At 64.2% G+C, this 57,671-nt stretch carries 50 protein-coding genes (1 of these 50 running past the window's edge); 14 read left to right on the forward strand and 36 right to left on the reverse strand.

The window, feature by feature from the left end:
* Window positions 1-316 precede the first annotated feature (316 nt).
* The 25 genes from AX703_RS23715 to ccmA all read right to left on the reverse strand — a co-directional run bounded on the left by AX703_RS23715 (window position 317) and on the right by ccmA (window position 27,913).
* The gene (locus tag AX703_RS23715; protein ID WP_039334114.1) at window positions 317-1,060 is read right to left on the reverse strand and encodes a Bax inhibitor-1/YccA family protein; all 744 of its coding nucleotides are present in this window, start codon (window positions 1,058-1,060) and stop codon (window positions 317-319) included.
* 123 nt (window positions 1,061-1,183) lie between these two features.
* The gene (gene proC / locus AX703_RS23720; protein WP_062347713.1) at window positions 1,184-1,990 is read right to left on the reverse strand and encodes a pyrroline-5-carboxylate reductase; all 807 of its coding nucleotides are present in this window, start codon (window positions 1,988-1,990) and stop codon (window positions 1,184-1,186) included.
* 170 nt (window positions 1,991-2,160) lie between these two features.
* Window positions 2,161-2,664: a YbjN domain-containing protein gene (locus AX703_RS23725; protein ID WP_039334116.1), complete on the reverse strand. Its 504-nt coding sequence runs from the start codon at window positions 2,662-2,664 to the stop codon at window positions 2,161-2,163.
* 212 nt (window positions 2,665-2,876) lie between these two features.
* A complete protein-coding gene (locus tag AX703_RS23730; protein ID WP_062347715.1) occupies window positions 2,877-5,138 on the reverse strand; it encodes an SPOR domain-containing protein in 2,262 nt (753 codons plus the stop codon).
* A gap of 66 nt (window positions 5,139-5,204) precedes the next feature.
* On the reverse strand, window positions 5,205-6,686 hold the full coding sequence (gene ftsZ / locus AX703_RS23735; RefSeq protein WP_062347716.1) for a cell division protein FtsZ: 1,482 nt from the start codon (window positions 6,684-6,686) through the stop codon (window positions 5,205-5,207).
* Window positions 6,687-6,881: 195 nt separating this feature from the next.
* Entirely contained in the window at window positions 6,882-8,165 is a 1,284-nt protein-coding gene (gene ftsA, locus AX703_RS23740; protein WP_062347718.1) for a cell division protein FtsA, read from the reverse strand.
* Window positions 8,166-8,174: 9 nt separating this feature from the next.
* Window positions 8,175-9,140 carry a cell division protein FtsQ/DivIB gene (locus AX703_RS23745; RefSeq protein WP_039334123.1) on the reverse strand — a complete coding sequence of 322 codons (966 nt, stop codon included), beginning with the start codon at window positions 9,138-9,140 and terminating at the stop codon, window positions 8,175-8,177.
* A 3-nt stretch (window positions 9,141-9,143) separates the two neighbouring features.
* A complete protein-coding gene (locus AX703_RS23750) occupies window positions 9,144-10,097 on the reverse strand; it encodes a D-alanine--D-alanine ligase (RefSeq protein WP_062347720.1) in 954 nt (317 codons plus the stop codon).
* Complete coding sequence (gene murB, locus AX703_RS23755; RefSeq protein WP_231735676.1) at window positions 10,094-10,987, reverse strand: UDP-N-acetylmuramate dehydrogenase; 894 nt, start codon at window positions 10,985-10,987, stop codon at window positions 10,094-10,096. The genes AX703_RS23750 and murB overlap by 4 nt, the downstream gene beginning before the upstream one ends.
* Window positions 10,984-12,396, reverse strand: coding sequence for a UDP-N-acetylmuramate--L-alanine ligase (gene murC / locus AX703_RS23760; protein WP_062347722.1), 1,413 nt, complete (start codon window positions 12,394-12,396; stop codon window positions 10,984-10,986). The genes murB and murC overlap by 4 nt, the downstream gene beginning before the upstream one ends.
* Window positions 12,393-13,559: an undecaprenyldiphospho-muramoylpentapeptide beta-N-acetylglucosaminyltransferase gene (murG, locus tag AX703_RS23765; protein WP_062347723.1), complete on the reverse strand. Its 1,167-nt coding sequence runs from the start codon at window positions 13,557-13,559 to the stop codon at window positions 12,393-12,395. Before murG ends, murC begins: the two co-directional genes overlap by 4 nt.
* Window positions 13,556-14,749, reverse strand: coding sequence for an FtsW/RodA/SpoVE family cell cycle protein (locus tag AX703_RS23770; protein WP_062347795.1), 1,194 nt, complete (start codon window positions 14,747-14,749; stop codon window positions 13,556-13,558). The genes murG and AX703_RS23770 overlap by 4 nt, the downstream gene beginning before the upstream one ends.
* Before the next feature lie 38 nt (window positions 14,750-14,787).
* The gene (murD, locus tag AX703_RS23775; RefSeq protein WP_062347724.1) at window positions 14,788-16,119 is read right to left on the reverse strand and encodes a UDP-N-acetylmuramoyl-L-alanine--D-glutamate ligase; all 1,332 of its coding nucleotides are present in this window, start codon (window positions 16,117-16,119) and stop codon (window positions 14,788-14,790) included.
* The gene (gene mraY / locus AX703_RS23780; RefSeq protein WP_039334147.1) at window positions 16,116-17,180 is read right to left on the reverse strand and encodes a phospho-N-acetylmuramoyl-pentapeptide-transferase; all 1,065 of its coding nucleotides are present in this window, start codon (window positions 17,178-17,180) and stop codon (window positions 16,116-16,118) included. The genes murD and mraY overlap by 4 nt, the downstream gene beginning before the upstream one ends.
* A complete protein-coding gene (murF, locus tag AX703_RS23785) occupies window positions 17,181-18,650 on the reverse strand; it encodes a UDP-N-acetylmuramoyl-tripeptide--D-alanyl-D-alanine ligase (RefSeq protein ID WP_062347725.1) in 1,470 nt (489 codons plus the stop codon).
* On the reverse strand, window positions 18,647-20,095 hold the full coding sequence (locus AX703_RS23790; RefSeq protein ID WP_062347726.1) for a UDP-N-acetylmuramoyl-L-alanyl-D-glutamate--2,6-diaminopimelate ligase: 1,449 nt from the start codon (window positions 20,093-20,095) through the stop codon (window positions 18,647-18,649). The genes murF and AX703_RS23790 overlap by 4 nt, the downstream gene beginning before the upstream one ends.
* A complete protein-coding gene (locus AX703_RS23795; RefSeq protein WP_039334151.1) occupies window positions 20,092-21,837 on the reverse strand; it encodes a penicillin-binding protein 2 in 1,746 nt (581 codons plus the stop codon). The genes AX703_RS23790 and AX703_RS23795 overlap by 4 nt, the downstream gene beginning before the upstream one ends.
* Window positions 21,834-22,667 carry a hypothetical protein gene (locus AX703_RS23800; RefSeq protein ID WP_052242323.1) on the reverse strand — a complete coding sequence of 278 codons (834 nt, stop codon included), beginning with the start codon at window positions 22,665-22,667 and terminating at the stop codon, window positions 21,834-21,836. Before AX703_RS23800 ends, AX703_RS23795 begins: the two co-directional genes overlap by 4 nt.
* Window positions 22,664-23,650 carry a 16S rRNA (cytosine(1402)-N(4))-methyltransferase RsmH gene (rsmH, locus tag AX703_RS23805; RefSeq protein WP_062347727.1) on the reverse strand — a complete coding sequence of 329 codons (987 nt, stop codon included), beginning with the start codon at window positions 23,648-23,650 and terminating at the stop codon, window positions 22,664-22,666. Before rsmH ends, AX703_RS23800 begins: the two co-directional genes overlap by 4 nt.
* A complete protein-coding gene (locus AX703_RS23810; RefSeq protein ID WP_039334154.1) occupies window positions 23,647-24,144 on the reverse strand; it encodes a division/cell wall cluster transcriptional repressor MraZ in 498 nt (165 codons plus the stop codon). The genes rsmH and AX703_RS23810 overlap by 4 nt, the downstream gene beginning before the upstream one ends.
* A 311-nt stretch (window positions 24,145-24,455) precedes the next feature.
* Window positions 24,456-25,172 carry a hypothetical protein gene (locus AX703_RS23815; RefSeq protein WP_062347728.1) on the reverse strand — a complete coding sequence of 239 codons (717 nt, stop codon included), beginning with the start codon at window positions 25,170-25,172 and terminating at the stop codon, window positions 24,456-24,458.
* Window positions 25,173-25,589, reverse strand: coding sequence for a hypothetical protein (locus tag AX703_RS23820; protein ID WP_062347729.1), 417 nt, complete (start codon window positions 25,587-25,589; stop codon window positions 25,173-25,175).
* Window positions 25,590-25,603: 14 nt separating this feature from the next.
* Window positions 25,604-26,602: a cysteine synthase A gene (locus AX703_RS23825; protein WP_062347731.1), complete on the reverse strand. Its 999-nt coding sequence runs from the start codon at window positions 26,600-26,602 to the stop codon at window positions 25,604-25,606.
* Window positions 26,603-26,678: 76 nt separating this feature from the next.
* Window positions 26,679-27,341 carry a heme exporter protein CcmB gene (ccmB, locus tag AX703_RS23830; RefSeq protein ID WP_039334158.1) on the reverse strand — a complete coding sequence of 221 codons (663 nt, stop codon included), beginning with the start codon at window positions 27,339-27,341 and terminating at the stop codon, window positions 26,679-26,681.
* Window positions 27,338-27,913 carry a heme ABC exporter ATP-binding protein CcmA gene (gene ccmA, locus AX703_RS23835; RefSeq protein WP_062347733.1) on the reverse strand — a complete coding sequence of 192 codons (576 nt, stop codon included), beginning with the start codon at window positions 27,911-27,913 and terminating at the stop codon, window positions 27,338-27,340. The genes ccmB and ccmA overlap by 4 nt, the downstream gene beginning before the upstream one ends.
* 86 nt (window positions 27,914-27,999) lie before the next feature.
* On the opposite strand from ccmA, the gene AX703_RS23840 reads away from it, so the two are divergent.
* Both AX703_RS23840 and AX703_RS28750 read left to right on the forward strand, forming a co-directional pair.
* Window positions 28,000-28,290, forward strand: a complete 291-nt coding sequence (locus tag AX703_RS23840) for a 4a-hydroxytetrahydrobiopterin dehydratase (RefSeq protein ID WP_062347734.1) — start codon at window positions 28,000-28,002, stop codon at window positions 28,288-28,290.
* Window positions 28,182-28,643 carry a YbbC/YhhH family protein gene (locus AX703_RS28750; protein WP_156452192.1) on the forward strand — a complete coding sequence of 154 codons (462 nt, stop codon included), beginning with the start codon at window positions 28,182-28,184 and terminating at the stop codon, window positions 28,641-28,643. The genes AX703_RS23840 and AX703_RS28750 overlap by 109 nt, the downstream gene beginning before the upstream one ends.
* Window positions 28,644-28,674: 31 nt before the next feature.
* On the opposite strand, the gene AX703_RS23845 is transcribed toward AX703_RS28750, so the two are convergent.
* Together AX703_RS23845 and AX703_RS23850 are read right to left on the reverse strand one after the other, a co-directional pair.
* A complete protein-coding gene (locus AX703_RS23845; protein WP_062347736.1) occupies window positions 28,675-29,478 on the reverse strand; it encodes an SDR family oxidoreductase in 804 nt (267 codons plus the stop codon).
* A 35-nt stretch (window positions 29,479-29,513) separates the two neighbouring features.
* Window positions 29,514-30,131, reverse strand: a complete 618-nt coding sequence (locus tag AX703_RS23850; protein ID WP_062347738.1) for a DNA-3-methyladenine glycosylase — start codon at window positions 30,129-30,131, stop codon at window positions 29,514-29,516.
* 137 nt (window positions 30,132-30,268) lie between these two features.
* On the opposite strand from AX703_RS23850, the gene AX703_RS23855 reads away from it, so the two are divergent.
* Both AX703_RS23855 and AX703_RS23860 read left to right on the forward strand, forming a co-directional pair.
* Complete coding sequence (locus AX703_RS23855; RefSeq protein WP_039334168.1) at window positions 30,269-30,586, forward strand: 2Fe-2S iron-sulfur cluster-binding protein; 318 nt, start codon at window positions 30,269-30,271, stop codon at window positions 30,584-30,586.
* Between the two features lie 538 nt (window positions 30,587-31,124).
* The gene (locus AX703_RS23860; RefSeq protein ID WP_369821054.1) at window positions 31,125-34,193 is read left to right on the forward strand and encodes a TonB-dependent receptor domain-containing protein; all 3,069 of its coding nucleotides are present in this window, start codon (window positions 31,125-31,127) and stop codon (window positions 34,191-34,193) included.
* A 130-nt stretch (window positions 34,194-34,323) separates the two neighbouring features.
* Here AX703_RS23860 and argC read toward each other — a convergent pair whose 3' ends face one another.
* From argC to AX703_RS23875, 3 genes are all read right to left on the reverse strand, one after another.
* Window positions 34,324-35,253 carry an N-acetyl-gamma-glutamyl-phosphate reductase gene (gene argC, locus AX703_RS23865; RefSeq protein ID WP_062347740.1) on the reverse strand — a complete coding sequence of 310 codons (930 nt, stop codon included), beginning with the start codon at window positions 35,251-35,253 and terminating at the stop codon, window positions 34,324-34,326.
* Window positions 35,250-35,603, reverse strand: a complete 354-nt coding sequence (locus tag AX703_RS23870; RefSeq protein ID WP_231735677.1) for an SH3 domain-containing protein — start codon at window positions 35,601-35,603, stop codon at window positions 35,250-35,252. Before AX703_RS23870 ends, argC begins: the two co-directional genes overlap by 4 nt.
* Window positions 35,604-35,687: 84 nt before the next feature.
* Entirely contained in the window at window positions 35,688-37,070 is a 1,383-nt protein-coding gene (locus AX703_RS23875) for a M17 family metallopeptidase (RefSeq protein ID WP_062347800.1), read from the reverse strand.
* Between the two features lie 53 nt (window positions 37,071-37,123).
* On the opposite strand from AX703_RS23875, the gene AX703_RS23880 reads away from it, so the two are divergent.
* The 6 genes from AX703_RS23880 (at window position 37,124) to AX703_RS23905 (ending at window position 42,479) form a co-directional block, all read left to right on the forward strand.
* A complete protein-coding gene (locus tag AX703_RS23880) occupies window positions 37,124-37,924 on the forward strand; it encodes a DUF4163 domain-containing protein (protein WP_062347742.1) in 801 nt (266 codons plus the stop codon).
* 54 nt (window positions 37,925-37,978) lie between these two features.
* The gene (gene map, locus AX703_RS23885; RefSeq protein ID WP_197423820.1) at window positions 37,979-38,809 is read left to right on the forward strand and encodes a type I methionyl aminopeptidase; all 831 of its coding nucleotides are present in this window, start codon (window positions 37,979-37,981) and stop codon (window positions 38,807-38,809) included.
* Between the two features lie 272 nt (window positions 38,810-39,081).
* Entirely contained in the window at window positions 39,082-39,420 is a 339-nt protein-coding gene (locus AX703_RS23890; protein WP_039334174.1) for a P-II family nitrogen regulator, read from the forward strand.
* Between the two features lie 155 nt (window positions 39,421-39,575).
* On the forward strand, window positions 39,576-40,985 hold the full coding sequence (gene glnA / locus AX703_RS23895; protein ID WP_039334175.1) for a type I glutamate--ammonia ligase: 1,410 nt from the start codon (window positions 39,576-39,578) through the stop codon (window positions 40,983-40,985).
* Between the two features lie 214 nt (window positions 40,986-41,199).
* Window positions 41,200-41,685, forward strand: a complete 486-nt coding sequence (locus tag AX703_RS23900) for a CHAP domain-containing protein (protein WP_039334400.1) — start codon at window positions 41,200-41,202, stop codon at window positions 41,683-41,685.
* Between the two features lie 101 nt (window positions 41,686-41,786).
* The gene (locus AX703_RS23905; protein WP_062347745.1) at window positions 41,787-42,479 is read left to right on the forward strand and encodes a tetratricopeptide repeat protein; all 693 of its coding nucleotides are present in this window, start codon (window positions 41,787-41,789) and stop codon (window positions 42,477-42,479) included.
* On the opposite strand, the gene AX703_RS23910 is transcribed toward AX703_RS23905, so the two are convergent.
* Window positions 42,480-44,768 (reverse strand): bifunctional diguanylate cyclase/phosphodiesterase, encoded by a 2,289-nt coding sequence (locus AX703_RS23910; protein WP_062347747.1) that lies wholly within the window; start codon window positions 44,766-44,768, stop codon window positions 42,480-42,482.
* Between the two features lie 157 nt (window positions 44,769-44,925).
* Between AX703_RS23910 and AX703_RS27630 the strand changes: the two genes are divergently transcribed.
* Both AX703_RS27630 and AX703_RS23915 read left to right on the forward strand, forming a co-directional pair.
* Window positions 44,926-45,072 carry a lmo0937 family membrane protein gene (locus AX703_RS27630; RefSeq protein ID WP_118073370.1) on the forward strand — a complete coding sequence of 49 codons (147 nt, stop codon included), beginning with the start codon at window positions 44,926-44,928 and terminating at the stop codon, window positions 45,070-45,072.
* 122 nt (window positions 45,073-45,194) lie between these two features.
* A complete protein-coding gene (locus tag AX703_RS23915; protein ID WP_062347749.1) occupies window positions 45,195-46,619 on the forward strand; it encodes an aldehyde dehydrogenase family protein in 1,425 nt (474 codons plus the stop codon).
* 66 nt (window positions 46,620-46,685) lie between these two features.
* Here AX703_RS23915 and AX703_RS23920 read toward each other — a convergent pair whose 3' ends face one another.
* The 5 genes from AX703_RS23920 to AX703_RS23940 form a co-directional block, all read right to left on the reverse strand.
* Complete coding sequence (locus AX703_RS23920) at window positions 46,686-50,891, reverse strand: translocation/assembly module TamB domain-containing protein (RefSeq protein ID WP_062347751.1); 4,206 nt, start codon at window positions 50,889-50,891, stop codon at window positions 46,686-46,688.
* Entirely contained in the window at window positions 50,891-53,122 is a 2,232-nt protein-coding gene (locus AX703_RS23925; protein ID WP_231735678.1) for an autotransporter assembly complex family protein, read from the reverse strand. Before AX703_RS23925 ends, AX703_RS23920 begins: the two co-directional genes overlap by 1 nt.
* Window positions 53,091-53,957 (reverse strand): arginyltransferase, encoded by an 867-nt coding sequence (locus AX703_RS23930; protein ID WP_062347753.1) that lies wholly within the window; start codon window positions 53,955-53,957, stop codon window positions 53,091-53,093. The genes AX703_RS23925 and AX703_RS23930 overlap by 32 nt, the downstream gene beginning before the upstream one ends.
* Window positions 53,958-54,174: 217 nt before the next feature.
* Entirely contained in the window at window positions 54,175-55,425 is a 1,251-nt protein-coding gene (locus tag AX703_RS23935; RefSeq protein ID WP_039334181.1) for a threonine ammonia-lyase, read from the reverse strand.
* A gap of 37 nt (window positions 55,426-55,462) precedes the next feature.
* On the reverse strand, window positions 55,463-55,849 hold the full coding sequence (locus tag AX703_RS23940; protein WP_062347755.1) for a hypothetical protein: 387 nt from the start codon (window positions 55,847-55,849) through the stop codon (window positions 55,463-55,465).
* 95 nt (window positions 55,850-55,944) lie between these two features.
* On the opposite strand from AX703_RS23940, the gene AX703_RS23945 reads away from it, so the two are divergent.
* The gene (locus tag AX703_RS23945) at window positions 55,945-56,877 is read left to right on the forward strand and encodes an NAD(P)-dependent oxidoreductase (RefSeq protein ID WP_062347803.1); all 933 of its coding nucleotides are present in this window, start codon (window positions 55,945-55,947) and stop codon (window positions 56,875-56,877) included.
* Window positions 56,874-57,671, forward strand: the 5' end (the start) of a protein-coding gene (locus AX703_RS23950) for an amidohydrolase (protein ID WP_062347757.1). It continues 891 nt past the right edge of the window; the window shows 798 of its 1,689 coding nt (coding positions 1-798); its start codon is at window positions 56,874-56,876; its stop codon lies off the right edge, out of view. Before AX703_RS23945 ends, AX703_RS23950 begins: the two co-directional genes overlap by 4 nt.

Raw genomic sequence — 57,671 nt, forward strand, 5'->3', positions numbered from 1 at the left:
GGGGTGGCGGCGGCGGCGGCGGCTTGGGCGCGCACGAAGCAAGGCCGATGGCCAACCCTGCAGTGATAAGGCTTGGCGCGACGATACGCCGGAAACGAAACATTGGCATTCCCCCAATTCCGATCCCGAAAAGGACCGTGACAGGCAGACGGTCCCTTGCTGCAGCGTGTCAAAATGCTGCACGAACCATCCTGTATGCAAGATGAAGGTGAGCCTAGCGCCCGCGCTGGCAAATGAGAATCCCCCAGACAATAAAAACCCGGCGAACCGTTGCGGTCCGCCGGGTCAATCTGGTTCGGTTCGGGTGCTTTTCAGATCAGCGGCGCTCGCCCATGAACTGCAGCAGGAACTGGAACATATTGATGAAGTCGAGGTAGAGGCTCAGCGCGCCGAGAACGACGGCCTTGCCGGCGAATTCGGTTCCAGCGACGTAGGCATACTGCTCCTTGAGGCGCTGGGTATCATAGGCGGTCAGGCCCGCGAAGATCAGCACGCCGAGGAAGCTGATAGCCCAGCCCAGACCCGACGACTTCAGGAAGATGTTAAGCAGCGACGCGATCAGGATGCCGAAGACACCCATGATCAGGAAGCTGCCCATGCCCGACAGGTCCTTCTTGGTGGTGTAGCCGTAAAGGCTCAGACCCGCGAAAGCGCCGGCGGTAGCGAAGAACGTCGTCGCGATCGAAGCGCCCGTGTAGACGAGGAAGATCGTCGACAGCGAAAGGCCCATGGCAACCGCAAAGCCCCAGAACATGCCCTGAAGAGCCGTGGTCGAGAACTTGTTCGCCCCAAAGCTCATGAACATGACGAAGGCGAGCGGCGAAAGCATCACCAGCCAGATCAGCGGGGTGCCGAGCAGCGTCAGCGTGAAGCCGGTGGTTGCCGACAGCAGCGCCACGATGCCAGAGAGCATCACGCCCGAGGCCATGTAATTGTAGATCGACAGCATGTGACGGCGCAGACCCGCGTCGAACACTTCGCCGCGAGCGGAAACGCCGGAAAGGCTCGGAGACGCGCCGAAGCCCGTTCCGGTGGGCCGAGGGTCGTTCCAGTTTGCCATTTTCAAAGCTCCGTTCTGTGGCCCCAATGGCCACGTGCACGGAATATCGGCGCTTTCGCCCGTGCTTTCAAGGGAAACCGGACCAACCGACAGGTCGCCGACTGTAACGAATTGTTGCCGCGTTCAGCGCGCCTTCCGCGCCATCTCTGTCATCTCGGCACTGCGATCACGCGCGCCGCGCAATGTATCCTCGATGAGGCGAACCAGGCGATCATCGGCATCAAGCACGTCGATGCCGACCTGGGTGACTCCTCCCGGGCTGGCGACCCGGCGGGCGAGTTCAGCGGGCGAATGCTCGGACCTGGCCGCAAGCATCGCCGCGCCCTCGACCATCGACAGCGCCAGCCGGTCCGCCTGCTGCCGCGCCAGGCCCAGTGCAGCCGCGCCTTGGGCGAGCGCATCGATGAAACGGTAGACGAACGCAGGGCCTGAGCCCGCAAGTGCGGTGACTAGATCCATCTGATCCTCGCCAGACAGCCATTCGGCCTGTCCCAGAGGGGCCATCAGGGCATCGGTCTCGGCACGCGCAGCATCGTCCGCATCACCGACCAGCGCAATTGGCGACTTGCCGAGAGCGGCGGCAAGGTTCGGCATGACGCGGACGATTGCGCGGGCATCAGGAAAACTTGCGCGCAAGGTGGCGAGATCGACGCCTGCCAGAATCGAGAGCAGGAGCGTGTTCGTGCCGACGTAGGGCCGGACCGAGGCGACCGCATCGGGCAACTGCTGCGGCTTGAAGCCAAGCAGCACCACATCAAATGCGCCTTCACCCTCAGGCGCGGAGCCCAGCAGGCGCGTGCCTTCCGGCGCGACCTCCAGGTAGGGATCGACAATCGTGAAAATCTCGGGCGCGTAGCCGCCTGCAAGCCAGCCTTTGAGCATGGCTCCACCCATGTTGCCGCAGCCGAACTGGAGGAAGGTTTTGGTCATGGGGGATTTCCTTGAGTCGCGTTTGCGCGGTCAATGCCGGGACGGTGGGCTTATCGCAATGGCTTAAGCCCTGCTCCCCCGCGAAGGCGGGGCCTCAGTCGTGCTACGCTGAAGCTCCGTGAGACCACCGAGATCCTACTTGCGCGGGCACGCATCAGCGTCGAGCAGGTTCAGGCCTCGCCCGCCGCATCCACCATGGCGCTGGCAAGCGCGTCGGCCGGGCTCTTGTCGCCCCACAGGATGAACTGGAACGCCGGATAGAACCGGTCGCACTCGTCCACCGCTGCTTCAATCGCCGCCTGGGCCTGACTGATGCTGAGCAGACCCTCGTCACCGAGCATCAGGCCATGGCGGTACAGCAGGACAGAACCATTGGACCAGATGTCGAAGTGACCGATCCACACTTGCTCGTTGATCAGGGCCATCAATTCATAGACGGCCCCCTTCTTGTCGTCAGGAATGCGGATATCGGGCAGGCAGAGAATCTGGAGGACGTGATCCTCGACGCGCCAGATGGCCCGTAACTGATAATTGGCCCAGGAGCCTTGAATTTCGCCGGTAACCTCGTCGTCCGAGACAAATTCGCATGGCCAGCCGCGCGCTTCGAAAAGCGAGGCGATCATGTCGACAGGCGCTGCCTCCTCGCGCTCGTTGTCGTCATGGCCGGTCCGCATGGTACGTCCCCTGAACACTTGATCGGGCCTCCTCGGCTGGTTGGCCCGGCAGGGCGATCTGCCCTGACTGCTGCTCGAAACGTCAATGGCGGTTCACACCCCCGCCCGACAATCGCGGGTTAACAGGCGGTTGGGCAAAACTCGACAACCTTGTGGGAAAGCTGTGGACAAGGAGTGAACAGCAAACTCCGCCCGAGGTTCCGCCTCCCACCCTATTTGAGAGAGAGAGTATCGACCGGTTGACCCGCCGGGCTGGTCCACTGGTAACTCGAAACCCCGTCCTTCTTGAGCTTCGTGACGAAATCCTGCGCCTCAGCCTCGCTAGCGAAGGGGCCGGTCAGCAGGCGGAAATTGCTGCGCCAGGGCGACAGATAAGGCTTGCGCGAGCGCAGGAGCGCAGGTGCTTCCTTCAAGAGACGGCGCCACTCGGTGTCCATGACGTCCTTGTTCGCCCCTGTCAGCACTTGCACCCAGATCCGGCTTGGATGGCTGGGGCCGGCCTTCTTGGCCTTGGCCTCTTGCGCCTCTTTCGCTGCAGCCTTGGGATCCTTGACCGGCTTGCCGTCCTTGCCCAGTTTCACCGCGTCCTTAGCCGAGGGCTTCTGTGGCTCCTTGGTCGGCACGCGCGAAACGTCCGTTGGCCCATCGGGCCGTTCGCCGCGTGGGTCGGGCTTGACGGCCTTGGCGGCGGATGCCGGAGCAATCCGCGTTATGTCGACTGCAGGGACCGAAGTGGCGCGCTCCTCTGGAGGAGGAGCGAAAGATTTGAACAAGGTTGCGAGGTCGCGCGCAGGAGGCGGCGTGTTGGCCGCTGCCGTCTGCACCTCGGGTGATGACGACACGGGCGCGACCGCAGCGGGCATTGCAACCTGAGCACCAACCGGGGCAGGCGCAGCGCCTGGCGCTGTTGCGGATGCCGTTGTCGGAGAAGCGGCAGTCGCAGGCGGGGGGACAGAAGCCGGTCCGACCTTGGCCAGATCAAACCCGCCCGCCGACGTGAGCGATGGTGCTGGCCGGCTATTGGCAGCACCAACGGGCGAAGCTGGTTGGGTAGTGGCCGTGGGACCCGCTCTCACCGGCGCAGCGGATGCAATTGCTACGCTGCTTGCCTGAGCAGGGGGCGAGGCCGTTGCTCGCGCAGGATTATTAGCTGGCGCAGCGGTCGGGTCCTGTTGGAAGCCGGGCCTTGCAATCGGGTTTGCCGATGGCGCGATCGTCGTCGTCGGTGCCGGAGTTGTCAGCGGCCTCGCAACCGGCGACTGGGCGGATGCCGATGGCGCCGGGCGAATGGGTGGAACTGCGGGGCGCACCGATCCGGGTGGTACATCGAGCGCCGAAAGCACCGTCGGTCGGGGAACGACCGGAGTCGTGCTTGACGGAGGATCGGGCCGCACTGCTGGCGCGGCGCTCGCATAAGTCTGGACCGGCGGCAGTTCAGCCGGCGGCGAGGTGCGCACTGCAGGACGGACAACGACCGTGGCAGATGCGGCACTGTCGCTCTTCCCGGGGCGACGGCGCTTTTCGCGACTGGGCTTTTCGCTGGCCGCGACGGAAGGGCCAAGAGGCGCACCTGCCGGAATAAGGCCCGCTTCCGCCGTGCGTGGGGCACGCGGGTTGAGCGCAGCATATTGCACCACGCGAGGATCATCGCGCCCGATGTCTGCTGCGCGGGGAAAGCGCCCGAAGTTTGCCGCAGCCGCCTGCTGCGCCGGAGTTAGGCGCGGCATATAGCGCAAGTAGGGCGCGATGCCCGATGCCAGATCCTGCGGCATCGAGGCGTAGGCAATGGCCACTGCTTCGTCCGGACCACCCGTCACCGCCATCGCGAAGGTGCGGGTGCGCCACGCTGCACGATCCTGCTTTTCAATCAGCGGGGCCAGCAGGGCCTCGGCCCCGCGCCGATCGCCCGATATGGCAAGACTCATTGCATAGCGGCGCGTGATCTCGTCATCCCCGCCCCGGCTCAGCGCAACCTGATACCAACGCTGTGCGCGTCCATTGTCCCCGACGAGATCGTAGGCGAGCGCCCGATCCGCAGCCATGGCAAAGGTATCGGCACCGGTTCGCTCTGCCTCGTCAAAGGCGCGGATGGCCTCAACGGGATTTTCCGCGACAAGCTGGGCCTTGCCAAGCAGGGCCTTGGTTCGGACATTGCCCGGCTGGACCTCGTCAGCCCGGGCAAGGAACCCGATCGCGGCATCGCTGTCACCCAGCTTCAACGCGGCGCTTGCCGCATCGAATAGGGCGGTAACATTCCTCGGATCGGCGCCGAGCCGAGCCAAAGCGGCATTGAGTTCGCGGCTGGGACTGGGGGCAGTAGACTGCACCACCGGGCGCGATACCGTCGCGGGGCCATCAGGATCGTCGTCCGCTTGGGCTAACGCCCGCGGCGACGCAGCGCAAAGCAGGAGCGCCAGAGCAAGCCTTAGACGCGATGAGCCCGAGAACTGCGCGATGGGGAGCCGATTCGTCATCCTGCCGCGCTCTTTACCGTCTTGAAGATGAAGCGGCGGCAACAAGGGCCGCCGCTTCGCAACTGGTTACTGGTTGTTCTGGCGACCGAGGAAGCGCGGAATGTTGAGCGAGCCGCCTTCATCGCCATCGTCGTCGCCGGTGGGCGCGCGGTTACCGCGCGAAAGATTGGCCATGCGCTCGAACAGGGTGCTGCCACCGGCAGGCTTTGCAGGCTCTTGCTCCGGCGTGCGACCAAGGCGGGGCATCTGGGGCGCAGGATCGGGCGCGGGCGCGGGTGCCGGCGCGGCCACTGGCGGTTCGGCAGGAGCCTCCAGGCCACCCAGAAGCAACTCTTCCGAGGCGGGTTCTTCCTGCGCGGCAGAAAGGTCCAGCGTCAGATCAAGCGGTTCCGGCTCGGGCGCCGCTGGCACTTCGGGCTGGACCTGCTCGGCAGCCGGCGTCCATGCCGGTTGCGCAGGCTCCGGAGCGGCGGGGGGCGGCGGCGTGTAGACCGGTGCCGCAGGCGCAGCCGTTGGCACGGCAGGACCGCGCGCACTGCTAGGAATCGAGACCGGACGCGACGCGATTTCGGCCTGCTCCTGGCTTTGTTCGATGCCGGTCGCGACAACCGAAACCCGGATCTTGCCATCGAGATCGGGATTGAAGGCCGAACCCCAGATGATGTTCGCGTTCGGATCGACCAGTTCGCGAATGTGGTTGGCGGCTTCGTCAACCTCGAGCAGCTTCATGTCGTCGCCGCCGATGATCGAAATGATCACGCCCTTGGCGCCCTGCATCGACACGCCATCGAGCAGCGGATTGGCGATGGCGCGTTCGGCCGCTTCGAGCGCACGGTTCGGACCTTCGCCCTCGCCCGTACCCATCATAGCCTTGCCCATCTCGCCCATGACCGATCGCACGTCGGCAAAGTCGAGGTTGATCAGGCCCGGCATGACCATGAGGTCGGTGATCGAGCGGACGCCCTGCTGCAGCACTTCGTCAGCCAGCTGGAACGCTTCCTTGAAGGTCGTTTCGGCCTTGGCCACCAGGAACAGGTTCTGGTTGGGGATGACGATCAGGGTATCGACGTGCTTCTGCAGCTCCTCGATGCCGCTTTCGGCCGAGCGCATGCGGCGCGTGCCTTCGAACAGGAACGGCTTGGTCACCACGCCCACCGTCAGCACGCCCTTGCGACGCGCCGCTTCAGCAATCACAGGAGCCGCGCCCGTGCCGGTGCCGCCGCCCATGCCAGCCGCGATGAACACCATGTGCACGCCTTCAAGCGCGCGCTCGAGTTCCTCGATCGTCTCTTCCGCAGCAGCGCGACCCACTTCGGGACGAGCGCCTGCACCAAGGCCCTGCGTGATGTCCGGCCCGAGCTGGATGCGGTTCTCGGCGATCGAATTGTTGAGCGCCTGCGCGTCGGTATTGACGACGATGAACTCGACGCCCTCGATCTGCGCGTTGATCATGTTGGCGATGGCATTGCCGCCTGCACCACCAACCCCGATCACCGTGATCCGGGGACGAAGTTCGTCAATTGCCGGCGGTCCGATGTTGATGCTCATAGTCGGTCTCCCAATCGGGTCATATGTCTCGCTGCTGGCCGGAACGCGCACCAAACGAGATTGGAAAGCTTCACATTAACCTGTTGCACAAGGCTGCGCGGCGAATCAAAGGCGCAGCAACCTTTTCCACAGGTTGCAACACCATGACGGGCCAACTTCGCGCCCCGAGAGCGCTGAACCGGGCCGAAAGCCCGTTCAGAAGTAATCCCTTACCGCCCGCATGAGGCGAATCAGCAGCTTCTTGCCGCCATATGCTCCGCCAACCGGATCGTTGGCTGGACCGATGGCGCGAATGTCCACCGGATCAGCCGCAGCAAACAGGACGAGCCCTACAAGGGTGGAGGAACTTGGCGTGGCATGGCCGGGCGGAAGGCCGAGCATCGTCGGCGGCGAACCTATGCGCACGGGCCGACCGAGCGCCGATTGCGCATAGTCGGCAAGCCCGGGAAGCTGCGCGCCACCTCCGGTCAGCACGACCTGCTGCCCGGTCTGACCAACAAAGCCCATCGACTTCAGGGACTTGCCCACCTCCTCGGTGAAGAAGCCCAGTTGCTGGGTAATGACCGAGATCAGCTCTGCCCGCGGAATGCGGTTCTTGTCGTCGGCATGACGAGCAACCGGACCGCCTTCGGGATCTCCCGGCGCGTTGACCGGGATCATCTCGCGATGGTCAGCAGGGCTGGCAATTGCCGAGCCGGACATGCACTTGAGCCGTTCGGCCTGATAGCGACGAATGCCGAAGGCCGAGGCGATCGCGTCGGTGATATCGCCCGAGCCGTACTGGATCACCTGCATGCCGAGCAGCATGCCCGCCGCATAGACCGATACCGTCGTGACCTCCGCCCCGAACTCGACCAGCGCCACGCCCAGTTCCCGCTCTTCCGGCGTGAGGCAGGCGTGCCCGGCGGCGACCGGCGATCCGACGACAGCTTCGACTTCAAGATGGGCGTTCTGCACTGCCTCCCGAAGATTGCGGACCGGCGCGCCATCGGCAAGCATCACGTGGATGTCGACGGCAAGCCGTTCGGCATGAAGGCCCTTGGGGTTGGGCACGCCGTGGGCGCCATCGAGCGTGTAGTGCGCAGGCTGGGCGTGAAGCACGGTGCGTCCGTCTGGCTGGATCACGCCACGTCCGGCCACCAGCAAATGCTCGATGTCGTCCTGTTCGATCCGCCGTCCGCCGACCTCGACCTCGACCCGCGCAGTGGTGCTGGCAAGGCCTGCACCGGCACAGCCGATCCAGACCTTCTGGATATCGACATTGGCCATCTTCTCGGCACGCTCGATCGCGTCGCGCACCGAATGGGTCGCCGCCTGCATGTCGGTGACATAGCCGCGCTTGATCCCTTGGGCGGCGCGGTGGCCGGAACCAAGAACGACCATCTCGCCCGTTTCCGAAAGCCCCGCGATCATCGCAGAAACGCGGAACGAGCCGATGTTTACGGCAGCAAAGACCTTGGTGATGCGGGGCGTTGCCATTGCGGTGGATCAGCCCTCGTCGCTCTTGGCCGCAGCCGCGATGCGCTTGGCTTCGGCCTTGGCCTGATCGGCAGCGCGCTTTTCCGCCGCAACTTCGTCGGCGTGCCCTGGCACGCGCATGTAGATGCGGTCGGGCGCGCGCATGTCGAACGCGGCGACCTTGCCTCCGAGCAGCCGGTTCACCCCGTCCATCCGGGCGAAACTCAGCAGCGCTCCGGCAGACTTCTCGTCGCCTTCAGGCAGGGCAAGAACCTGCCCCGTCTTGAACGTGAGGTTCCAGCGGCGATTGCCAACCCATTCGGCTTCCGAAACCTGCGGCTTCAAAGCAGGCGCGGCATCCAGCAGCCGCGTGAGGTCCTGAACACGCTGGCCGACGCCGAGGCCCGACAGCACGAGCATACCCTTGGCCTTGTCGAGCTTCACGGTCTCGAGCTCCACGCCGGAATCGTCAATCAGCACCATGCGGTCGGGCTTGCGCAGCACGGCATGCGGATTGCGCTCGACGATGTCGATCACCAACGTGTCGGGCAGCTTGCGCGAAACGCGGGCATCCTTGACCCACGGCAACTGGTTGAGTTCGTCGCGCAGCGCGGCGAGATCGAGCGTGGTCATCGCTCGATCGTTCTGGCCAAGCACACGCTCGTAGATGCGCTGCTCGTTCATGCGGTTGACGCCGCGAACCTCGAGATGGCTGACCTTGAACCCGGCATCGGACGCGATCAGCGCCGCCTGTTCGGACGCAAGCGTCGGGATTCCAGCCATGACCGCCACGGTCCACACGATTGCGGCTGCAGCCGCCAGAATCAGCGTCATGAGGATGCGGTGCAGCGTCTCCTCGCTGAACGGCAGCCAGTGCATCACGGTGTCGAGCACCGAACCGGTCTGCTGGCGCGCAGCCTGGACCTTGCGCTGCGTCGTCCGTGCGGCCGCTGCCCGCCGCACGCCCTTTCCGCCACGCTTGATCGTCTGCGCCATGGTTCAGGCCTTCTCCATTGCCTTGCCGGAGTCCTTCAGGGCCTCGGCGATGATCGCCTCGACCAGATCGGGATAGTCCATGCCCAGTGCCCTGGCCTGCTCGGGTACGAGGCTGAGCGGAGTCATGCCGGGCTGAGTGTTGACCTCCAGCAGGAACAGGCCTTCCACGCCCTGCTCGTCGTCCCAGCGAAAGTCGGAGCGGCTGGTGCCCTTGCAGCCTAGCAACTGGTGCGCGCGCAGGGCGATCTGCTTGCATGCCTCGGTGATTTCGTCGGGTATTTCGGCCGGGCAGATGTGATCGGTCATGCCGTCGGTGTACTTGGCGTCGAAATCGTAAAAACCGGACTTGGGGCGCAGTTCGGTGACGAGCAGCGCACGGTCGCCGATCACCGCCGTGGTCAATTCGCGGCCACGAATGAAGGGTTCCGCAAGAAGCTCGTCGAACTCCTGCCATGGCCCGCGCGCGTCGGCGCTGATCGGATTGCCGTAATTGCCGTCTGCCGTGACGATCGCGACGCCAACCGACGAGCCTTCGTTCACTGGCTTGAGCACATAAGGACGCGGCAGGGGATCGGCCTTGTAGAGCTCCTCCGTGTGCACGATTCGTCCGCCCGGCATGGGGATGCCATGCGGCACCAGCGCCTGCTTGGTGAGTTCCTTGTCGATCGCGATGACCGAGGTGGCGAGGCCGGAATGGGTATAGGTCAGCCCCATGATATCCATCAGACCCTGGATCGAGCCATCCTCGCCGGGCGTGCCGTGAAGCGCGTTGAACACGACATCGGGCTTGGCTTCAGCCAAGCGCAGGGCAACCTCGCGATCCATGTCGATCCGCGTGACCTTGTAGCCCCTCGACTCAAGCGCCTTGGCCACGCCTTCGCCCGACATGAGGCTGACGGGGCGCTCGCTCGACCAGCCGCCCATCAGCACCGCGACGTGGAGTTTTGAAAGCGTCACGGTCTGCCAATCCTCTTGATTTCCCATTCGAGCTCCACGCCCGACATATTCTTCACGCGCTTGCGCACTTCCTCGCCCAGCGCTTCGATCTCGGCACTGGTGGCCTCGCCGGTGTTGATCAGGAAGTTGGTGTGCTTTTCGCTAACCTGTGCGCCGCCCATCGTGAGCCCACGGCAACCGGCCTTGTCGACCAGTTCCCACGCCTTCGCGCCATCAGGGTTCTTGAAGGTGGAGCCACCAGTCTTGGAGCGCAGCGGCTGCGAAGCTTCGCGCGCCGCGCTGATACGGTCCATTTCAGCCTGGATCGCTGCGGGCTCGCCCGGATGCCCGCGGAAACGCGCGGCGACGACAATGGAGCCATCGGTCAGGTCGGAGTGGCGATAGGTATAGCCGAGTTCGGAGACCGGCAGCGTCGCCACCTCGCCCGATCGGATCACCACATCGCAATCGATCAGCACGTCCTTGACCTCGCGGCCATAGGCGCCGCCGTTCATGCGCACGAAGCCGCCGACAGTGCCGGGGATCGAGCGCAGGAATTCGAGGCCCGCGATGCCGTTGTCACGCGCAGTGGACGATACGAGAATGCCGCTGGCTCCGCCGCCACAGTTGAGCGTGACCTCGTCGACCTTCTGGACCTTGGCGAAAGCCTTGCCCAGACGAATGACGACGCCCGGAACGCCTCCATCGCGAACGATCAGGTTGGAGCCCAGGCCCAGCGCCATGACGGGCACGTCCGGTGCCAGGCCCGCGAGAAACTCCTTCAGGTCGGTAATGTCCTTGGGCTCGAACAGCCAATCGGCCGTGCCGCCGGACTTGAACCAGACCAACGGGGCAAGTGGGGCATTCGGTGTCAGCTTGCCGCGAACCGAAGGCAGCGCAAGAGTGGTCACCCCTTCCCCCTTTCACGCGCAATCGCGTCGGCAAGACCCGCTGCCCACTTGGTGATGTCGCCCGCGCCGAGGCAGACGACCATGTCACCGGGCTGCGCCGTTGCGGCGAGTTCCTTTGCCAGCGCGTCGGCCCCGGCTGTCAGATGCGCCGAGCGGTGGCCGCGCGCCTTGATGCCTTCGACCATCGCGGCGCTGTCCACGCCCTCGATCGGCTGTTCGCCAGCGGGATAGACCGGCGCGGCATAGACGACGTCGGCATCGTTGAAGGCGCCCTGGAAGTCATCCATGTGGTCGCGAAGGCGAGTGAAGCGGTGCGGCTGAACCACGGCGATGACCCGGCCCTGCACGCCTTCACGCGCGGCAGCAAGAACGGCGCGGATTTCCACTGGATGGTGGCCGTAATCGTCGATCACCGTAACGCCATCCACCTCACCGACCTTGGTGAAGCGGCGCTTGACCCCGCCGAACTTGCCGAAGCCGGTGCGGATGAGTTCGTCGGAAACGCCCATTTCCACTGCGACCGCGACCGCAGCGAGTGCGTTCTGGACGTTGTGGCGGCCCGGCATCGGCAGTTCGATGCCCTCGATGCGGCGGAACGAGCCATCGCGCTGGCGCAGCACGGCAGTAAAGCGATTGCCGCCAGGGATCGGCGTGACGGCTTCGCCGCGCACGTCGGCTTGCGCAGAGAAGCCGTAGGTCACGACGCGGCGGTCCCGTACCTTGGGGATGATCGCCTGCACTTCAGGGTGATCAATGCACAGCATGGCTGCGCCGTAGAACGGCACGTTCTCGATGAACTCGACGAAGGCCGACTTCACCTTGTCGAAGCTGCCGTAGTGATCGAGGTGTTCCGGGTCGATGTTGGTGACGACCGCCAGCGTGCCATCGAGCCGCAGGAACGAGCCGTCGCTCTCGTCCGCCTCGACCACCATCCACTCGCTGTCGCCCAGACGCGCGTTGGAGCCATAGGAATTGATGATGCCGCCGTTGATCACCGTGGGGTCTATGCCCCCGGCATCGAGCAGGCAGGCGACCATCGAGGTCGTCGTCGTCTTGCCGTGCGTGCCAGCAACCGCGACCGTGCTCTTCAGCCGCATCAGTTCGGCCAGCATTTCGGCGCGGCGTACAACCGGGATGCGGTTTTCCAGCGCAGCGACGACTTCGGGATTGTCGCGCTTCACGGCGGTGGAAGTCACAACCACAGCCACGCCATCAACGTTCTCGGACTTCTGCCCGATCATCACCTTGATTCCGCGCGAGCGCAGGCCATCGACGACATAGCTTTCGGCCATGTCGGAACCCTGCACAGAATAGCCCATGTTGTGCATGACTTCGGCAATGCCGGACATGCCGATGCCGCCGATGCCGACGAAGTGGATCGTCCCGATCTCGGTGCCGACGCCCTTCATGCCAGATGCTCCTGCCCCGCAGGCGCAGCGCTGCGCGTATCGACGCGGATCACGTTCATGATCGGCTCGCCCCCGAAGCTCTCGACCAGATCGGCAAGATCGCTGACGGCGTTGGGCAGGCCACAGTTCCACGCGGCATGCGCGGCATTGGCAAGGGTATGCGGGTGCTGGGCCATGGCCTGAATCTGTTTCGCCAGTTCCTTGGGAGTGAAGCCGGTCTGCCGGATGGCACGGGCGCCGCCCGCTGAAACTATCTCGCGCGTATTGGCGGCCTGATGGTCATCGGTAGCGATGGGCAGCGGCACGAGGATCGCCGGGCGGCCCACCGCTGTCAGCTCGGCAATCGTCGAAGCGCCGGCGCGGCCGATGAACAAGTGCGTTCCCGCAAGGCGCGACTGCATATCCTCGAAATAGGTGCCAAGTTCAGCCGGGATCTCATGCGATGCGTAGCGTGCGCGGACGGCTTCAAGGTCTTCGGGACGGCACTGCTGCGTTACCTGCAAGCGATGGCGCAGTGCGGGCGGCAGCATGGCAAGGCCATCGGGCACGACCTCCGAAAGAACCGAAGCGCCCTGGCTGCCACCGGTCACCAGCACGCGAAACAGGCTGTCCTCGGTGAACTCGGGGAACGGTTCGCCGCGCAGTGCCAGCACCTCTGGACGCACCGGATTGCCGACGCGGTGGACCTTGCCCCAAAGCTTGGGATCAAGCCGATCCACTTCTCCGTAAGCCGTCGCAATGGCGTCCACACGCTTGGCAAGGAAGCGGTTGACCCGGCCCAGCACCGCGTTCTGTTCGTGGATCACCGTGGGGATCTTCGCCGAATGAGCCGCCAGCAGCGCTGGCAGTGCGGGGTAACCGCCAAAGCCGATCACGCACGACGGCTCGAAGCTTTCGAACAGGCGCAGAGCCATCGCCCGGCCCTGCCAGATCGCGCTCAGGCCCTTGAGCAGCGCCACCGGACTCTTTGCCAGACGCCCGGCCGGAAGCACGTGCGCCGGCATGAAATCAGGCTTGCCGGGGATCTTCGCGCCGCGCTCGTCCGTAACCAGAGCCACGTGGTGGCCGCGGCGTTCCAGCTCGACCGCCAGCGCGAAGGCCGGAATAAGGTGTCCGCCCGTGCCGCCCGCAGCGAGCACGTAATGCCGAGAAGCGCCACTCATTTGCGCACCAGTTCCGTAACGTCGAACTTCTCGCGCGAAAGGTAGGGGTTGCGCCGCGTGATCGCGAGCAGCAGCCCGACGCCCATGAGCAGCGCGATGGTGGACGATCCGCCGTAGCTGATCAGCGGCAAGGTCATGCCTTTCGAAGGGAAAAGTTGCAGGTTCACAAGGATGTTGATGAACGCCTGTCCGACCAGCTGCGCGGTCAGCCCGGCTGCCGCGAGGATGGTGAACAGATCGTCCTCATCAAGCAGGCGCATCAGCACGCGCAGCGCGATCGCGCAATAGATCGTGACGATCACCGCGCAGGCGATCAGCCCGAATTCCTCTCCGACCACCGAAAAGATGTAGTCGGTGTGCGCTTCGGGCAGCGCATTCTTGCGACTGCCGAGCCACAGGCCGGTCCCGCTCCACCCGCCGTTCATCAGCGTGCGCATGGCAAGGTCGACCTGGTCAAACTCGCTGCCACCCGAAATGAAGTTGTCGATGCGGTGCGTTGCGTTCGGGTAGAAGAAGTACGCGGCAATGACCACCAGGATCAGCCCGCCCATGGCGTAAAGGATTTTGTTGACCGACAGGCCCGAGAGCAGCGCCAGCACGAACCACACGCCGCCGAACAGCATCGTGGAACCGAAGTCCGGTTGGGCCATCAGCAGGATGCCGACCAGCCCCATGATCGCCACGGTGATGGGTATGACGGGAATGTTCGGATCGCGCACCCGCCACGACAGGATCCAGGCGAGGGCGATGGCGAAACCGGGCTTGAGAAATTCCGAAGGCTGCAGGCTGAAGCCGATCCACAGCCAGCGTTTCGCACCCTTAACCTCGCTGCCGACAAGCGGCACCAGCACCAGCGCAAAAATCATCGCCGCCGCGAGCAGGATGGCCCCGCGTCGAGCCGCCTCCTTGGGCAGGACAGACGCAAAGAACATCGCGACCAGCCCCACCGCGACCCAACGCAGGTGAATCCAGAAGAAGTAAAGATCACCGAGCGACTTCTGGTTCGTGGAAAGGCGATGCGCCGAAGCAGGGGAAGCAGCAGCGACGGCGATACAGCCGATCGTCACCAGCGAGAGGATCAGCGTCAACAGCACCCGATCGATCTCGCGCCACCAGATCAGCAGTTCGCTGCGACGGCTGCGGCGAAAGCGCGCACCGTGGCCGACCACGCGCACGCCGCCATCGGGCATGGTGGTGGTCACAAGGCGTGTCGGAGTTGGCGTCGTGCTCATGACCCGGTTCCTGGCGGACAGGGTGCCTCGCGATCCTCGATCAGCGCTTCGACGATCTGGCGGAAGCTGTCGCCCCGCGCCTCGAAATCGCGGAACTGATCGAAGCTGGCACACGCTGGAGAGAGCATTACCACGTCTCCGGGTTGCGCAGCTTCCATCGCCTGGCGAACCGCATCGCACATCATCTCGCTGCGGGTGACGGGCATGAGCGGTTCAAGAAGTTGCGCAAACATCGGACCGGCCTCGCCGATCGTATAGGCTGCGACGACATGGTCGAAGTAGGGCGCGCACTCGTCGAGATTGTCGCTCTTGGGCAGGCCACCAAGTATCCAGTGGATACGCGGGTAGGCGCCAAGCGCAGGCGCGGTCGAGGCGGGATTGGTGGCCTTGCTGTCGTTTACGAAAAGGACGCCGTTGGCCTCGGCCACGCGCTCCATGCGGTGCGGCAGGCCGACAAAGCTGGCCAGCGCCGGACGCCATACGTCTTCGCCGATGCCGAGCTGGCGGGCGATCTCAACCGCAATCGCAGCATTCTGCAGGTTGTGCGGCCCCTGCAGCGAAGGCCATGCCGCCTGTCCTTCCAGCGCATCGGGCTGAACCACATGGACGAAGCCCACGTCGTGCGTGGCCGAAGTCTCGCGCGCGATCTTCAGGGTGTGCTCGTCCCCGCAACCGAACACCGCGTGATGGCGCGACGACTGCATCCGGAACAGCCGCGCCTTGGACGCAGCGTAGCCATCGAAGCCATCGTAGCGGTCGAGGTGATCAGGGCTGAGGTTGATCAGCGCGGCGACATCGCAATCGAGGCTCTGCGTCAGGTCGATCTGGTAGCTGGAAAGCTCGAGCACATAGACGCCGCCTTCGGGCAGCGGCTCCTGCCCAAGGACCGGCAGGCCGATATTGCCACCAAGCCGGGCCTGCAGACCTGCCGCCTGGCAGATGTGATGGACCAGCATCGTGGTGGTCGACTTGCCGTTGGTGCCGGTGATGCCGACGACGCGATGCGGCGGCAGGTCGGCGCGGGCTTGCGCGAAAAGCTCGATGTCGCCGATCACTGGCACGCCGAATGAAGCGGCATGGGCAGCAATCGGATGGCGGTTAAGCGGCACGCCGGGACTGACCACCACGCCCGCAAATCCGGTCAGGTCGATCGACAGTGGATCGGCAATGGTGCAGCGCCCTTCGTAGGCGGCGCGCGGTTCCTCACGGCTGTCCCACACGGTGACCTCCGCCCCGCCTGCCAGCAGCGCCTCGACGCTCGCCTGCCCCGAACGGGCAAGGCCGAGCACGGCGAAGCGCTTGGCCGTGAAGGCGGGCGAGACGATCATCGCACCTTCAGCGTGGCAAGGCCGATCAGCGCAAGCACGATCGACACGATCCAGAAGCGGATCACGACAGTCGATTCCTTCCAGCCGAGCTGCTCGAAGTGGTGGTGGATGGGTGCCATGCGAAACACGCGCTTGCCGGTACGCTTGTAGACCGCCACCTGCACGATGACCGAGACGGCTTCCATGACGAACAGTCCGCCGACAATGGCCAGCACGATCTCGTGATGCGCCGCGACCGCGATCACGCCCAGCGCGCCACCAAGCGCAAGGCTGCCGGTGTCACCCATGAACACAGCCGCCGGGGGCGCATTGAACCACAGGAAGGCAAGACCCGCCCCCATCATAGCGGCGCAGAAGATGGCAAGTTCGCCGGCGCCCTTCACGTGCGGAATGCCGAGGTAGGTGGAGTAGTCCACACGGCCGGCAAGATAGGCGATAATTGCGAAAGTGCCGGCCGCGATGATCACAGGCATGGTGGCAAGGCCGTCCAGACCGTCAGTAAGGTTCACCGCATTGCCCGCGCCAACGATCACGAAAATCGCAAACAGATAGTAGAACGGCCCGAGCGGCACATAGAGATTGCTGAACAGCGGAACGTAAAGGTGCGTTTCACCAACCGCCAGCCACGCGGCGATCCCGGCCACGACGAACTCACCGGCGAGGCGCACCTTGGCAGGAACGCCCTTGTGCGCATACTTGGTCACCTTGTCGTAGTCGTCGAGAAAGCCGATCAGGCCGAAGCCGAGCGTCACGACCACGCAGGACCAGACGAGGCGGCTGGTCACATCCATCCACAGCAGCAACGACAGCGTGAGCGATGTGACGATCATCAGACCGCCCATGGTCGGCGTACCACGCTTGGCGAGGTGTGACTGCGGGCCGTCCTCGCGGATCGGCTGCCCCTTCCCCTGGCGCACGCGCAGCATGTTGATGAAGCGCGGACCGATGATCAGGCCGATCATCAGCGCGGTCAGCAACGTCGCGCCCGCGCGGAACGTCTGGTAGCGGATGAGGTTGCTGAATCCCTCAAAATGCAGCCACTCGGCCAGCTGGTAGAGCATTCACCGTTCCCTGGTGGTGAGCGAACGCACGATCGCGCCCAGTCCCACCGAATTCGACCCCTTCACGAGGATCGCATCACCCCCGCGCACACCGTCGGCAGCCAGACATTCCGCCGCTTCCGAAGCCGTCTGCACATGCGCCACATCGATTTTACCGGCAAGCGACAACGCCCCGCTTTTCCCCAGCGCGTCAGCCAACGCCGCCATTTCGGCGCCTACCAGCACCAGCCTGTCGACCTTGCCCTCAGAAACGGGGCCTGCCAGCTCTGCGTGATAGCGTGCCTCGGCCTCGCCCAGCTCCTTCATCGCGCCGAGAATGGCAACGCGGCGGGTGGCGGGCGTCGCGCCCAGTTGGCGCAGGGTGACGGCCATGGAGGCAGGATTGGCGTTGTAGCTTTCGTCGATCAACAGGGCCTTGCCAGAGCCATCGCCACCAGTAGCGGCAATCTCGTGGCGGGCACCGCGCCCGGCGAGGCCTTCCATCTCGGCCAACGCCAGTCCGGCAGCGCCCAGGTCGCCGCCGATCGCTTCGACAGCAGCCATTATGGCCAGCGAATTGGCGACCCAGTGGTCGCCCGGTTGCGAGATCGTGTAGCAGACCTTGCGTCCAGAAAGGTCCGCCGTCACCAGGGTTCCACCGCCCGGCGCCGCCACGGCATCGACAAGGCGCGCGCCTGCATCGGGATGTTGTCCGAAGCTGACCACCCGTCCCGCATGCCTTGTCGCCTTGGCATGGAGACGTTCGTAGTGGCGGTTGTCGCGCGGGATGATGGCGACGCCGCCGTGTTCGAGACCTTCGAAAATCTCCGCCTTGGCATCGGCAATCGCTTCTTCACCCGAAAAGTGCCCGATGTGGGCAGGCGCTATGGTGGTGACGATGGCGACGTGGGGACGGACCAGCCGGGTAAGTGCGGCCAGTTCCCCTGCGTGGTTCATGCCCATCTCGAAGACGCCGAAGCTGGTCCGCGCGGGCATCCGCGCAAGGCTCAGCGGAACACCGACGTGATTGTTGTAGCTCTTTACAGAGCGGTGGGCGCGGCCCCTGCTGGCACGGTCGAGTGCCGCATAGAGCGCTTCCTTTACGCCGGTCTTGCCTGCGGAACCCGTGACGCCGATGATGCCGGCATCGACGCGTGCACGCGCCGCTCGGCCAAGGTCCTCGAGCGCGGTCATCGTATTACCGACCAGCACGTGCGAGCCGAACGTCGCATGTTCGACGACCGTGCCTGCCGCGCCGCGCCCGTATGCGCCCTCGAGGTAGCGGTGACCGTCCGAAGCTTCGCCCTTCAAGGCAAAGAACAGGTCGCCTTCCACCACCTCGCGGCTGTCGATCTCGACACCGGAAACCGCGAATTTCGCACTGGCCCGGCCACCTGTCGCCGCAGCGATTTCCTCGCTCGTCCAAAGCGCAAGACCCGCCGCGTCGGACGGGTCCTCTGGCCATGCGATCAAAGCGGGGTGGGCGGTCATGTGGTGCACTCCCTGGCGACCTGAACATCGTCAAACGGCAGGATGCGGACAGCATCGCCCCTGCCCACGATCTGTCCCTGTTCGTGCCCCTTCCCTGCAACAAGGACAATGTCTTCACGGCCTGCCTCGGCAATGGCCGCAGCAATGGCGGCGCGACGATCCCCGATCTCGCGGGCCTTGCCATCGCAGCCGGCCATGACTGCGCGGCGGATATCCGCCGGATCTTCGCCGCGCGGATTGTCGTCGGTGACAACCACCAGATCCGAGCCGGCACAGGCTGCACGGCCCATCTCCGGACGCTTGCCGCCGTCACGATCGCCACCGGCACCGAACACCGTGATCAGGCGGCCCGAGGTATGCGGCCGCAATGCGGCTATCGCGGCCTCGATGGCGTCCGGCGTATGGGCATAGTCGACATAGACCGGCGCCCCGGCTCGATTGATCGCCGCGCGCTCCAGCCGCCCGCGTACGGGCTGCAACCGTCCAAGCGCGTCGAATACCTTCGCCGCATCGGTCCCTGAAGCAATTGCCAGCCCTGCCGAGACCAGTGCGTTCGCGGCCTGATAGGCCCCGATCAGCGGCAGGTTGATCTTGCGCGCCTGGCCTTCGAACGCGATTTCGAGCGTTTGCCCCAGTTGCGTAGGGGTACGGGCGAGCAGGCGGATGTCGGTCCCCTGCTCGCCCACCGAGAGCAGCCGCAGACCCCTTGCGCGGACGTGCTCCACTGCCCGTCCCGACCATTCGTCGTCCATCCAGACGACCGCCGTGCCGCTCTCTTCCACGACATGGTCGAACAGGCGCATCTTGGCCGCGAAATAATCGTCCATCGTCGCGTGGTAATCGAGGTGGTCGCGGCTGAGGTTCGTGAAGGCGCCTGCACCGACACGCAGGCCCTCGTTGCGGTACTGCGAGAGGCCGTGGCTGGACGCTTCGTAGGCAACATGCGTCACGCCCTCGCGGGCAAGGCCGGTCATGTTCGACAGGAACGTCACGATGTCCGGCGTGGTCAGTCCGGTGGAGACGCTTTCGTCCGCCGTTGTCACGCCGAGCGTGCCAATCGATGCAGCAGAATGGCCGGCCATGCGCCAGATCTGCCGCGTCATTTCGACCGTGGACGTCTTCCCGTTGGTCCCGGTGACGGCAACTACCGTCTCGGGCACGGGCTGGAAGAAGCGCGCAGCCAGCGCGGCAAACGCGCGGCGCGGCTCTACATCGGCAACGTGCACCGCCCCTTCGACCTTCGCCCCCGGACGCGCGACCACGGCGACGGCGCCTGCCTTCACGGCGTCCGCAATGAAGTCCTCGCCATTGAAGCGGGTGCCGGGGAAGGCGCCGAAGATCGTGCCCGGCGCGACCTTGCGATGGTCGATAGCAAAGCCGGTGACGTTTGCATCACAGTTCTCACCTGCGAAACCCGCTGCTTCGAGGATCGCGCCGAGCTTCATTCACCATCTCCGTTGCCGACCAGCGGCGACAAGTCCGAAATGTCGATATCGCGTGTATCGTCGGGAACGACGCCGAGGAACGGCCCGATGCGCGGAACGACGCGGCCGACGATTGGCGCGGCGTTCCATGCGGCAGTGCGCTGGTACGATGTCGCCGCCGTTCCCTTCGGCTCGTCGAGCATGGCAATCACCACATAGCGCGGCTTGTCCATCGGGAAGGCGGCTGCAAAGGTCGCGACGAGCGAAGTGCGGTTATAGCCGCCCTTCCCGCCGGGCTTTTCCGCCGAGCCGGTCTTTCCTCCGACGCGATAGCCCGAGGCATTGGCGCTCTTGCCGGTGCCGTCCACGACGATCATGCGCAGAAGCTGGCGCATGCGGGCGCTGGTCGAAGCCTTGTAGACGCGGCGGCCTTCAGGGATCTGCGTCGGCTCACGCTTGAACAGCGTTGCCGGTCGCCAGATGCCGCCGTTGACCATTGCAGCATAGGCTGCTGCCAGGTGCAGCGGCGTCACCGCGATGCCATGGCCATAGCTGACCGTCATCGTGGTGATGCGCGCCCAGTCGCCGTTCTTGTTGGTGCCGCGCGGCCAGAGCGGGAAGCCGCGCGCCGGCAGTTCGATATAAGGCCGCTCGTTCATGCCGAGAGCAGCCATGGTCTTCTTCAAACCCGGCCCGCCAAGCTTGTCGGCTACCTGCGCGGTGACGATGTTCGAGGAATGGATCAGCGCCTCGGGCACGTTCAGCGAAGCGCCGAAGCTGTGGCTGTCGCGGATATGAAAGCCCCCGATCGCCAGCGGCTTGTCCGACGGGTAGCGCACTGAAAGGTCGGTCACCACACCTGCGTCAATTGCCGCAGCGATGCTCAACGGCTTGAAGGTGGACCCAAGTTCGTAGACCTGATTGGTCACCTTGTTGAACACGAGGTTGTTGAGCGCTTGGTCAGAACGGTTCGGATTGAACGAAGGCAGCGATGCCAAGGCCACGATTTCCCCGGTGTCGACGTCAAGCACAATGCCTGCCGCGCCCTTGGCCTCGGTCTCCAGCATGCCGCGACCAAGTTCGTCCTCAAGTGCGCCCTGTGCCCGCATATCGATGGAAAGCGCCACCGGCTTGCCACGCCGGGCAGGATCGAGCAGTTGCTTCTCAAGCACCTGCTCCATGCCGACATGGCCATGGCCTTCACTGTCGACATAGCCGAGCACGTGTGCGCCAAGCGATCCTTGCGGGTAATAGCGTTGGTTCTCGCGCGGGAATTCCAGCGCAGGCTCGCCCAAGGCAAAGATGCGGTTGGCATCCTCCGGCATCACACGCTGGCGCAGATAGCTCGGCTTGTCAGACTTCAGCCGCCGGAGCAGGTCGTTGTAGTCGGCGTCGGGGAAGATGGCGACAAGCGCCTTGGCCACCTCTTCGGGCGACTTGACGAGCGGAGTGCCGTTTTCGCCGAATGCCTTGGGATTGTACCACAGCGCATAGGCCGGGAACGCCCGCGCCAGCGGAACGCCATTGCGATCGGTGATCTCGCCTCGCGGGGGGAGCAGCGCTTCGGCCAGTGAACGACGCTCAGGGGAGCCTTCGAAAAAGCCGAGTTGGGCGATCCTTGCGAGCGCCGCGAAGCCAAAGAACAGGATGAAGCCCGCCACCACCAGCGCACGGACCTTGGCCTCGACCAGCGAGCGCTGGCGGACGTTGGCCAGCAGGACGCGGCCGGAAGCAATGGCGGCGGAGGCGGTGAGTGCATTCACCGGGCTGCCTTAGCCTCCTTGCCCTTGGCGGCGCGAGGGGCCGAACTGGACTTCGCCTTGCTTGCGCCTGACTTATCCGCAGTTGCGACAGCTTTGGACTTGGCAGCGGGCTTACCGGCCGGTCGCGCGTCAGATTTCGCGGTCTTTGCCCTCTCCTTGGCAACAACGCCCTTGGCAGCAGCGTCCTTGGCAGCAGCCTTCTGCGCCACCTTGGGCTTGGCCGACGTCGCGGACTCGGACTTGTCCTTCTTGGCCGGGCGCTCCTTGTCCGAAGCCGTTTCCTTCCGCACCGGCCCGCGCGGGCGGGCGTCAACGACCTTGCCAAGGCGGTCTTTCAGCGTCTCGACCGCTTCAGCATGATCGACAGTGCGCGCCGGACGGTCCTCGTCGCCGTCGTCGGCAACGGCCTTGCTGTCATTGCTGGCCAGCGCCTTGCCCGAAAGCGGCGAAACCATCGCCGGGAACGCGGCGGAAGCGATCACGCTGTCATCCACGCTGGCGACGCGGATCGGTGCGGGCGCATCCGGCGTGGCCGGCACGCTCAGTGCGGCAAGCTGGCGCTCGCCTTCGAGGTACTGGCTGGCGTTGGGCGCGGCGTAGCCGAACTCTACATCGTTCCAGGCTTTCAACTGCTGCTGATTGGAGCGCGTCTCGAATTCCGTCTCGAGATACATCTTCTCCTGCTTCAATGCGACGATGCGCGCTTCGGCATGATGGATCTGGCTCCGCAAGGCATTGACCCGGAATGCCAGCGCCACGACCAGCGCCAGGCACAAGCCCAGCAAGACCACCCAGCCAACCGAGCGAAGACGGCTTGTCGTCGAGATCATGCCGCAGCCCTCCCCGCAAGATTGCGTGCTGGCGCGGAAGTGCGCACGGCCCAGCGCAGCGTGGCGGAACGGGCGCGCGGGTTGCGCTCCTCTTCCTCGGGCGTCGGACGGATGGCAGCCGAGGGCTTTTCAAAGACCGGTTCGACCTTCGAGGCCATTTGCGGCAGGTGGCGCGAGCCGGCTGGCACGGCGCCCGCGGCCTCGCGCAGGAACTGCTTGACGATGCGGTCCTCGAGGCTGTGGAAGCTCACCACCGCGATACGTCCACCGGGGACCAGCACCTTCTCCGCCGCAGCGAGGCCCTCGATCAGTTCGTCCAGTTCGCCATTCACGTGGATGCGCACCGCCTGGAAACTGCGGGTCGCCGGGTCCTTCTGCGCCTTGGGGCCCTTGATGTCCGGGCGATAGCCAAGCGCCTTGCGTACGACTGCGGCAAACTGGCCGGTGGTGGTGAGAGGACGGGCGGCCACGATGGCGCGGGCAATCCGGCGCGATTGGCGTTCCTCGCCGTAGCGATAGAGAACGTCTGCTATTTCCCCCTCGTCCGCTTCATTCAGGAAATCCGCCGCACTTGGACCGTCCTGTGACATCCGCATGTCTAACGGTCCGTCCGACGAGAACGCAAATCCGCGCCCCGGCTGATCGAGCTGCATCGAGCTCACGCCGATGTCGAACACGACGCCCTGAACGCCCGCAATTCCGGCCTCTGCAAGTCCTTCCGCAAGTTCGGAAAAGCGACGGGGATGCAGAACGAGGCGCGGATCTTTTCCACAGGTTTCTCCCCAGAGCCTTCCCGCCGCAATCGCATCGGGATCGCGGTCGAAGGCGTGAACCGTCGCGCCCGATTCCAGCAGGCGCCGGGTGTAGCCGCCCGCGCCGAAAGTCGCGTCGACGATCAGATCGCCCGGCTTTGCATCAAGGGCCGCCACGACCTCTTCGAGCAGCACGGGAATGTGCGGGACTTTTGGCGCTGCGGCGGTCACTTGCGCTTCCCCTTTGCAGCTTCGGCCATCTTCGCTCGGCAGCCAGCCTTGGCGCTGGCCCAGCCATCGCCCTGCTCGAACAGGATCTGCGGGTTCCAGATCGTAATCTGGCGGCCGCCACCATGGAAATAGAGGCCATCCTCCACCTGGCCGAGTTCGGACAGGTACTCGGGCAGGACGAAACGGCCGCTTTCATCGAAGCTGACGCGGGTAAAGCCGTAGGCCTGCGCTTCGGCCATATCGCGGTCGAAATCGAGGCCGAGCCGGAGCTTCTTCTCTTCCTCGCGATCAATCTCTGCAGCCAGTTCGTCCAGGCGGGACAGGCCGAATCCGGTCAGACAAGGCAGGCGGGGGTGCTTGTCGAGGCAGAGAACGCGCTGGTTGGCGGAAGCTGCGTAGATGTCGGAGCGGAAGTCGGCAGGCAGGACGAAGCGGCCTTTTTCGCCACGCGGCGAAAAGCCTTGTCCCACCAGATTTACCGGCCCTCCCGCCACGCTGGACACCCCGCTCGCGGACAAAGCTCCATCGCTCGACCCCGCGCCAACGCGCGTTGCCGACTCATCCCCCGCGGATGCGATTGGAGTTCGTCCCGATAACCCACACTACTAACGCGGGACGGGGCGGGCGAAAAGGGGAAAATGCGGGAAAATGCGGACTAGCTATGATTCCGTAGCATTTTCTCTACATCTTACTGCCTGAGTAACCATGACCTGCTGCAAAGGTAATCGCGCAGATGCGGGCATTTTGCCGAAGTCCTCGGCCGTACTTGGCACCTTGCCCGTAGTTTCCCGCGAACAAAAAGGGATCACTGCGCCATCGCCCCTTCGAGCAGGCGTTGAAGCTGGACCGCCCGCCGATCCCCATCAGCCTCCGGCTCCAGAAGCGCGGCGTCGGCAACAAGCGTTGCTTGGCCCTGGCCGATCCCGCAACGCGCAATCAGACCGTCCCTTGCAATCACGCAGTTCGCTTCGTGCCCGCCCGGGATTGCCTTGAAAGTGCCTGCCAGATTGATCGGCAGCCCCTCGCCCGCACTTTCCCGCAGACCACCGGGTTGCCTGTCGTCGAATTGCAGTTCCAACCCCCAACGCGCCAGGATCGGCGAAACCAGCGCCACGTCCTGCGGGCGGCGTCGGTCACCCAGCGCAAATGCGCTCTCCTGCGTCAGCAAGGGATCAACGAACATCAGCAGGTGACCGCCTGCCCGCAGCCAGGCATCAAGCGCAAGATTCTCCTCCGGCACCAACGGGCGCGGCTGCGCCACGACCAGCAAGTCGACTTGTTCGAGCTGAAGCAGCGTATCGAGCGCGATCACCTTGCCCTTGGACTCCAGCACGGCGCGCGCCCAGTGCGGCGCGGCTGGCGGGTCGATCATGTCCTTGATATCGTCCGCCTCGTTCCACACGATCGGCAGGCTGGTAAACAGGCCCACGGTCCTGTCAGGGGCACGCTCGGCGGAGAACGCCCACCAGCCCGCCAGCGCGACAACCGCTGCCAGCACGGCAAGAGCGATCCGGCGATGCACTCAGTTCTTCGGCGCGTTAACCGAAGGGGCCGGGACCGAAGGGGCCGGAGTCGGCGCGGGCGGAGCGGGCGAGATCGTGACGGTCGGCTTTTCCTTGGCCGTGACCGGCAGTTGCGGAGCCACCCCCATGTCGGCCAACGGGTCCTTCGCCGATGTCTCGCTCGCCTCGACCTTCGGCGCAGCGGTATTGACCGCGCTCGCGTCGATGAACTTGGCCCGATCCATGATCACGTTGGCAAGGCTGACCAGCAGCAGCATCCCGGCGAGCCCGAACAGCCCGACCTGCAGCCGATGAACTGCCTGCGCCCGCAATTCGCGCGTGGTCGGCGGCACATGGGCCAGTGCGCTGGCAGCGGCAATTTCCGCCTCGGTCGGGGCGGATGCCTGCTTGCCTGCGGGGAAACCGAACAGTGCCATGACCGCAGCCTAGCCTATTGCTCCAGCCAAGGGAACACCGGCAGCCCCTTGGCCTTGAGCCACTCGGGATTGTAGAGCGACGAAAGGTAGCGGAAGCCAGTATCGCACAGGATCGTCGCCACGCGGCTGCCCTTGCCAAGCTGCCTGGCCAGCGCCACGGCACCCGCCACGTTGATCCCGCTCGACAGGCCAAGGCACAGCCCCTCATCGGCCAGCAGGCGCTCGACCCAGTAAAGCCCTTCCTCGTCCGAAATGCGGAACTGCGTGTCGATCGGTGCGCCTTCGAGGTTCGCGGTGATGCGCCCCTGGCCAATGCCCTCGGCCACCGAGGAGCCCTCGGCCTTCAGCTCACCATTGGCGTAATAGTTGTAGAGCGCCGCGCCGTGCGGATCGGTCAGGGCGATCGTTATGTTCTCGTCGAAAGCCTTGAGCCCCAGGCCCACGCCCGCGATCGTCCCGCCCGTGCCCGCAGCACAGGTGAAGCCGTCGATGCGGTGCTCCATCTGCTCCCAGATCTCGGGCGCGGTGCTTTCGATGTGAGCGCGGCGATTGGCGATATTGTCGAACTGGTTGGCCCAGACCGCCCCTTCGGTTTCCTCGGCAATCCGGCGCGAGGTGTGGACGAAGTGGCCGGGGTTGGAAAACGGCGCCGCCGGCACCAGCACGAGTTCTGCCCGCAGCGCCCGCAGGGTGTCCATCTTCTCGCGCGATTGCGTTTCGGGCATGACGATGACCGACTTGTACCCGCGAGCGTTGGCCACCAGCGCAAGGCCGATGCCGGTATTGCCCGCCGTGCCTTCGACGATCGTCCCGCCGGGCTGCAGCACGCCCCGCTCCTCGGCATCGCGCACGATCCACAGCGCAGCGCGGTCCTTCACCGAAGCACCGGGATTGGCGAACTCGCACTTGCCGTAGATCTCGGCGCCTGCCGCCTCGCTCGGCCCCTTCAGCAGGACGAGCGGCGTGTTGCCGATGAGCGAAATGGTATCGGGTGTAATCGAAGGTGCAGTCATGGTCCCCGAGTTAGGGAGACTTTGCACGATTGCCAACGAATTTGCGCTTTGCGACGTGCAAGCCCTGCTCGCTGCGTTATTCGCGCCCGGCCCGGATAGCGGCACCGCCCGCAAACGGCGCAACGGCCAGCGCCACAAGGCTGCACGCGCCCAGCAGCAGCAAGCCCCCCTCGCCCCCCGGTTGCAGCGATCCCGCGCCGAAGATCAGGAGCGGCACAGCCAGAGGGATCGCGAGCAATCCGCCCAGCGCCGAACCTGCCCGCAACCCTGCCGTCAGCGCCGCGATGGTAACGCCGATCGCCGCCAGACCGGGCGTGCCGAGCAGCAGCCCGACTTCCACCGTCCACAACTGTTGGCCATCAAGGCCGAGCAGCCCTGCCGAGATCGGTGCTGCCAGCATCAGCGGCACGCCAAAGCTCAGCCAGTGCGCCAGGATGCGCACCAGGAGCAGCGCCTCCTCGGCAATGCCGCGCAAGGCCCACTGGTCGAACATGCCGGCTTCAACGTCCGGCTCGACCAGGCGGTCCAGCGGGAGGATCGCCGCAAGCAGCGCCGCAACCCAGATCACGCCCGCACCGGTCCGTGCCAGCAACCGGGCATCGGGGCCGACGGCAAAGGGAAACAGCATCGCCACAGCAAGGAAGAACAGCAGCGGCAGAACCGCTCCACCGCGCCCTTGGCTCCCTCGCGTCAGCAGCACCAGATCGCGCAGGAAGATCGGAAGAAGCTTGGCGATCACGGTTGGAAATCCAGCAATTCGATCACCTTTACCGCGTCGAGCGAAAGCGGCTGGTGCGATGCAATGATCACCGCCCCACCGGCATTGCAATGCGCCTTGATCGCCGCCTGCGCGATGCACGACCAGTGGGTGTCGAGCCCGTTGAGCGGCTCGTCGAGCAGCCAGATCGGCGCGCCGCTTGCCGCCACGCGGGCAAGGGCCGCCCGCTTGCGCTGCCCCGTGGAAAGATAGCGCACCGGAACGTCAAGCAGGTCGGCCAGCCCGAAATCGGCGTTGCCTTGGGGGGCACGGTCGATCCGCTGCCAGAACGCCAGCGCCTTCTCGAGCGGTTCGTGGCCGTCCAGCGCCAGCCGCTCATCCGAAAGCGCAAGCGCACCATGACGCTCAACCGACCCCATGAACGGCCGCAGCAATCCGGCAAGGATGCGGATGAGGCTCGACTTGCCGATGCCGTTGGGGCCGGCAAGATGGACGACTTCACGCGGCGCAAGATCGAACGACAGCCCCCGGAACAGAACCCGGTCCCCGCGCCGGCAGGCAATATCCGTGGCGACGAGACCGCACTCTTGCATGGCGTGGGACTGCATGGGAGGGGCTTGCATGAAATCGGGCGATAGGGGAAACGGCGGCAACTGCCAAGGATGCCAAAGGACCAAGCATGACCGTCGCCCGCCTGACCGACACTGAACGCGATTCGCTGCTGGCCGAACTCCCCGAATGGCAATTGCGCAGCGACGGCCTCGCCATCACCCGCACCTTCCGCTTCGGCGATTTCTCCGAGGCCTGGGCCTTCATGAACCGCGTCGCCCTCTACGCCGAAAAGGCTGACCACCACCCCGAATGGTTCAACGTCTACAACCGCGTCGAGGTGACGCTGACGACGCACGATGCCGATGGCCTCTCGGCACGGGATGCCGCCATGGCGCGGGCGATGGAAGGCTTTCTGTGAAGCTCACCTCACCGAGCAATTGGTTACGGCATGGCTCGGCCGCGCTACTCATCTTGCTATCGGTACAAGTTGCCCGTGCCGAACCTCCCACTTGCGCTGAGAATGTCGCCTCATTTCAGCCCAAGACGGGTGTTGTGGGATCGGCAGAGACGGCAAAGTCAGTGGCCATGATTTACCTGAAGCCCGTTTACGGCACCAAACAGATTGAAGGGCAGCGACCCTTTAAGGCTACGCTGCGCGACGGTGTCTGGACAGTGACAGGCTCGCTACCAAGAGGCTGGGATGGCGGCGTCGCACACATCTCGATTTGCCGCCGGAACGGCAAAGTTTTGCGCATTTTTCACGACAAGTGAGCAATTCATTATCAGAAGGGACGTGGCGCCGCTACTTCCCCAAAGGCCTCCCGCCAGACCGCATCTGCTTGCGCAAAGCCCCCGGCATCCAGCGCGAGGCGAACGCGAGCCGCCGCGCGGTCTTGCCGACCAAAGTGTGCACCTTGTCTCCATGCACCGCCGCCCACGCCGCCTCGGCGACTTCGCTCACCGGCGTGATTTCCAGGCCCGCGCCGCGCACGCGCGTGCGGATGTCCTCGTTGCTGGCGCGGTTGGGGGCGTGATCCAGCAGAGGCGTTTCGATGAAGCCCGGCATCAGGCTGCGCACCTTGATGCCGTACTCGGCCCATTCCCCGTCGAGCGATTCAGTCAGCGCCCTGACGCCGAACTTCGTGGCGGAATAGACCGATGCCCCGGGTGAGCCATAGATCCCCGCCGCGCTGGCGGTGTTGAGCAGGCACGAACCCGGCGCGCTCGCCCTGAGCCACGCGAACGCCGCCTGCGCGCCGAAGATCACGCCCTTGAGGTTGATGTCGAGGGTGCGCTCGATCTCCTCGGCCGTCAGATCGACAATGCCACCACCGATAGGGATGCCGGCATTGTTGAACACCACCTCGATCTGCCCGCCAGCCGCCTTGGCGCAATCGGAGAGCGCCATGTCCCATGCCGCGCGGTCGCGCACGTCGAGACGGTGGCAAGAACTAAGCCCGGCGGGAAGCTGCGCTGCGGTTTCGGCCATGCCGGCCTCGTTGATGTCCGCGATGCCGACAAACCACCCGCCTTGTGCAAAGCGCTGCGCCACGGCGCGGCCGATGCCCGAAGCGCCACCGGTGATGAAGATCGTCTTGCGCGCCATTGGCACCCCCTGCTCACATTGTTGTCAGCAAGACATTACAGCGCCGGATTGTTATAGCAATGCCAGGTGAAGATCGCCGCCGCGCCGCGATGCGGCCGCCAGCCCTCGGCCAGAGCACGCGTCTCCTTCTCGCTCGGCCGTTCCGCAAGGCCGAGCAGCTTGCCAAGGCCCACCTGCACCGCCAGATCGCCCGCAGGCCAGATATCGGGGCGCCCTTCGGCGAACAGCAGGTAGATCTCGGCCGACCAACGTCCGATGCCCTTGATCTTGACCAGTTCCGCAATCGCTTCTTCGTCGTCCGCTGGCAGCGCATCAAGATCGAGTTCGCCCGATATCACCAGTTCGCACAAGGACCGCGCATAGCCCTGTTTCTGGCGCGATAGCCCACAGGCGCGCAAGGCGTCGAAGTCGGCGGCAAGCAGGTCGTGCGGAGGAATATCCTCCCCCAGCAGTGCCTCGAGCTTGTTCCACACCGAAGCAGCGGCGGCCACGCTGACTTGCTGGCCGACGATGGTGCGCAGCAAGGTGCCATAGCCGGTCGAACGAATGCGTGGCTCGGGATATCCGACGCGGCCAATGGCACTCGCCATGGCGGGGCTGCGGGCGGCGATGTACTCGAGTCCTTCGCGTAGCGCCTCTGCCGTCAGTCCCACCCTAGTTCTCCGCAACAGTGTTTTGGCCGGATCGACAGTTGCCAAAGCCGAAATGGCGCGATAGCAGCCCCGTCCAAAGGCGAACAGGGGGCGCGGGTCTTGCGTTGGTGCCCGTCGCCGCATTTGGAGAACGAACGATGCCGAAGATCGTGGTTGTCAATCGTGCGGGTGAAGAGAAGACGGTAGAGGCCGATGCCGGCCTTTCGGTGATGGAAGCGATCCGCGACAATGGCTTCGACGAGCTGCTCGCCCTGTGCGGCGGCTGCTGCTCCTGCGCCACCTGCCACGTCTACATCGACCCTGCATTCGCCGACAAGGTTGCGCCGATGAGCGAGGACGAGAACGACCTGCTCGACAGCTCGGACCACCGCAACGAAACCTCGCGCCTTTCCTGCCAGGTGCAGATCACGGGCGACCTCGACGGTCTTCGCGTCACGATCGCGCCGGAAGACTGATCTATCCGGCCTCTGCGCCGCTTGAAGGGCCCGCCTCCAGCAGGAGCGCGGGCCTTTTTCATGTCAGCCGCACCGGTGAACGGCAATGTTGGACCACCCTTTTGCAGAAAGTGGATCGCTTCGTCGATTTTTTGGGGAACGGTTTCGCGCCTCAGGCGTACCGCGGCGCTTCTGCGCCTGCCTGGCGGCCTTTGTGGCATGCGGCAACGCATCATCCATGCGATTTGGGTAGTTACAGGGGAAATTAAATTACTCCATATCGAAAGTTATTGGCATACAATTCCATTTTGTGACAAAATGTTTCAATGCGAAATTTCTCTAGGTTTTTCATTGCGTTGTCACATGAACACCACACTAACTATCGTTTAATGTGAAACTACGTGTTTCTGGTTTGAAAGCGCAGCTTGGCCTCGTCAGACAGGCGCCTCTCTCGCATCCATACCCCGGCTGACCGCAAATGCGGCGGCATATGGACTGGGCGCGCGGGCCTGTCGTCGTTCCCCACGGCGGCAGACGTTCAGGACAAGAGGACTGCCACGTGAACATCAAGTATCTCTCCGCGCTCCGTTCGGGCGCGACCCCTCTGGCGATCGGCATGGCGCTGGTCTCCACCGCAGCCTTTGCGCAGGATGCGGCCACGACGGCTGCACCGCAGAGCGTCGACTGCAGCACCACACCGGATGATCCCAGCTGCGGCGACACCCAGGCGATCGTCGTCACCGGCTCGATCCTGCGCCGCACCGACACCGAGACCGTCTCGCCGGTCACCACGGTGACGCAGGAGAACCTTGATCAGCGCGGCATCTCGACCGTGCAGGAAGGCCTGCAATCGCTGGCGGCCAACAACGGCCCGGCGCTGACCAACTCGTTCACCGCCAACGGCGCGTTCGCGGCCGGTGCCTCGGCGATCTCGCTGCGCGGCCTTTCGACCAACTCGACGCTTGTGCTGTTCGACGGCATGCGGGCGGCCTATTACCCGCTGGCCGATGACGGTTCGCGCAACTTCGTCGATCTCAACACCATTCCGGACGACATTGTCGACCGCGTGCAGATCCTGCGTGACGGCGCCTCGGCGGCTTATGGTGCCGACGCCATCGCAGGCGTGGTCAACATCATCACCAAGCGCGAATTCAAGGGCGTGCGCGCCCGTGGCGAAGCCGGCCTTTCCGATCGCGGCGATGCCTCGCAGTATCGCCTGTCGCTGACCGCCGGCGTGGGCGACATCGACGAGAACGGCTACAACGCCTACGTCTCGGGGTTCTACTACAAGAGCAACAAGCTCATGAACCGCGATCGTCCTTATCCGTTCAACACGGACGACCTGCGCAACGTATGTTCGCCCGATGATGAGTGCGGCAGCGATGACCGTATCAACTCGCCTACGGCAACCAGCTTTACCGGTGCCGGTGGCCCCCTGATCGTCCGCCCTTACGATCCCACCAACACCACGCCGCTCGGCCGCTTCCAGCTGCTTAACAATGTCGGCTGCGACAGCCCATACACTCTGACGCCCGCACAGCTTGCGGGAGCGTCGAACGCTGCACAACCGTTGCAGACCTGCACCGTAGACCTCACCCGCAAGTACGGCGTGATCCAGCCGGAAATCGAGCGCTGGGGCGTCTCTGCCCGCGTCACGGCGGCCCTCAGCGACAGCATCGAAGGCTATGCCGAATTCAACTTCCTGCAGAGCAAATCGGCCTACACAGGCCTGCCCGAAGCGATCTCGCGCAATGCTAACGCTGGTATCCTGTTCCCAGGCTTCTCAACGTCGAACAATGCAGCCAGCCGCGCGCCCGGTTCGTTTGCGCTGACCCTGCCGGTCTATGTCTGCGCCAACGGTGTGGGCGACGCTAGCGGCCTCAACACGGGCTGCAACGCCACCAACGGCACGCTCAACCCGAACAACCCGTTCGCCGGTGCCGGACAGCTTGCCCGCATCCAGGGCCGTCTGTTCGACCAGCCCACCTACAATGAAACCCGCAGCCGGGCCTATCGCGGTGCGATCGGCATCAAGGGCGACCTTACCGATAACATCAACTTCGACTTCGGCGCGACGGCGATGCACGACGACCTGCGTCGTACGCAGAAGGGCTATGTCTACATAGCCAACCTGCTGACGGCCATCGCGCGTGGCACGTACAACTTCGTTGACCCGACGCAGAACACGCAGGAGCAGAATGACTTCCTGCGTCCTACCCAGATCCTGAACGCCACCTCCGATCAGGTCCAGTTCCAGGGCACGCTCGGTGCGGATCTGTTCGAACTTCCGGGCGGCAAGTTGCAGGTCGCAGTGGGCGCAGGCGCCCGTTACGAAGCGGTCGACGCGCCTTCGGGTAACCCTGACTACTTCGGCCCGACGCAGCGCTACTTCACCCTGAACGCTTTCGGCACCAAGGGCAGCCGCTGGGTCTATTCGGGCTTTGCCGAAATCAACGCGCCGGTTCTCGACAAGGTCGAAATCAACCTCGCCGGTCGTTACGACAAGTACTCGAGCGGTCAGAACGCATTCAGCCCCAAGGCCGGCATCAAGTTCAAGCCGGTCGACGAACTGCTGATCCGCGGCACCTGGTCGAAGGGCTTCCGCATCCCTTCGTTCGGTGAGGCAAACGCCCTTCCGACAACGGGCTTTGTGACCAACGGCGCTGGCATCTTCAACGATGCCTACCTTTCGCAGTACGGCTGCAATACCGGTACCACCACCGACGCCAACCCGAACGGCTACAGCACCTGCCCGACCTACATCCGCTCCGGTTCCTATGGCCAGACCACCCTGGCCTCGCCGAACCTGAAGCCGGAACGGTCGCGCAGCTTTACCGCCGGGTTTGTGTTCGAACCGGTGCGCAACTTCACGCTGTCGGTCGACTACTACAACATCAAGAAGACCGGCGTGATCACGCAGCCCTCGAACGCGCCTGCACTCGAAGCCTATTACACCGGTCAACCGATCCCGGCGGGCTACACCGTGATCGCTGATGCTCCCAGCCCCGACTTCCCGAATGCGACGCCACGCCTCGCCTTCATCCAGTCGCAGCTGATCAATGCGAACACGCAGACCGTCTCAGGCCTCGATTTCCAGATCGACGGCCGGATCAACCTGACCGACAATATCCGCTTCACCAGCCATCTCGAGGCCAGCTACATCATCAAGCTGGAATCGGACCTGACCAACAGCGGCGGTGGCTTGGAGCGCTATGACGGTACGCTGGGCAACTTCAACCTGACCGCAGGTTCGGGCACGCCGAAGTGGCACGGCTACTGGCTGAATGGCCTGCAGTTCGATGACAACCTGGAGATCAACACCACAGTCAACTATTTTGGTGGCTACAACCTCTCGGCGATGGATCAGGGCGATCTCTACAAGGACTGCGGCCAGAACCCGGGCTACAGTCCGACCGGCTGCGACATTCCGCGCTACATCACATTCGACCTGCAGACGCGCTTCAAGGTCAACGACCGCTTCACGCTGTCGCTCACCGCGCTGAACCTGTTCGACAACATGCCGCCAGTGGATGTCGTGACCTACGGCGCGCACCTCTACAATCCGATCCAGGGCGGCCAGGGCATTCTGGGCCGTTACTTCAAGGTTGGTTTCCAGGCTGATTTCTAAAGGTCTGGTGCCACGTGTCCGACTTGGGGGCAGCATCGCAAGATGCTGCCCCTTTTTTTGCTCCCGAAGGGCACGCGCAAGAACGCTCCCGCTTTCGCGGAGGCGTTTTTGGAAGTCGGCGCTAATGGAATTAGAGGCGCAGGCCTGCGGTTTCGTCGAGGCCGGCCATCAGGTTCAGCGACTGCACTGCTGCACCGCTGGCGCCCTTGCCCAGATTATCGAGCAAGGCAACCAGGCGGGCCTGTTCGCCGTCGGCGCTGCCCATGACGTGAAGGGCAAGACCGTCCCATGGTTCCATCGCAGCGCGCAGCAGCATCTCGCCGTCGGCAGGAAGATCCTGCGCCACGGCGACCACCCGCGAGCCGTCATAGAACTGCGTGAGAGCAGCGCGCAGCAACTCGGCTGGCACGTTGCCGGGCATGACGCCCAGCGGCAGCGGAATCTCGACGACCATCCCGCGATGGGCATTGACCACCGCCGGGCTGAACAACGGGGCGATTGCCGTGCCGGTGTAGCGCTGCATTTCGGGAATGTGCTTGTGCCCGAAAGTCAGGCCGTACCCTCGCCAGGCGATGTCGGCCTCAGCCTCGAAGCGGCCGATCAGCGCCTTGCCGCCACCCGAATAACCGGTCACCGCATTGCAGCTGTATGGCCAGGCGGCGGGCAGCAGGCCGTTGTGAACAAGCGGGGCGAGCAGGCCGATGAATCCCGTCGGATAGCACCCCGGATTCGACACCCGCTTCGATTCCGCGACGGTCTCGCGGCCGACGATTTCAGGGAATCCGTAAGTCCAGCCGTCAGCCACGCGGTGTGCGGTCGAAGCGTCGATCACCTTTGTCCGGTCATTGCGGATCATCGCCACGGCATCGCGCGCAGCGTCATCGGGCAGGCACAGGATCACGACGTCGGCGTCATTGATCGCTTCGGCGCGCGCGGCATCGTCCTTGCGGCGGGCATCATCGAGTGCGATCATGGCGAATTCGCTGCGCCCGGCAAGCCGCTCGGCGATTTCGAGGCCGGTGGTGCCCGCAGCACCGTCGATGAAGACCGATGTGGTCATGCGCAGGCCTCCAACTGGCTCATCTCGACATAGCCGACGAGCAGATCGGATTTCGCCTGCCCCCAGGCCCAGCCTCCTGCCATGTCGAGAACATCGAACACTTCGCCGGCCACCAGGGCGCGCAATTCCGCCCCATCCTGCTTGCCCGCAGCACGCAGCGCCGTTTCGGCCTTCACGCCATGCGCCATCGGCACCGCGTAATGCGGCACGAAGTATTTTCCGGCGAGCCCGATATGCGCAAGATCGCCGCGCACCGGCAGGTGCGGCTTGTCCGAACGGTCAGCAGCGCGCGAAAGCTGGAGCTGGCCGGTGGGCAGTTCGATGGAAAGAGGCATGGCTTCGACGGTCAATTCAGGGGTTCCCCGCAGCAGGAAAGCCGGGCGATTAGCGGCGCTCGCGTCATCAGGCAAGCTATGGTGCACTTGCCCGCTCCCTCAGCCGTAGCGCGCCTTGAGCAGCCCCCACGCCGCACGCAACCCCAGGGCATCGCCGCCCTTGGGTCGGCCGGGCTTTCCAACAGGGCGCCAGGCGAAGGTATCGAAATGCACCCAGTCGATCCCCTCGCCGACAAATCGGTCAAGGAACAGTGCGGCGACACTCGCGCCCGCAAATCCGTTGGCCGGCGAATTCTGCAGGTCGGCAACGTCGGATTTGAGGTACTCGCGGTAGCCTTCGTGCAGGGGGAGTTGCCAGCAGGGGTCGTCGAGTTGCCGCCCTGCCTCGAGGAGTTGGGTGGCAGTTGGACATTGCCGCGCGAACATCGCCGGGAGGTCCGGCCCCAGCGCGACACGGGCTGCGCCGGTCAATGTGGCGAAGTCGATGACGAGTTCGGGCTTCATTTCAGTGGCGCGAGTCAGCGCGTCGCCGAGCACGAGCCGCCCCTCGGCGTCGGTATTGGTGATCTCGACCGAAAGCCCAGCGCGCGACCGGAGGATATCGCCGGGACGGAACGCGTTGCCGGAGATCGCGTTTTCGACTGCAGGAACAAGCACGTGCAGCCGGACCTTCAAGCCCATCGTCATGATCAGACCGGCCAGGGCCAGCGCGTGAGCCGCCCCGCCCATGTCCTTCTTCATCAGCGCCATGCCGGAGGAAGGCTTGATGTCGAGCCCGCCCGAATCGAAGCAAACCCCCTTGCCGACGATGGCGACGCGCGGGTGCCTGGCATCGCCCCACGTCATTTCGATCAGGCGCGGAGCATGGCTGCGCGCCGCGGCACGGCCGACGGCGTGGACCATCGGGTAGTCGTGCTCGAGCGCATCGCCCGAGACAACGTGGACTTCGGCATGGTGGCGCTTGGCCAGCGCGCGGGCCTCGGCTTCAAGCTGCAGCGGCCCCATGTCCTCGGCGGGCGTATTGACGAGGTCACGGACCATGAGGACGGCCGTTGCCTCGGCAATCGCGGGCTCGATCAGCGCAACGTCCTTGGTCAGCAGGATGCGCGGTTCGGCGTCCTTGGCGTCCTTGCGGTAGCGGTCGAAGCGGTACTGGCCGGTGATCCAGCCGTGGAGCGCCTTGCCGGGCTCCCCTCCTGCGCGGCGATAGGTACCGCCGGGGAGCACGTCGGCGAGCTTGGCCATGCACCACGAGGACAGGTCATCGATATTGGCGACGCCCGCCACGGCGAACCATGTGTCGCCATCGGGGACAATCGCGTGCTCGTATCCGCCGCCTTCGAACTTCTGCGCGGAAAGGGCAGCGCGCTGTCCGGCGTTAAGCCCTTTGAGAAAGTCGGGCAGCGTTGCCTTGTCGACGAGGTGGAGCGCCGTTGCCGGCTGGCCGCGATCGGGCTGGATCAGTGCTTGTCTGTCGGTCATGCTGCACAAGGACATGCCGCAGAGCGCGGCACGTTGCGAGAGGAAATTGCCTGATGCGTGTGCTGTTTCTGACCCCACTGGTGCTACTGGCCGCCTGTTCGGGCGAGAAGCCCCCTGCCCCGGCGCCGAGCACCAATGCTCCCGTCGCCGCGCCGATGCCGCCGGAGCCGCCTGTACAGACGCCGGTCACCGCGCGCGAGGTGCACGAGAAGAACGAGCTCTATGAATTCGACTATTCCTATCCGGCGGTCGCGGGGGCGGTGCCGGAACTGAAGGCGCTGCTCGACAAGGAACTGGAAGAAGCGCGCCGCGAGCTCAAGGTGCAGGCGACAGAAGGACGCAAGGCGGCCAAGGAGAGCGGCTTTCCGTACCATCCCTATACGCATACCGTCGAATGGAAGGTGGTCACCGACTTGCCGGCCTGGCTCAGCCTTTCGACGGTGGTCGGATTCTACAGCGGCGGGGCACACCCGAACTACGTTTACGACACGGTGCTGTGGGACAGGATCGCCGCCAAGCGCCGTGCGCCAGTGGACCTGTTCACATCGAAGGAAGCGCTGCGCGGGGCGATCCGGGCGCGGTTCTGCGAGGAGCTCGATCGCCAGCGCGCCAGGAAGCGCTCTGGTTCAGGCATGGGAGATATCCCGGAGTTCAGCGACTGCATCGATCCCACCGAGCAGACCGTGATCCTCGGCTCCTCGAACGGCAAGGCGTTCGACCGGATCGGCATTCTCGTCGCGCCTTATGCTGCAGGTCCCTATGCCGAGGGGGACTATGAAGTGACCCTCCCGGTGACGCAGAAGGTGCTTGATGCTGTCAGGCCCGAATTCAAGGCCGCGTTCGTCGCAAGATGAAATGCCCTTAGTCCGGTTCTCGCAATTTGCCGGTTTTGTCGCTACATGGACGGCATGACCGAATATCTGACTGTTGAAGACCACGACGTTTTGCTGCGCGACGGCACGATCAAGCTCCACGGCCCCGCGGGCTTCGATGGCATGCGCAAGGCCGGCCGGCTTGCGGCCGAGATCCTCGATGCGCTGGCCCCCCTGGTGGTGCCCGGCGTGCGGACCGACTACCTTGATGATGTGGTGCGGCAGATGACACTCGATGGCGGCGCCGTGCCGGCGACGCTTGGCTATCGGGGCTATACCCATTCGTGCTGCATCTCGATCAACCACGTGGTCTGCCACGGCATCCCTTCGGACAAGACGCTGAAGGACGGTGACATCGTCAATATCGACGTCACGCCCCTGCTGGATGGCTGGCACGGCGATACGAGCCGGATGTACCTCGTCGGCGACGTGCCATTGAAGGCAAAGCGCCTGGTCGACGTCACCTACGAGTGCCTGATGATCGGCATCGAGCAGGCAAAGCCCGGTGCGCGGCTTGGCGACATTGGCGCGGCGATCCAGGCCCATGCCGAGAAACAGCGTTACGGCGTGGTGCGGGAATTCTGCGGTCATGGCCTGGGCCGGCTCTTCCACGACGCTCCGGAAGTTGTCCACGCCGCGCGCGCCGGGACCGGGCCGGAGCTGAAGCCCGGCATGTTCTTCACGATCGAGCCGATGATCAACCTGGGCAAGCCGGGCGTGAAGATCCTCGACGATGGCTGGACGGCTGTGACGCGAGACCGCTCGCTCTCGGCCCAGTTCGAGCATTCTATCGGCATCACCGAGGACGGCTGCGAGATCTTTACCGCAAGTCCGAAAGGCTTGGACAAGCCGCCTTACTCAGCTTGACGATATAGGGCCTGCCCAAAAATAAGGCAGCCCCTGCGTAAAAAATGTGCATGATTTGAACAATGCCGCGCAATCTTGCGCATGGAAGCCTTGCGCATTCGATTCAAATCTTGCCGAGCCCCTGATTTTACGGCTTTCGCGTTGCAGCGCGATAGCCTAGTGCTTGCCCTCAGCGCGTGGCACGATTCTTGTAACGTCGTTGCCACACACGGGATAAATTGCCGGAACGCCGACCTTGGCGGTCCGGCCCGCGTTGCAGGGGTCTGAACGACGTGAAAAAGGTCGAAGCGATCATCAAGCCCTTCAAGCTCGATGAAGTGAAGGAAGCGCTGCACGAGATTGGCGTATCGGGCATCACCGTGACCGAAGCGAAGGGCTTCGGCCGCCAGAAGGGCCACACCGAGCTCTATCGCGGTGCCGAGTACGTCGTCGATTTCCTGCCCAAGGTGAAGCTCGAGGTCGTGGTGGGCGACGCGCTTGTCGACCGTGTGGTCGAAGCGATTGCTGCCGCAGCACAGACCGGTCGCATCGGCGATGGCAAGATCTTCGTGATCCCGATCGAGAGCGCCCTGCGCATCCGTACCGGTGAGCGCAACGACGACGCTATCTGATCAGAACGACATGACAAGTTTGATGCCGCGGCGGGCCTGACCCGCCGGGCAGCATAGCGGGGGTGGGCCTGTGGACGGGCAAGCCTCCAGACGACAACCACCCCAGATACCCTCCGGAGCTCTCCACCGGAGGCAATGAAGAAGAAGGACCAGCGATGGCAACTGCAAAGGACATCCTCGCCCGCATCAAGGACGAGGAAATCGAATGGGTCGACCTGCGCTTCACTGACCCGAAGGGCAAGTGGCAGCACCTGACCATGGTCTCGACCGTTCTCGGCGAAGACGAACTGGAAGACGGCCTGATGTTCGACGGTTCGTCGATCGAAGGCTGGAAGGCCATCAACGAGTCGGACATGATCCTCAAGCCCGACCTCGACTCGGTCTATGTCGATCCGTTCTCGGCCTCGCCGATGCTGATCATCAACTGCGACATCGTCGAACCTTCGACCGGCGAACTCTATGGCCGTGACCCGCGTTCGACCGCCAAGCGCGCAGAAGCCTTCGTCAAGTCGGCCGGTTTCGGCGACACTGTCTACGTCGGTCCGGAAGCCGAGTTCTTCCTGTTCGACGACGTGAAGTTCTACGACGGCTACGACGGCAACGGCTTCCGCATCGATGACATCGAGCTGCCAACCAACTCGAACAAGGACTACGAAGGCGGCAACCTCGCCCACCGTCCGCGCGCCAAGGGTGGCTACTTCCCGGTCGCTCCGGTCGACAGCTGCGTCGACATCCGTGGCGAAATGGTCCGCACCATGATCGAGATGGGCCTGCCCTGCGACAAGCACCACCACGAAGTGGCCTCGGCCCAGCACGAACTCGGCCTGACCTTCGGCACCCTGGTCCAGACCGCCGACCGCATGCAGGTCTACAAGTACGTCGTGCAGCAGGTCGCCCATGCCTATGGCAAGACCGCGACGTTCATGCCGAAGCCGATCAAGACCGACAACGGCTCGGGCATGCACACGCACATCTCGATCTGGGAAGCTGGCAAGCCGCTCTTCGCCGGCAACGGCTATGCCGGCCTGTCGGAAATGTGCCTGTACTTCATCGGCGGCGTCATCAAGCACGCCAAGGCGCTCAACGCCTTCACCAACCCGACCACCAACAGCTACAAGCGTCTGGTGCCGGGCTATGAAGCCCCCGTTCTGCTGGCCTACTCGGCCCGCAACCGTTCGGCCTCGTGCCGCATCCCCTATGGCGCCGGTGCCAAGGCGAAGCGCGTCGAGTTCCGCTTCCCCGACGCTATGGCCAACCCTTACCTGTGCTACTCGGCACTGCTCATGGCCGGCCTCGACGGGATCAAGAACAAGATCCACCCGGGCGAAGCCATGGACAAGAACCTGTACGACCTGCCGCCGGCAGAACTCGCCCAGGTTCCGACCGTGTGCGGCAGCCTGCGTGAAGCGCTGGAAAGCCTCGAAGCCGACCACGACTTCCTGCTCCAGGGCGGCGTGTTCACCAAGGACCAGATCGAAGCCTACATCGAACTGAAGTGGCCGGAAGTGATGCGCTGGGAAACCACGCCGTCGGCCGTCGAGTTCGACATGTACTACTCGCTCTAATCCAAACGATCAGCGAGGATTCGAAGGGGCGTCCGGGAAACCGGGCGCCTTTTTGGTTTGAGGCACCGCCTGCAGCGGTAAACGCACGAGTTTATGATTTTATCCACAGCGCACGAACTTTTTGCGACGAAGCGAGACGAGCTGTGATTGCGGCAGGATGAACGGAAGGGCTCAGGACTCCTCGAATCCGCCGAAATCCTTAGTGATGCTGCCCATGATAAAGAACGCGGTCGCAGCATTCCTGGCATTCTTCGCAGTCGTCGCTCTGCCGACCGCTGCCCAGGCCCGCCTCCAGTGCGTGACCTACGCCCGCCAGATTTCCGACGTTCAGATCAGCGGCAATGCCCGTGACTGGTGGAGCAATGCTGCGGGCACCTATGACCGTGGCCAGCAGCCAAAAGCCGGCGCCGTCCTCGCCTTCAGCGGCACGCGTGCAATGCCCTACGGACACGTTGCCGTTGTCCGCAAGGTCGTCGATGACCGCCACATCCTGATCGACCACGCGAACTGGTCCGGCCCGGGCATGGTCGAAAAGGGCGTAATGGCGGTTGACGTTTCGGCCGCTGGCGACTGGAGCGAAGTGCGCGTGTGGTACGCTCCGACAAAGTCGGTCGGCCTGCGCGCCAGCCCGGCCCACGGTTTCATCTATCCCCGCACCATGACGGCAGACGCGACGAAAGCCACCTCGGCCAAGGGCTGACCTCCCCTGAACCCGAAAAGAGATTGCCGCCGTCGAGGCGGGAATTGCATTTGCAAGTTCAGCGGCGGGACTGCACTCTTCCCAGAAAGGGAGAGCTGCCCATGCCGTTCCGCCGTACCATCATCGCCTCGGCAGTTTGCCTGATCGCGACGACCGCCGCAGCGGCCGATCTGATGAGCGACGCACAGGCCGAGCAGCTTTCCTCGGCCATCTTCAATGACATCGTTGCAGGCAAACCTGCCTCGGCCATCGACAAGGCTGATGAGCTGATCGCTGCGTTCAATGTCCGCCAGGCAAAGCGCGCCCACGCATGCGCCGAATCGCAGGAACAGGCTGAGGCACTGGCGAAGAAGAACGATGCCGAAGTGACGATGGAGCTCACGATCGTCGGCCCCGCGTGGTGCGACGGATATTTCTACAAGGGCTATGCGCTGATCGATCTCGGCCGTGGACGCGAAGCGCTGCCGTGGCTGCAGCTGGCGCATGACCGCGCGCCGCTCAATGCGCACTACACCAACGAGCTGGCGGAATGGTTCAAGGCCCAGAAGGACTGGAAGCGTTCCTTCGGCTTGTTCGAAGAAGCGCTGAGGTCGGCTGAGACAGCACCGGACGGCCAGCGCGCATTATACAAGGCACGAGCGCTGCGCGGCATGGGCTTCAACAAGATCGAGATGGGCCAGCTCGACGAGGCAGAGACGCTTTTCAACGAATCCCTGACCTATCAGCCTGACAGCCCTGCAGCCGCCAACGAGCTCAAGTACATCAAACAGATACGCGGCGAGCCCAACACCTGATCAGGCAGTTCGGCGCTTTTCCATTGCTGCCGGCTCCAGCAGGGCACGCGCTTCGTGCAAAGGCATGGCCTGCCAGAACAGGTGGCCCTGAATCATCTGGCATCCGGCGGCCTGCACCAGCGCGCGCTGCATCGGGGTTTCAACGCCCTCGGCGACGACTTTCATGCGCAAGGTGTGCCCGAGCGAAACGATTGCACGCAGAATCGAATGGGCATCAAGATCGGCTTCGATGTTCTGCACGAACGAGCGGTCGATCTTGATCCGGTCAAACTGGAACGAGCGAAGATAGCTCAGCGATGAGTAGCCGATCCCGAAATCGTCGAGAGCAATGCGGAAACCGCGATATTTCAAACCCTTGAGCACGTCGACCACGTGCTCGCTGCGATCCAGCATCACCCCCTCGGTCACCTCGAGCACAAACCGGCGCGGATCGGCGCCGGTTTCGCGCACCAGTCGGTCGATCTCCGGCAGGAAGTCGCTCGCCATGATCTGCAGCGGCGAGAGGTTTACCGAGATGTCGCAATCGGGCCAGTCGCGGCAATCCTCGAAGACACGGCGCAAGACCCATTGCCCCAGCGGCATCATCAGTCCCGCCTGCTCTGCAATCGGCACGAACAGGCCGGGACGGATCGGCCCGCGCTCGGGATGGGTCCAGCGCAACAGCGCTTCGAAGCCCTCCACGGCACCGTCCGCGGCATTGACGATCGGCTGATAGGCCAGGGCCAGCTCATCGCGATTGATCGCGCGGCGCAGCTCCATCTCCATGTCCCGCCGCAGCTTGACCGAAGCATCCATGTCGCGAGTAAACCGGCGATAGCGCGCCCGGCCCCGCTGCTTCGCCCGATATAGCGCGATGTCGGCGCGACGCAGCAGCTCGCCCGGGTCTTCGCTCTGCTCCGGCCCCCAGCTTATCCCGCAAGACAGGCTGACTTCGAGATTGTTGCCCGAAATCACGAACGGTTCGAGGGCCAGCGCCATCAGTTGCCGCCCGAGCATGTCGGCCGCAGCGCGCCCGCCTGTGGAGCGCCGCAACAGCACGAATTCGTCCCCCCCGAAGCGCGAAAGGAAATCGCCGGGTGGAAGCGAACGACGCAGGCGCAGGGCGACCTGCCGGACCAGTTCATCGCCGACATGGTGACCCAGCGTATCATTCACCACCTTGAAACGGTCGATATCCAGATAGGCGATGAAGACATCGCCGAGCTCAGGCCGCTCGATGCAGGCAGACAATTCCTGTCGCAGCCTCTGCATGAAATGGGCGCGGTTCGGCAATCCCGACATCGCATCGTGCAAGGCATTGTGTTGAGCCTGCGCTTCACTGGCAATGAGTTCGCTGGTCGTCCGCCGCATCCGGCGGACGATGATCGCTCCACCGGCCACGACACCCATGAAGAAAAGGATATAGACTGCCAGCAGCGGTGCCGTCTGGCGCAGGATCGCCGGGCCCGGTGGCTTTGCAATCCACGAAAACCACCCGATGCGCTCTCCGCTCAGGTTCGTGACCGCGAGCGAGTTGCGCTTCTCGTCTGCATCAGGCGCCTGATCGAACCGGACATCATCGAGCAACAGCGCAGACTGCAAATCGGCAATCATGCGCGCGTCGACGTAGCGTACGAGGACGATGTAATCGGGCGGTCCCTTGAGCAACGAAGCAGTCACGTCCGGCACTATCGACGCCGCCGCTATCAGCGCCGGCTTACCGTCGAAATTGTCCATCGAAGCTGCAGCACGGCCAACAGGCAGACCCTTCGCACTGTACGGCCAGCGTACATCACCCAATTTCCGCCATTCGCCGACTTTCTCCGATCCCGGATCGTCCTTCAGGGATTGCCGGATCAGGTCTGCAACCTTTCCCCCGATCTGGTTGTAGCGGCACTCTTGTGTGATCTTGCCGCCCTTCCAGCAGCGCACCAGCGTGCCATCGAACCTGACATGGTAGATGCGGTCGATGCGGTGGCTGCCCCAGAAGTAGCCGGCCAGATAGTTGCGCGCCCATCCCTCTGCGTCGGGCGCGTTGAGCTTCACGACGGCATCGTCCCACGTGATCTGAAGCCGATCGGCTTCCATGATCTGTCGCTCGCTCCGCTCGAGAAAGCGATGGACCAGCCGCTGCTCCTCCTGGCGGGTGAAAACATCGGCGATGCTGGTCGAATTGACGAAAGCCGCAACCAGTGCGGTTGTCAGCGCCACCAGCGCAAGAAACGTGCCCACGACGATCCATACGGCGCCGCGTGCCCCGGTCTGGTGGTGCCGCGACACGGCGCGACTGAGGGTAGGTCCCGTCCCCATCCGGTCTTGTCTAGAGGCCGCTTCCGAAGAAATCGTTATCAATCCGGATGTTCGTATTCGTAGATGCAATCTGAACAGATATCCGGAACCCCGAAGGAATTGGCGGATTGAGAAATCAGACGGGCGCGGGCGGGAGGAACGCAGCGGAGATCGTCACATGCTTCTCACTCTTGCCTTGATTCTCTTTGTCCTTTGGGCGCTGGGCGTGTTTGCCTTCAAGGTTACCGCAGCCTTCATCCATGTCGTTCTGGTCATCGCCATCCTGATCGGACTGGTCCACCTCTTTCGCGGGCGCCGGATTTGACGCGGCAATATGACATGATCCGGCAGGCCTGACCGGTTGCGGAATGCAACGCACGCACCTACTTTTCCGAAGGCAAGGGGCCTGACGGTCGGTTCGGCCCACTCACTTCGGGAGAGACGGCAATGCGCGAGAGGCTGCAGCACTACATCGATGGCAAATGGGTCGATAGCGAAGGTGGTACGCGCCACGAAGTGATCAACCCGGCAACCGAAGAACCCGTCTGCGCCATTACGCTTGGCACGCAGGCCGATGTCGACAAGGCTGTGGCCGCTGCCCAGCGTGCGTTCAAGACCTTCAGCAAGACGACACGTGAAGAGCGCCTTGCCCTGATGGATCGCATCGTCGCCGAGTTCAAGAAACGTGCGCCGGAACTTGCCGTCGCCATGGCCGAGGAAATGGGCGCCCCGGTGAGCTTCGCCGGCACGGCTCAGGTCGGTGCCGGTATCGGCGGATTCCTGGGCACGATGGCCGCGCTCAAGAATTTCGACTTCATGGAAGACAACGGCGCCTACAAGGTCGCTTACGAGCCGATCGGCGTTGTCGGAATGATCACGCCCTGGAACTGGCCTCTCAACCAGATCGCACTGAAGGTCGCACCTGCACTGGCTGCTGGCAACACGATGATCCTCAAGCCTTCCGAAGAGTGCCCGACCAATGCGGCCATCTTTGCCGAGATTCTTGATGCGGCAGGCGTTCCGCCTGGCGTCTTCAACCTAGTTCAGGGCGATGGACCGGGCGTTGGCACGGCGATCAGTTCGCACCCCGGTATCGACATGGTCAGCTTCACGGGTTCGACCCGCGCGGGCATTCTTGTCGCCAAGGCCGCTGCTGACACGGTGAAGCGCGTCCATCAGGAATTGGGCGGCAAGTCACCCAACCTTGTCCTGCCCGATGCGGACTTTGCCAAGCACTTGCCGTCGACGGCTTCCGGTCCGCTGGTCAACTCGGGCCAATCCTGCATTTCGCCGACCCGCATCCTTGTGCCCAAGGAGCGCGAGGCCGAAGCGGCAGCGTTCGTTTCGGCAATGTATGCCGCGACGCCCGTTGGCGATCCTCTGCAGGAAGGCCAGCATCTCGGCCCGGTGGTGAACAAGGCACAGTTCGACAAGATCCGCGGACTGATTCAATCCGCCATCGACGAGGGCGCCAAGCTGGAGACCGGTGGTCCTGACCTGCCGTCCAACGTCAATCGCGGCTACTACATCAAGCCGACGGTGTTTTCAGGCGTGACGCCGGACATGCGCATCGCGCAGGAAGAGATCTTCGGTCCCGTTGCCACGATCATGACCTACGACGATCTCGAACAGGCTATCGAGATTGCCAACGACACAGCGTATGGCCTTTCTGCCTGCATCACCGGTGATCCGGCCAAGGCTGCGGAAGTGGCCCCTGCCCTGCGGGCCGGCATGGTGGCAATCAACAACTGGGGCCCGACGCCGGGTGCGCCGTTTGGCGGCTACAAGCAATCGGGCAATGGCCGCGAAGGCGGGCTCTATGGCCTCAAGGACTTCATGGAAATGAAGGCGATCAGCGGCCTGCCCGCCTGATCCACGACGAAAAGCGGAAAGCCGGAGGGGCCGCTCGCAAGAGTGGCCCCTTTCGCTTTTGCGCAATCAGTAATCCTTGCTGACCTTGAGGTTGAGGCTTTCATCGCCAATCGTCGAAACCGTACCGAGCAGCGCAAGCCAGCGGGTTATGCGGAACTCGACGGAGGTCGCATTGTAGCCCGCGCCATCAGTCACGAGTTCGACGAAGAAGCGGCGCCCGATATATTTGCCCACGGCAATGCTGGTCCCCGATCCCACTGTCGGGTCCGCCCCGACGATGCGCAAGCGATCGAGACCGATCGCAGCACGCAGCTTGTTGATCGGATCGAGCCCGCCGCCGCCGCGCAGGCTGGCCAGGACCGATGCCAGCTGCACAGCTTCGGGCGCGGAGATCTGCGAAATCGAGCTGCCGAAGAGGATACGGCTGAGCAGTTCTTCCTCAGGCAGCGAGGGCGTTGAGGAGAATGCGATGATCGGCTTGTTGCCGGTTCCGGTGATCGAAATCTTGGCATTGATATTGTTGGCATCGCCCTCGGCGACAATGTCCAGTTGCGGGTCTACCGGGACTTCGCCGGTAAAGCGTATGCGTCCGCGCGTCAGTTCAAAGCGCTTGCCGGCAAATTCGTAGCCGCCGCGCACCAGGTCGGCGGTGCCGATGATCTGCGGAGCGGCGGTCGTACCGCGCAGGCGAATATCGGCGCCCCATTCGCTTTCAAGGCCCAGGCCCCGCACATCGATGCGGTTGGCGCCCGACGCGTCGATCAGAAAGCGCCACGGCGCTGCGGCGGCTCTGGCGGGCGCAGCATCGGCAGGGGCATTGATCTCGCGCGTGGCGATAACCGGCAGTTCCTGCACCGCGCTGGCCCGGCCCAGTGCCCAGCGCGCACTTTCGATCCTCACCCGGCCGGCGATGGTTCCGCCCACGCCATTGCTCACAATGCGCAAGGGGCCGGTCACGGTCGCGGCCATGTCATCGCGCGAGATCAGCTGTGCATTGCGAGCAGAGAGCTTGAGATCGATGGTCGGGCCATGTTCGGACAATTCCGCAAGCCCGATTGAGCCGCTCCCACTGACCCTGCCACCATTCGTGGTCACGCCGGAGAATCGGGCCAGTTGCAGGCGGGAATCGGTGAAGGTTCCTGCCAGTTCCACCTGCCGCAGATCGGTGCCGGTAAGCGTGCTCTGCACACGCAACCCTTTCGAGGCGACCGCGCCCTGCAGTACCGGAGCGGTGATGGAACCCGAGATATCGGCCCGCACGCCCAATGGCCCGGTAAGATCGAATATCTCCACGCCTGATAGGCGCCAGAGCGATTCTGCAGGACCGGAATAGCGCAGTTGCCCGGCAAGCCGCCCGCTTTCGAGCCGGTCCATGAAGCCGCCGCCGCGCGGCAGGCCGTTTACCACGGCCTGGAGCCGACCGCGAATGTCGTTGCCATCGCGCAGCACGGTTCGCATCTGCAGGGCGTCGGGATCAAGCTTTGCGACAAGTGCCACATCGATGGGACGCGATGTGAGGACCAGCCCCGACCGCGACAGCCCCCGCACCATCAGCGCAGCATTGCCCGAAGGCGCACCCTGCCCGTCGTTGTTGTACTCGACGATGCCTGAGGCAACGCCGCCGAGGCCAAGGTCAGCCACGACAATGTCCGCCACCGAAAGCGGCATGCGCGAAAGCAGAAGACGCAGCTGTGTAGGCCCGCCCAGAACATGGCCTTCGGCAATCAGGATGCCTCGCCCGAAGCCGATCTGGGTGGGCGACAGGCGCCAGCCCTCCCCCTCGCGCGTCAGGATCGCGCGGCGGGGCATTCTGACTTGCCGTCCGGCGTACTCCCCCGAGACGTAGGTCACGATCTGGTCGGGCGAGAAGGCCGCGGTCCCTTGCAGCGCGAATTGCGTACCTCTCCGGCCCGAGACCGAAGCGGTCACCGATCCGCTGCCGTCCTGCAGATAGGCAGAAGCGGCAAGTTTGCCGATAAAGATCTTGCCCATGCCGATGCCTTCGGCGAGCAGCGTGCCTTCGATGGTCGAGTGCCCATCCTTGATTAGGCCGGTTGCGTCAATCTTGGCATTGCCGATGGACAGCGGCCGCGCCCCGCCGAACCGGGCGTTGCGGGCGATGACATTGGCATCGAAGCCCTGACCGCCCTCACGCGGGCTAAGCAATACCGTGCCATTCAAGCCACCCCCTGCCAGCGCGATCTGACCCGCAACGCCATCATTGCCGAGCGTCACACCGCCCGTCACGTCCGTCTGCCAGACCCGGAACTGCTGGATATCGATGCGGGTGCCCTGCCCCGGAGGCATGAACAGGCCCAGTGTCCCCGTAAACGGCCCCAGCGTGGAATCGCCCGCCGTCTCGATGCGGAAGCCGTCGGCAATGGGCGAGAGCGCCACGCGAACGTCCTTCAGTCCTGCTGCGGGAAGCGGGCTGGCGAATACCAGCACTGCATTCGGACCTTCGTTGGTCATCGCCGCCTGCACCGTGAAGGCGCCATAGTCGGCATGACGGCCACTGCCGCGCAGCGATGCGGCACCACCGGGCAACACCTTGCCATCCAGCGCCATCTGCAGCTTGGCCGAGCTTATCCGTGCCTTGCGGAATGTGACGGGAATGCGCTCACCAAGAGCAAGTCCGCCAGTAAACCGCACGCCACCGCCGGTCAGCGTCTGCAAGGTGGCGTTGTCGATCCGCGTCATGCGCCCGGCAAGGTTTGCCTGCAGGGTCCACGGCACGCCATTGCCGATCTTGAACAGTATCTTGGCCGTACCGTCGACCGCACCGAGGTTTTCGATCGCAAATCCTCGTGCCACCACCGGCCCCGCCAGAGCATAACCTCCGCGCGCCATGTCGCCGCTCAGGGCAAGGCGCGCGGCCAGGCCTTTCATCGTCAGCGCGAGGTTGTCCGAGGTCAGGCGATTACCGGCGAAAACCAAGTCACCGTTCACGCGCGCACCGGGAAAGCGAGGATCGATCATTGCGTTGCCAGTGACGACCCTTTGCGCGCTGACATTCAGCGGCAGGACAAACCGCTTGCCGTCCCATGTCGCCGTGCCGGACGAGCGCAGGCCCTGCGCATCAAGAGTGCCGAGCTTGAGCCGTTGCACCGCCACCTGATGTTCGATGGAGAGATCGGAGAACGCGCCGTTGAAAGTAGCATCGATCGCGACACCGGAAAGCTGCGGCGCAGTCATAAGCCGTTCGGGCCTGAGCACCAGTGCCCGCACCTTGAGATCCTCGGCTTCGTTGTTCGCAAGATCGAGCTTGCCCTCGGCCCTTACCTTGAAAGCATCTCCCGCCGCACGCAGCGTGCCCTCGAACGCCTTGTCAACAAAAGTCCCGTCATAAAGCAGCGATAGCGTCTGTCCGACTGCCTGCGCTGCCGTGCCCTTCAGCATCTTGCCCGGCCAGACCTGCCCGCCAAGGCTGTAGGCTCCAGCGCGATTTGCCAGCTGAAATGCGGCCAATCGTTCTTTACCGATGGTCGCATACGCCACGCCGTCCCAGCGGGTCCAGCCGCCCTTGCCGCCAACACGCGCGCGAATGTCGCCATCGGCGCCCAACATCTTGGCCATCATGCCATCGCGTGGCGCATCATAGGCGAGTTGGAGATCGAACTTGTTGCGATCGGGTTCGCTGTCCAGCCTGAAAACGACGCGATCGCCTGCGACCCGGCCGTTGACGTCCACGATGGCGTGGCCCCCGCGAATATCCGCCTTGGCAACCACGTCCACCCGGCGCTTCTGCCCTGCCATGGCCGGAGATACCGTCAGGTTGTCGATGACCAGTCTGTCGACGCGAATGTCGAAATTCGGGAGAATCGGCGCATCAGGGTCTTCGCTTGGTCGCAGGCGGGGCGCCCGGCGCAGTACGCCACGATGAAGGGCAAGCAACCGCACGTCGAGCCCCGTCCTGAGCCAGGCAAGCGGCCGCCAATCCAGCTCCGCCTCGGGCACTGTCAGGAAAACCCCTTCCGGATCGCTCACCCTGATGTCGCGCAGCTTCGCGGCTCCGTAGATGGACCCATCGATCCGGCCGATCTCGATCCGCAGGCCCGACCCCGGCGTGATCGCGGCAATGCGATCTGCCAGCAGACGGTGACCGAGCGAGGAGTCAAGGACCACCAGGGCAGCCAGCACCAGCGCGATGCCCGCCACGAACAGGATCGCCACCCGTCGCGCCGCGCCACGCACGAAGCGCGACCTGCGCGACCGCACCGGCCTTGCAGGCTCGGCTGCAGGCTGCTCTGGCAGAGGCACATCGTCCGCCATCAGAAAGCCTGACCCAGCGCGACATAGACGCCGATGCGACTGTCGCCCTTGGACGGGTTCAGCGGCGTTCCCAGATCGATGCGGATGGGTCCGAAGTTGGTTTCATAACGCAGGCCGATGCCCGCGCCGACCTTGATATCGCGCAGGCGCGGGGTCGCCGTGGTGTCCACCGCACCGGCATCGACGAACGGCACCAGGCTCACTGCGCCTCCCAGCAGCCCGGTCTTCACGCGCGCCTCGAGCGAGAATTCGCTCAGGGCGCGGCCGCCGCTCGGCTCGCCTGCGGTGTCGCGCGGGCCGATCAGCTGATAGCCATACCCACGCACCGATCCACCACCGCCGGCATAGAACCGGCGCGACGGCGCGATGTTGGTGATGTCTGTGCCCAGAATCGTGCCGAACCGTACGCGGCCCGCCACGACCAGCTTCTCGCCTACCGGCTGGTAATAGCTCGCATCGAGCTGAGCCTTGCCATAACTCGACTTCACGCCGTTCTGCACCGAGATCTCCGGTGAGACGCGCAGACCCACGCGGAAACCCCGTGTGGGATCGAGCAGGTCATCGCTGCCGTCATAGGCTGCGCGCATCGGCAGTGCGCCGATGAAATAGGTCTTGCGCGCCTGGCGGGCGAGGATCGCCGCCGCATCGCGCTCGCCCGTGGCCAGTATCTCGATCCCTGCCGAGAACACCCACGGCTTCTGGAACAGCAGCGTCTGCTGCCGCTCGATCCCGGCAGTGAACGAAACGGTGCGCGCCTCGAAGGCGCTGCTCGTCTGATTGCGCGCATAGAGATCGGCATTGAGCACGAGATCGCGCGTCAGGAAATTGTTGCGGCGGAAGGTGAGGCCGGCAAGCTGCTCCTGCGTGCCGGCAACTCCGCGTACGCGCACCATGCCTCCGGGCGGGAAGAAGTTGCGGTGCTCCCAGCTGGCCTCGACACGGAAGCCTTCACCGCTGGAGTAACCGATCAGCCCGGCTATGGTCCTCAGGGGTGCAGGGGTGAGCGTTACGTCGACATCGACCGTGCCTGGCGCTTGCCCGTCAGGCTTTGCCACCTCGCGTGCCTCGACGGTCAGCGAGGAAACAAGTCCGGTCGCCAGGATTGCCTGACGCAGATCGTCCACTTCCGAACGCTTGAAGCGATCGCCCGGGTCGAATCGCGCGATCCGCTGCAGATGCCGCGCACTCAGGAAGCGGTCGCGCGAAGAGTTGATCTTGCCGAACTGATAGACCCCGCCCGGCGTTACCGGCACCGTCAGGTCGCCCTCGCGCCGTTCATGGTCGATCAGCAGGTCGGGATCGCCAAGCTTGGCGAAGGCGTAGCCTGTCTCGCCCAATGCCGTTTGCAACGAGAGGCGCTCGGCCACGATCCTGTCGCCATTGATCGCGTCCCCGGGCTGTATCTTGAAGGCCCCGCGCAAAGCCTCATAATCCGGGCCTGTCGTGGAAAGATCGCCAAGCGCGATCTGGCCGACCTTGTATTGTGGTCCGGGTTGCACGTCGAAGCGCACGACCACCTTCTCGACATCGATCGGCCCTGTGGCTTCGCCCTCGGCGCGATCCTCGAGTCCCCCGAGGGTCTGGTAGATCTGCGCATCGTAATAGCCGTAAACGCGCATGACCTCGGCCAGCGTCTCGCGATCGGTTCTGGCGCGCCGGACGATCTGGGCAAGGTTGTCTTCATCGTCGTCGAAGGATTTGAGGCTCGAAAGTCCGGCGAACCGGTCGACGATGTCGCCCGCATCGGCAATGGCGTCCTTGCCGCTGGGAAACGCGACCTCCACCTGCTTGCCCACGCGCGAAACGTCGGCATCAGCCAGCCGGACGCTGGCCGCCACGTCACCCTCTTCCTGCCCGGGCAGGGCATCGACCGCCGCATCGGTGGACTGTTCGGCCACGTCGATATCGGGATCGGGCGTGAGCGGCTGGATATCGGGAATCTCGCTCCCGTCCGGCCACGGAATGGTCATGCCGGGAATATCCGGCATGGCGGTATCGGCCTCGATCTGCTCGATCACGGTCGCAGCCGGCGCGCCGGTGCGAGCAGCCTCGGTATCAAGCGCCCATGTATCCGCATTATCGAGCGCCGAGTCGGGGATCAGGGCCTCAAGCTCCTGATCCGCATCACGCGACTGTGCCAAGGCCTGCGTCGGCAGAGCAAGCAGCAAGACCGCCGCCAGAATGCGCGCGAGCGGGAGGTCAGGTGTGGGCGTAGCGCTCCTGCGCCCCATGAACCCCGTCCTTGAGGCTCCCTTCGATGCCGCTTCGCGGCAGATCGGCATTAGCGCCTTGCCGTGCAGTGACGGCGCGCTCGATGGCGCTGGCCTGTTCAGCAGGTTCGAACCGTTCCCAGCCATCGCGGCCCAGTTTCTCCATCGGGCGGAAGCGCACCTTGTATTGCATGCGCTCCGATCCTTCGACCCAGTAGCCGAGATAGACATACGGCAAGCCGACTTGGCCTGCTCGCTGGATATGGTCGAGGATGATGAAAGTGCCAAGCCCGGACCGCGTCTCGTGTTGTGGATCGTAGAAACTGTAGATCATCGAGAGACCATCGCCCTGCTCGTCGGTCAGACAGGCCCCTACCAGTCTGCCCTGCGAACCATCGGTGGTCGGCTCCCTGTATTCGATGACGTAACTCTTGACCGGGGTGTGTTCCACCATGTCCGCGAAATCCATCTCGTCCATGGCGGCCATCCCCCCGCCCGGGTGACGCACGGCGAGATAACGCTGCAACAGCTCGAACTGTTCCGGAGTTGACCAAGGTTTGCACACACTTACGACAAGATCGCGGTTGCGCTTCCAGATCCGCTTCTGCGTTGATGAGGCCTGAAACGCATTGGCGACCACCCGCACCGAGATGCAGGCAGTGCATTCGACGCAGCTGGGGCGGTAGGCAACAGTCTGGCTGCGGCGGAATCCGATGCGGCCCAGCGCATCGTTCAGCTCGTCCGCGTTGGGGCCTTTGAGCTCGGTGAACACCTTTCGCTCGCTCCGCCCCGGCAGGTACGGACACGGCGCGGGGCTGGTGACGAAAAAGCGCGGGAAGCGAACGGGCGCGGTCACGGCGGGGCTTGTGCTCCTGAGGCCGGACTATCCGGCGTGTCAGCAACAAACATGCCTCAGCCAGGCAAATCCTAAAAGCCCGTTAACTACCTTTCATGCACAAATTCGCGCCATTTCCTGACCGGAATGGCGATTTGGCCATGGCCGACGGCACGAGTCCCTTCGCAGGACAGTCCTCGCCCCGAAGGTTAACGCCGAGCGAGGCGGCTTGGCTGTATCAGCCCAGCTCAACCTGCTCCAGATCGTAGCCCTTGGCACGCAGCCCTGCGACCAGCCTGTCGATCTGCTCACGGTCCCGCGCCTCGCACTCGATCTCAGCCGTCAGCCCCTTGGCGGGAAGCGAGGTGAAGATGCGCTGGTGCCAGACTTCGAGGATGTTGACCTGGTGCCGGTTGAACTCCTCGACCACCTTGAACAGTGCGCCGGGGCGATCCTGCAGCGTGATGCGCAGGCGGCCAAGCCGGCCCGAGCGGGCCAGATCGCGCAGGAGCACGTTGGCCAGCAGGCGCGTATCGATATTGCCGCCGCACAGCACGATGCCGACCTTGCGCCCGGCAAACCGCTTCTTGTGTGTCATCACGGCGGCCAGCCCGGCTGCGCCCGCACCTTCGACAACGGTCTTCTCGATCTGCAGCAGCACCGCAACCGCACTCTCCAGAGCGGCTTCGCTGACCAGCACGACATCATCGACGATGTTGGCGAGAACCTTCGAGGTAAACTCGCCCGGCTCCTTCACGGCAATGCCTTCAGCCAGCGTATCGCCACCGCAAGGCAGATCGAGATGCTTGAGCTTGGCATACATCGACGGAAACAGTTGCGCCTGAACGCCAACAAGCCCGATGCCCGGCTTTATGCCGCGCGCAGCAGTGCCCATGCCCGACAGCAAGCCACCGCCGCCGATCGGAACCACCAGCGTCTCGATCTCCGGCGCGTCTTCCAGCATTTCGAGCGCGACGGTGCCCTGCCCGGCTGCCACGCGCGGATCATCGAACGGGTGGACGAAGGTCAGGCCCAGTTCGCCTTCGAGCTTGCGCGCATGTGCATAGGCTTCATCGAAGGTTTCGCCCTCGAGAACGACCTTGCCCCCCACGGATTCGGTCTGCATCACCTTCACTGTCGGCGTCGTACGCGGCATCACGATGGTAACGGGCATTCCCAGCCGCGTGCCATGATAGCTCAGGCCCTGGGCATGGTTCCCGGCCGACGCCGCGATCACCCCGCGCGACCGCTGCTCCTCGGTCAGCTGCAGCAGCGCATTGAGCGCGCCGCGCTCCTTGTAGGCGGCAGTGAACTGCAGGTTCTCGAACTTGAGCCAGATGTCGGCCCCGGTGATGTTGCTGAGCGTCTTGCTGTAAAGCGTGGGCGTCCGCACAACCTGACCCGAAATACGCTCCGCCGCGGCACGAACATCGGCGAGGGTCAGCAGGGAATCTCCCTGCATGGCGGGCTTGAGCGCTACGTTTTCCATGGCCGCGCCCTAACGGAAAGCGGCCCCCAAGAAAACCTCAAGCTTTACCGGATTCGGCGCGGGAGACAGCGAACCAGCGAAAACCGGTCACCGGAACCATTGCCACGAATATGGCCGCGCTATCCGCCACCCAGTCACGCCAGTCCGAGTCGCGGTGGAGGAACGGGATCAGTTGCACCACTTCGATGCCAGCCCCGACAATTGAAAGCCACAACGCAGCACGCAGCAACGATGCCCTCGGCCAGCCGACGCCAGCAAGCAGCGAGAGCGTGAAGAACGCCAGCATGTGCGCAAACTTGTCGCCCAGACTGTCGATCGGCAGGCTCGGAGGTTTGGGCAGGACAGCCATAATGAGCGCAAATGCGAAAGCCGGCCAGAACGCAAACCGTGCGACGCGGGAGGTAAGGTCGATCAAGCGCTGCATCGCTAACCGCTATGCTTTGCCCCTGTTCTGCAGGCAAGCGGCTACTGGCACGGAGCTACTGGCACTCGGCAGCAAACCGGATATGAATGCGCATCATGAGCGACCAGACACCAGCATCGACCGGGCCAGCAGCTGCCCCCGCAAACGTTTCCTTCCTTGGCCTTGGCGTAATGGGCGGCGCGATGGCGCGGCATCTCGGCAAGGCGGGACACACTCTCACGATTTACAACCGCACCACGGCGCGTGCCGAAGCCTGGGCGGCGGCCAATCCCGGTATTTCCTTCCGCATCGCCACCAGCCCTGCCGAAGCCGCAGACGGAGCCGATGCCGTCATCACTTGCGTCGGCAACGACGACGATCTTGCCGATGTCGTGCTCAGCCCTAACGGCGTGTTCTCGACGCTGAAGCGCGGCGCGCTTTACATCGATCACACCACGGTATCGGCCCGCATCGCCCGGCAGATCGCGGTCGAGGGCCGCGACAAGGAGCTGCTCTGCGTCGACGCCCCCGTGACCGGCGGCCAATCAGGCGCGGAAGCTGGCACCCTTGCCATCATGTGCGGCGGCAGCGCCAAGGCTGTCGATGCCGCGCGCCCGATCCTTGCTGCCTATGCCAAACGCGTCGTCCATGTCGGCAAGTCCGGTGCCGGGCAAACCGCGAAGATGGCCAACCAGATGTGCATTGCCGGCACGCTGGCCGGGCTGTCCGAAGCGATCCGCTTTGCCCAGATCGCCCATCTCGATCTCGACAAGGTCTTCGAGGCGATCTCGGGCGGAGCTGCGCAGTCCTGGCAGATGGACAACCGTTTCCACACCATGGCCAAGGACGAATTCGACTTCGGCTTCGCGGTCGACTGGATGCGCAAGGATCTCGGCCTGGCCATGGACGAGGCACGAAACCTTGGCGCGAGCGTGCCGGTAACGGCCTTGGTCGATCAGTTCTATGTCGACGTGCAGGCCATGGGCCATGGGCGTGAAGATACCTCGGCGCTTATCCGTCGCCTGCCGCGCCGGGCGAAGAAGGCATGAAGCGCTTCACCCTCGCTGCACTGCTTCTCGCCACCGCTCCAGCCGCCTATGCCGATACCCTGGTCGACAATGTGCGCGGCACGACAATCGGCGCCAATGGCCAGGTGGAGCAATTCACCGGCCTGCTGTTCGACAGCGCGGGCGTCGTCAAGCGCGTGATCCATACCGGCGAAAAGAAGCCGAAACCGCGCAAGGATTACCAGTACCACATCGATGGCAAGGGCCGCGTCATGCTCCCGGGCATGATCGATGCGCACGTTCACGTGATGGACATCGGCTTCGCCGCCTTGAGCCTCGATCTATCCGGCACTACCTCGCTTGCCGATGCGCTGAACCGCATCGCCAAGTTCAGTGCCGAGCACCCGGACCGTCCGTGGATCATCGGGCGAGGCTGGAATCAGGAAGCTTGGAAACTCGGCCGCTTCCCCACCGCTGCCGAACTCGACGCGGTCACTGGTGGCCGCCCGGTCTGGCTGGAGCGGGTTGACGGCCACGCCGGCTGGGCCAACAGCGCAGCCCTCAAGGCTGCAGGCGTCTCGTCTTCGACCAAGGACCCGGCAGGCGGCAAGGTCGAACGCACCCCCGATGGCAGCCCGCAGGGCGTGCTGGTCGATGCCGCAATGGAGCTCGTCGGCAGCAAGGTCCCGGCGCCTCGCCCCGAAGACCGCGATCTCGCGCTCGCCAATGCCCAGCAGATCCTGTTCAAGCGGGGTGTCACCGCCGTGGCCGACATGGGCACCGCAATCGAGGACTGGCAGGCCTATCGCCGCGCCGGCGATGCCAACAAGCTCTAT

Origin of the sequence: Novosphingobium sp. CCH12-A3 (assembly GCF_001556015.1) — a bacterium.
GTDB classification, from domain to species: domain Bacteria; phylum Pseudomonadota; class Alphaproteobacteria; order Sphingomonadales; family Sphingomonadaceae; genus Novosphingobium; species Novosphingobium subterraneum.

Bases quoted from the DNA above. Each gene is read 5' to 3' on its own strand.
- AX703_RS23875 (WP_062347800.1), bottom strand. From the start codon at position 37,070: ATGACCGACAGACAAGCACTGATCCAGCCCGATCGCGGCCAGCCGGCA.
- AX703_RS23945 (WP_062347803.1), top strand. From the start codon at position 55,945: ATGAGCGACCAGACACCAGCATCGACCGGGCCAGCAGCTGCCCCCGCA.
- mraY (WP_039334147.1), bottom strand. From the start codon at position 17,180: ATGCTCTACCAGCTGGCCGAGTGGCTGCATTTTGAGGGATTCAGCAAC.
- murD (WP_062347724.1), bottom strand. From the start codon at position 16,119: ATGATCGTCTCGCCCGCCTTCACGGCCAAGCGCTTCGCCGTGCTCGGC.
- AX703_RS23855 (WP_039334168.1), top strand. From the start codon at position 30,269: ATGCCGAAGATCGTGGTTGTCAATCGTGCGGGTGAAGAGAAGACGGTA.
- AX703_RS23940 (WP_062347755.1), bottom strand. From the start codon at position 55,849: ATGCAGCGCTTGATCGACCTTACCTCCCGCGTCGCACGGTTTGCGTTC.
- AX703_RS23915 (WP_062347749.1), top strand. From the start codon at position 45,195: ATGCGCGAGAGGCTGCAGCACTACATCGATGGCAAATGGGTCGATAGC.
- ftsA (WP_062347718.1), bottom strand. From the start codon at position 8,165: ATGGCAACGCCCCGCATCACCAAGGTCTTTGCTGCCGTAAACATCGGC.
- AX703_RS23800 (WP_052242323.1), bottom strand. From the start codon at position 22,667: ATGATCTCGACGACAAGCCGTCTTCGCTCGGTTGGCTGGGTGGTCTTG.
- AX703_RS23905 (WP_062347745.1), top strand. From the start codon at position 41,787: ATGCCGTTCCGCCGTACCATCATCGCCTCGGCAGTTTGCCTGATCGCG.
- AX703_RS28750 (WP_156452192.1), top strand. From the start codon at position 28,182: ATGGTTCAACGTCTACAACCGCGTCGAGGTGACGCTGACGACGCACGA.
- AX703_RS23900 (WP_039334400.1), top strand. From the start codon at position 41,200: ATGATAAAGAACGCGGTCGCAGCATTCCTGGCATTCTTCGCAGTCGTC.
- AX703_RS27630 (WP_118073370.1), top strand. From the start codon at position 44,926: ATGCTTCTCACTCTTGCCTTGATTCTCTTTGTCCTTTGGGCGCTGGGC.
- AX703_RS23910 (WP_062347747.1), bottom strand. From the start codon at position 44,768: ATGGGGACGGGACCTACCCTCAGTCGCGCCGTGTCGCGGCACCACCAG.
- AX703_RS23730 (WP_062347715.1), bottom strand. From the start codon at position 5,138: ATGACGAATCGGCTCCCCATCGCGCAGTTCTCGGGCTCATCGCGTCTA.
- AX703_RS23845 (WP_062347736.1), bottom strand. From the start codon at position 29,478: ATGGCGCGCAAGACGATCTTCATCACCGGTGGCGCTTCGGGCATCGGC.
- AX703_RS23935 (WP_039334181.1), bottom strand. From the start codon at position 55,425: ATGGAAAACGTAGCGCTCAAGCCCGCCATGCAGGGAGATTCCCTGCTG.
- AX703_RS23825 (WP_062347731.1), bottom strand. From the start codon at position 26,602: ATGACTGCACCTTCGATTACACCCGATACCATTTCGCTCATCGGCAAC.
- glnA (WP_039334175.1), top strand. From the start codon at position 39,576: ATGGCAACTGCAAAGGACATCCTCGCCCGCATCAAGGACGAGGAAATC.
- AX703_RS23725 (WP_039334116.1), bottom strand. From the start codon at position 2,664: ATGCGGACCGGCCATGACGACAACGAGCGCGAGGAGGCAGCGCCTGTC.
- murF (WP_062347725.1), bottom strand. From the start codon at position 18,650: ATGACCGCCCACCCCGCTTTGATCGCATGGCCAGAGGACCCGTCCGAC.
- murG (WP_062347723.1), bottom strand. From the start codon at position 13,559: ATGAGTGGCGCTTCTCGGCATTACGTGCTCGCTGCGGGCGGCACGGGC.
- AX703_RS23745 (WP_039334123.1), bottom strand. From the start codon at position 9,140: ATGGCGCAGACGATCAAGCGTGGCGGAAAGGGCGTGCGGCGGGCAGCG.
- AX703_RS23840 (WP_062347734.1), top strand. From the start codon at position 28,000: ATGACCGTCGCCCGCCTGACCGACACTGAACGCGATTCGCTGCTGGCC.
- argC (WP_062347740.1), bottom strand. From the start codon at position 35,253: ATGACCACATCGGTCTTCATCGACGGTGCTGCGGGCACCACCGGCCTC.
- ftsZ (WP_062347716.1), bottom strand. From the start codon at position 6,686: ATGAGCATCAACATCGGACCGCCGGCAATTGACGAACTTCGTCCCCGG.
- AX703_RS23770 (WP_062347795.1), bottom strand. From the start codon at position 14,749: ATGCCCGATGGCGGCGTGCGCGTGGTCGGCCACGGTGCGCGCTTTCGC.
- AX703_RS23920 (WP_062347751.1), bottom strand. From the start codon at position 50,891: ATGGCGGACGATGTGCCTCTGCCAGAGCAGCCTGCAGCCGAGCCTGCA.
- ccmA (WP_062347733.1), bottom strand. From the start codon at position 27,913: ATGCAAGAGTGCGGTCTCGTCGCCACGGATATTGCCTGCCGGCGCGGG.
- AX703_RS23880 (WP_062347742.1), top strand. From the start codon at position 37,124: ATGCGTGTGCTGTTTCTGACCCCACTGGTGCTACTGGCCGCCTGTTCG.
- proC (WP_062347713.1), bottom strand. From the start codon at position 1,990: ATGACCAAAACCTTCCTCCAGTTCGGCTGCGGCAACATGGGTGGAGCC.
- AX703_RS23820 (WP_062347729.1), bottom strand. From the start codon at position 25,589: ATGGCACTGTTCGGTTTCCCCGCAGGCAAGCAGGCATCCGCCCCGACC.
- AX703_RS23715 (WP_039334114.1), bottom strand. From the start codon at position 1,060: ATGGCAAACTGGAACGACCCTCGGCCCACCGGAACGGGCTTCGGCGCG.
- map (WP_197423820.1), top strand. From the start codon at position 37,979: ATGACCGAATATCTGACTGTTGAAGACCACGACGTTTTGCTGCGCGAC.
- AX703_RS23925 (WP_231735678.1), bottom strand. From the start codon at position 53,122: ATGGGGCGCAGGAGCGCTACGCCCACACCTGACCTCCCGCTCGCGCGC.
- murC (WP_062347722.1), bottom strand. From the start codon at position 12,396: ATGAAGGGCGTCGGCACCGAGATCGGGACGATCCACTTCGTCGGCATC.
- AX703_RS23790 (WP_062347726.1), bottom strand. From the start codon at position 20,095: ATGAAGCTCGGCGCGATCCTCGAAGCAGCGGGTTTCGCAGGTGAGAAC.